This is a genomic window from Thioalkalivibrio sp. ALRh (assembly GCF_000381425.1).
Taxonomy (GTDB): domain Bacteria; phylum Pseudomonadota; class Gammaproteobacteria; order Ectothiorhodospirales; family Ectothiorhodospiraceae; genus Thioalkalivibrio.
Genome location: NZ_KB906525.1, coordinates 55,721 through 97,694, shown reverse-complemented (window position 1 = coordinate 97,694; position 41,974 = coordinate 55,721). Strand labels below are relative to the sequence as shown.

The following is a 41,974-nucleotide window of genomic DNA, read 5'->3' as shown; positions in this document are numbered from 1 at the left end:
GGTCCAGGTGGTTCGCCACCACCGGCGCAGCCTCATCCCGCTGCGTGGTGACCACGAACGCCCGCTTCCAGACCGGGCGCAGCCCCTGCTCCCGCATCAGACGGCGGACCCGGTAGCGGCCGACCTCAACGCCATCCGACCGCAGCGCCGCCTGCACACGGCGGCTGCCGTAGGTCCACTCCGACTGTTCGAACGCCTCCTTGACCCGCTGTCCCAGCGCACAAGGCCGGCGCAGTCGCCGGCCGCGCGTCTGCGCCGCGTAGTAGCCCGAACGGCTCGCCTCCAGCAGATCGCAGACCCGCTGCACCGAAGCCTTCTCCGTCAGGGTCGTGATGCAGCGATGCATCACTTCAGTTCCCGGGCGAAGAAGGCGGAGGCCTTTTTTAGGATCGCCTTGTCTTCCCGCAGCCGACGGTTCTCTTCCTCCAGCTCCCGGATTCGCCGCTGCTCCGGCGTCAGGGGCCGGCCGTCGCCGGCTTCTCCAGCGCGATCCGCCTTGAGCTGCTCGACCCAGCGTCGAACGGCCGTCTCGCCGACCCCGGTGTCCCGCACCACTTGCGGCACATTCTGGCCCTCATCCACCACCATCCGGGCCACCCGAAGCTTGTACTCCGGATCAAAATTCCTGCGTCCCATATCGTCTCCTCGATCAGATCCCAATCATTCCACCGATCGAGGTGTCCACGAAAATTAGACCAGCACACCATCCATAAGCACAATCGCCGGGACAGCTGTTGCCTTGACCTTCACCCCCGTTGTCGTCGCGCCGAGTGGAGAGGGTTTTCGCGGGAAGAGAGGCGCTGACTGTCTGAGCGGAGCGTAGCGCAGCGAGTTTCAGCGCCGCCCGCGAAAACCCTCGGAGCGAGGGAAACCCCGGCCCGCACAGCGGGCCGGGGTCGCGGCAGTCGGGCGTGTTTCTTGGGTACTTCTTTGCACGAGCAAAGAAGTACCTCGCGGCACGCTCGCGAGTGAGCGCACGGCAGTATGCGGACCGAAGGCACATAAACACCGGACGCCGAACCAGGGCCAGCCTTGAAGCGCCGACGGCTAGCGGGTGTCGTCGTCGGATTCGGGGGCGGGCTCGAGGCGGAGCTGGCCATTGGCGTCGTCCTCGGGCGGTGCCAGGGTGAAGCCCGCGTCGGAGGCGACGTCCGCCAGGTCGCGGATCGCGTCCAGCGGCGGCAGCTCCTCCAGCCGCTTCAGGCCCAGGTCGTCGAGGAACGTCCGCGTCGTCGCATACAGCGCAGGCCGACCGGGCACCTCCTTGTGCCCTACCACGCGTACCCATTCGCGCTCCTGCAGGGTACGCATGATGCCGGAGCTGACTGCCACGCCGCGTACCGCCTCGATCTCGGCGCGCGTCACCGGCTGGCGATAGGCAATGATCGCGAGCGTCTCCAGCAGCGCGCGCGACAGCCGCGCGGGGCGTTCGGGCTGCGCCGCCTGCACCGTGGCCGAGAAGCGGGCCCGCACCCGGAAGCGGTAGCCGCCAGCGGTGCGCACCAGCTCGATGGCGCGATCCGAATAGCGCTCCTGCAGCCGGCCAATCGCCTGGTCCAGGGTCGGCTGATCGATCTCGCCAAGGTCCTCGCAGGCGGCCTTCAGGTCGCGCGGCGCGACCGGCTCGGCGGCGGCAAACAGGACCGCCTCGATCGCGAGTTCGATGGCACCGAGCGTGTCGGTGTCGATCTCGGTAGCGGCTTGCGGGGCCTCAGGGCTGGTGACGTCGTTCATGCATCCTCCGTGTCCGGCCGGCCACCCCGACGGCGCAGGCGAATCGGGCTGTAGGGTTCGCTCTGGCCCCACTCCACCAGGCCGGACTTGGTCAGCTCCAGCACGGCGAGAAACGAAACCACCACGCCCTGGCGCCCTTCAGAGGCGAGCAGGAGCGTGACGAAGTCGGTAAAGCGCTCCGGGTGCAGGACCTCGAGGATACTGCTCATGCGCTCGCGCACCGACAACTGCTCGGTGGAGATGTGATGGTGTGCGGAGAGGCTGGCCCGATGCATCACGGCGGCCAGGGCCTCCATCAACTCGTCCATCGTGGGGGCCGGGGGTGGCGGCCCCTCCAGTGCCTCGACGCTGGCAGCGGCGGCGTACACGTCGCGGTCCATGCGCGGGATCTCGTCCAGCCGTTCGGCCGCGGTCTTGAACTGTTCGTATTCCTGCAGCTGCCGGATCAGCGCCATGCGCGGATCCGTGTCCTCGTCCGCGTCAGCCTGCACCGGGCGCGGGAGCAGCATGCGCGACTTGATCTCGGCAAGCAGCGCCGCCATCACCAGATACTCGCCGGCCAGCTCCAGGCGCAGCGCGCGCATGACCTCGATATACGCCATGTACTGACGGGTGATCTCGGCGATCGGGATGGCGAGGATGTCGAGGTTCTGCCGGCGGATCAGGTACAGCAACAGGTCCAGCGGACCTTCGAACGATTCGAGGAAGACCTCCAGTGCATCCGGGGGGATATACAGATCGGCCGGCAGCTCGGCCACCGGCTCGCCATGCACGCGATAGACAAACTCGCCTTCCGCTCCGGTCTCGACCGTCGCGGAGTTCTCCAGGTCCGTCAGCTCATCGCGCGGGTCCATGGCTCATCTCGGTGGGAGCTTCCCGAATGGGGTCATCGCAGGTAATCCAGGCCCATCACGCGGCGTACCTCTTCCAGGGTCTCGCGCGCCTCTTCGCGCGCGGCCTCGGAGCCCTCGACGATGATCGAGCGCACCAGGGCCGGGTCCTCGGCATACTCCTTGGCGCGCTGCTGGATCGGCTCCAGTTCCGCCTGCACCTCTTCGATCAGCGGGCGCTTGCAGTCGATGCAGCCGATCCCGGCCGAGGTGCAGCCCTCGTGCAGCTCGGCACGGCTGGCCTCGTCGGTATAGACCAGGTGCAGGTCCCAGACCGGACACTTCTCCGGCGTGCCGGGATCAGTACGGCGCACGCGCGCCGGGTCGGTCGGCATGGTGCGGATCAGTTTTTCCACCTCGGCCGGCTCGGTGCGCAGGCTGATGGTGTTGCCATAGCTCTTGGACATCTTGCGCCCGTCCAGCCCCGGCATCTTCGCAGTGGGCGTGAGCTTGGCCTGGGGCTCCGGCAGGATGATCTTGCCACCACCTTCAAGGTAGCCGAACAGGCGTTCACGATCCCCCAGCGAGATGTTCTGCTGCGACTCGAGCATGGCCCGGGCCACTTCCAGCGCCTCGTCCTCGCCGTGCTCCTGGAAACGCTTGCGCAGGTCGCGGTAACGCTTGGCGGCCTTTTTGCCCATCTTGTCGACCGCGGCCTCGGCCTTCTCCGCAAACCCCGGCTCGCGGCCATAGAGATGGTTGAAGCGGCGCGCGATCTCGCGCGTGACTTCCAGATGCGATACCTGATCCTCGCCAACCGGGACCATGCCGGCGCGGTAGGCGAGCACATCCGCGCTCTGCAGCACGGGGTACCCCAGAAAGCCGTAGGTCGCCAGATCCTTCTCGCGCAGCTGTTCCTGCTGGTCCTTGTACGTGGGCACGCGCTCCAGCCAGCCGAGCGGGGTAATCATCGACAGCAGCAGGTGCAGCTCCGCATGCTCCGGCACGCGCGACTGCACGAACAGCGTGGCGGAGCCGGGACTCACCCCGGCCGCCAGCCAGTCGATCACCATCTCGGTGACATGCTGTTGCAGATCACCCGGGTCTTCGTAGTGCGTGGTCAGCGCGTGCCAGTCGGCGACGAAGAAGAAGCACTCGTAGTTGTGCTGCAGCTCGATCCAGTTTTTCAGGACGCCGTGATAATGGCCCAGATGCAGGTGCCCGGTCGGGCGCATGCCCGAGATCACGCGCTGGTTCGTTCCCTGGTTGCTGGTCACGAGTGGTTCCTTCTCCGTTATTCGTGGGGTTCGTTGGGCACGATTCAGAACATACCGCCCGACAAGGCAAACAGCATGCCCAACAGGGCCGCCGTACGATCGCGTTCGTTCACGTACACCCGACCGTCTTCCATATTCAGGTGCCCGCGCCAGAGCTCGGCATCGGCGTCGCGCTGCAGCCAGCCCTGCGCCGCCAGGGCATGGAGACGCTCGTCCAGCTCCGCGTCGGGATAGGCCGCGTCGAACTCGCGGACCCATTCCAGCCCGAGCCGCAGCTCGCTGTCCAGTACCAGGGTCTCCAGTGGCCGGGTGCGGAAGCCGCGCGCATCACCGCGCAGGCCCAGTTCGGTCTCCAGGGCCACCTGATGCGCGGGGGATTCATTGAACGAGGCCTTCAGCTCGACCGCCGGCCGATGCTCGATCATGCGTTCGATCGCATCGGTGATCACCGACCCGCCGAGCGCCAGACGCTGCCCGCGTTCGAGGTCACGCTCCTGCAACACCTCCAGGTCCTGGATCATCTGCAGCAGTGCCGGGCGATCCCAGCGCAGCATCGCAAACTGGAGATCGACAGTCTCGAGTTCCAGCACGTCGGCGTCCGCCTCGCGCAGGCGGACCTCGTCGATCTCCAGGCGCAGGCGGCTGTCCAGGCGATCGTTATTGGTCTTCTGGAAGGCATTCACCCGCGGCCGGGTCAGCTCCATCTCGCCCTGCTCGTCGCGAAAGCGCAGCTGCGCGGCCGCCAGGCCGCCCTCGTAATCGGGCAGGCGGCCGTAGATGCCATCCTCGTCTGGTTCAAACACGGTCGCAAAACGGCCCTGCTCCACTCGCAGGTCCGCCTCGTCGTCATTCAGACGCAGTGCGGGCAGGTCCAGGCTCAGCAGCAGCTGCTCCGCCGACCAGGCAAAGCGCCCCTGGCCCGCATCCAGCTCGAGCCACAACGGCCCTTCGCCATCAACACGGTCGGCCACATCCGGGACCTCCATCAGGTCCAGCGTCAGGGGCTCGAACTGCACACGCGTAGTCAGACGACCACCCATGCCGGCGTGCGTCTGCACGACCAGATCGAGCTCGTGCAGCAGATGGGCCGCGAGCGAGCCCTCCGGGGCCTCGAGGGCACCCAGGTCCACGTTCGATTCGCCGCGGGCGCCGAGCACGCCGTGGCGTACCCGATGTTCCAGCGGAATGACCAGTTCGGTCTCGCCGTCATTGAGCGTCAGCTCGCTGCGAGCGGTCGCGGTGCGATAGCTGCGCCGGTATTCGACCATCTCGTGGCGCAGATCCACCTCGCCGATGCGTGCCTGCTGGGCCTCGGTCACGTTGCGCTCGACCTGCCCACCGACAAACACCGGCCAGGCGGCGACCACGATCAGCAACACCAGTACCAGCACGATCCATTTACGCATCACGCATCTCCCCGGGCCTCCATGCCCCTGCTATTCCTCAAGAAACGCCACGTCGCCGACACCGTGACGGATGATCTCCGGTACGTCACCGGTCAGGTCGATCACGCTCGTCGGCTCCAGGGTGCCGGCCCCGCCATCGACGACTTCGTCCACGACCTTTGACAGCCGCTCGTCGATCACCCAGGGCTCGCTCAGCGGCAGATCCTCGCCCGGCAGTTGCAGCGTCGCGGTCATCAGCGGCGATCCCAGTTCCTCCAGCAGCGCCGAGACGATGCGGCTGTCCGGAACGCGCAGGCCAATGGTGCGCCGCTTGGGGTGCTGCAGGCGGCGCGGCACCTCGCGCGTGGCCGGCAGGATGAAGGTATAGGGCCCGGGCGTCAGGCCTTTCATCAGGCGAAAGGCCGTGTTGTCGACCTTGGCATAGACGCCAAGCTCCGAGAGATCCCGGCACAGCAGCGTGAGGTGATGGGTCTCGTCGACCTGGCGAATGCGGCGGATACGGTCGGCGCCGGCCTTGTCGCCCGGCAAACAGGCCAGGGCATAGCAGGCATCGGTCGGGATCGCGATCACGGCGCCCTCGTGCAGCCGATCCAGGACCTGCCGGACCAACCGGGGCTGCGGGTTTTCGGGGTGTATCGCGATCATGAAGTCGGGCCACTGATGACAAGGCGCGCAGTGTAGCGCATGGTGGGCGCCGCTTATAAGGCGGTCTGGCTGCGTTAGAATTTACGTCCCAACCCACGGAGACGCCGATCAATGCTCTACATGATCCAGGGCCAGGACGCGCCCGACTCGCTGGATGCCCGCCTCGCCGCGCGGCCGGAACACGTCGCCCGCCTGCAGGCGCTGCACGACGCCGGTCGCCTGGTCCTGGCCGGTCCGCTGCCGGCGATTGACAGCAACGACCCGGGCCCCGCCGGGTTCACCGGCAGCCTGATCGTGGCCGAGTTTCCGTCGCTGGAGGCCGCCCACGACTGGGCCAACGCCGACCCCTATGTCGCCGCGGGGGTCTATACCTCGGTGGACGTTCGTCCTTTCAAGCAGGTGTTTTGATCATGCGTACCCGTCCCGCCGCGCTCGTTGCCACTCTCGCCCTCGCGGGCCTTCTGGCCGCCTGCGGGAATGGCGACGAGGGTCTGCCGCTGCCCGACGAAGAGGCTAGCGAGCTCGACACGGTCATCACCGATACCGATGACGAGGACACGGTGGCCATCGTTAACGATCGTGCGATCACCCGCGCCGACCTGTTCACCTATGCCGGCATGGACGAGGATCCGGGGTTGGCCACGCAGGGCGAAGGTGTGCTGGACGAGGTCATCAGCCTGGAGCTGCTACGCCAGGAGGCGTTGAAGCGCGGGCTGGGCGACGACCCCGAGATCCAGCGCATCCTGAAGATGGTCGAGACCAATCTGCTGGCTTCGATGCTGATGGAGCGCATCGCCGAGGAGCTCGAGATCAGCGAAGAGGACGTGGAAGCGGAATACGAGCGCCAGGTCGAATACCTGCGCGGCACGGAGTACCGCGCGCGTCACATCCTGGTCGAGGACGAAGACAGCGCGCGCGAGCTGCTGGCACAACTGGACGACGGGACGGATTTTGCGGAGCTGGCCGAGGAGCACTCCATCGACCCGGGATCCGCCGCTCGGGGCGGAGACCTGGGCTGGTTCACGCCCGATGGCATGGTGCCGGAATTCGCCGCCGCCACCGAGGCCCTGGAGCGCGGCGAGACCACCGATGCGCCCGTGCAGTCCCAGTTTGGCTGGCACCTGATCCGTCTGGACGACACCCGCGAGGTGGAAGTCCCGCCGCTGGACGAGGTGCGCGCCGAGATCATCGAGATCCTGGAAAGCCGCGCCATTCAGGAAAAGCTGGAGGCCCTGCGCGCCGAGGCGACGATCGAGATCCCGAACCGGCCGGAGAACTGATTCGGCCCGTTCGGGCGGGCGCGTCAGTGCCCGTGACCGCCGTGCCCGTGACCCGCGTCATCGTGTTCCATGTGATCGTGCCCGGCACCCCCCTCGGCCTCGCCGCGGCGGACCTGCATGTGCAGATCCATGGTCTCGCCGTCCTCAAAGGTCACACGTACGGCGACCCAGTCACCGGCCGTCAGCGGCTCGTGCAGACCGATGAACATCAGGTGCAGGCCGCCCGGCTCCAGCACCAGGGCCTCGCCCGCGGGCAGATCCAGGTGTTCGACCTCGCGCATGCGCATCACGCCATCCTCGTGGGTGTGCTCGTGCAATTCGGTAGTCTCGGCGATCGGCGACTCGGCGGCCACGATGCGGCGATCGGACCCGCCGGTATTGCGCAGCTCCAGGTAGCCGGCGGTGGTATCCCCCGGTACCAGGCGCACCCATGGCGTGCCTTCCATCTCCAGCCCTTCCAGGCATTCGCACGCCTCCGGGGCCTCCTCGGCCATCGTGGTACCACCGCCCACACCGAGGCCAAGGACCAGGGCGACGGCCCCGAGATTTCGTAATACGCCGAGTTTCATCATCGCGCTCTCCAGATTTGTGGCTGGCCGCATACTAACCCAGCGAGGATCATCGAGGAGGCGGGGTCGCGCACACAGACAATTCGCTTAGAATAACGCGCCGGGAAGGAACCCTCCGACCCTTTAGTGCCTCCAACCGACCGGCCCTGCCCCATCCGACCGAGAACACCATGCCGCGCCTTCTTCGACGTGCCCTGCCCCCCTTGCTGATCCTCGCCGCTGCGATCGTGGGCTTCCTCGTATTGCGTGCGACGGGCCCCGAGGCGCCTGCGCCGGAGGCCACCGAGCGCACCTGGCCGGTGCAGGGGCTGGTGGCCGAGTTGGGCGAACACCACCCAGGCATCCTGCTGAACGGGCGCAGCGCGTCGGCCCAGACGGCCACCCTGCGCGCAGCCGTGGAGGGCGAAATCGAAGCCGTCCCAGCCCGGATCGGGGCGCGCATGGAGGCTGGCGAAACCCTGTTGCGCATCGACCCGCGCGAGGCGGAACTGCTGCTCGTCCAGCGCACGGCCGAACGCCGTGAGCTCGAGGGCGCAAAAGAGAGCGAGGAGATCCGCGCCCGCTTCGATCGCGAGGCCCTGGTGCGCGAACGCGAACTCCTGGAGATCGCCGAGCGTGGGCTGCGCCGGGCGCAGAACCTGCGCGAACGCGATCTCGGCTCCGAGACCGACGTGGACACAGCCCGGGAGGCCCTGGAACAGGCCAGCCTGACGTTGGACAACCGCGAGCAGGCGATTGCCGATGCCCCGATGCGCATGGCCCAGGCAGAGGCCCGCCTGGAGCGCGCGCGGGCTGCCGAGGATCAGGCGCGCATCGATCTCGAGCGCACCACGATCACCGCACCCTTCGATGCCCGGATAGTCGAAGTCGAGGTGGCCGTCGGCGAGCGTGCACGCCCGGGCGACCCGCTGGTGCGCCTGTTCGCGCTCGACGACCTGGAGATTCGCGCCAGCATCCCGGCCTACATCCTGCCGCGCATCGAGGAACTGCTGGACGCGGGCGAGGAGCTGACTGCCCATGCCCGGGTGGGCGGGCGCACGGTGCGCACGGAACTGGCACGCCTGGAAGGCGAGACGCGCGCGGGCGAAGCCGGGACGCGCGGCGTCTTCGAGGTACGCGAGGGTCATTCGGCGCTGAACCTAAACCGCTTCGTCGAGCTGACGCTGCGGCTACCGGCCGAGGCCGACAGCGTGGCCGTGCCCTACGAGGCCCTGTATGGCCGAGACCAGGTCTTCCGCGTCGTCGATGGCCGCATGCAGTCGTTGCGGATCGAGCGCCTCGGCGAGTTCGTGACCGACGCCGGGGACGTCCGGGCGCTAATCCGTCACCCGGATCTGGAGACGGGCGACATCCTGGTCGCCACCCGCCTGCCAAATGCCGTGGACGGGCTGAAGGTCGAGGTCGAGGAGCCCGGCGAACGCCCGGACCGCGATGCCGCGATCCCGCGCGCCTCCGACAGCAACGGGGAACAGGACCCGAACGATGACTGACGCCGATCCCGGCCAGCGCGCCGGCGACGGCCCGAACGAGCGCCCGATGCCCGGCGGGGGATCGCGCGACAACGGCCAGCCACCGCGTGGTCCGATTCAGCTGTTCCTGGAACACCGCCTGGCCGCGAATCTGCTGATTGCGCTGATGCTGCTGGCCGGGGCGTTCGCACTGACCAAGCTGAACACCCAGTTCTTCCCGAACTTCGAACTGGACTTCATGGTCGTGGAAGTGGTCTGGAGCGGCGCCAGCGCGGAGGACGTGGAACAGGCGATCATCGATCCCCTGGAGCAGGACCTGCGCACCGTGGACGGCCTGCGCAACATGACCTCGACCTCTGCGCTGGGCGTTGGCGTGGTCACGCTGGAGTTCGAGGCGGGCACCGACATGACGCGGGCCGCCGAGCAGGTCAACGACCGCGTCGACCAGCAGCGCAATCTGCCGGAAGACGCGGAAACCCCGGTGGTCAAACGGATCATCCGCTACGAGCCCGTGGCGCGGCTGCTGATCACCGGCCCGGAAGACCCGCAGCAGCTGCGCCGGCTGGCCCGGCAGTTCGAACGTGAACTGCTAGATGCCGGGATCGCCCAGATCGAGTTCACCGGGCTGACTGAAGACGAGATGGCCATCCAGGTGCCGGCGCGCGAGCTCTATCGACTGGACATGACGCTGGACCAGATCGGTGCGCAGATCCGCGAGATGGCGCAGGACTTCCCCGCCGGCTCGGTCGGGCGCGACGATACCGCGCGCCAGATTCGCAGCCTGGAGCAGGCCCGCGATGTTGTCGGCTTCGAGCGGCTGATCCTGCGCGGCGACACCGATCTGGGGCGGATCAGGCTGGGCGATATCGCCGACATCGAACTGCGCCCGCGCGATGGCGAGGTACGCACCCGTGCCAACGGCAAGCCCGCTATCGAGATGCAGCTGCTGCGCTCGGAGACGGGTGACTCGCTGGAGGCCGCGCGCGTCCTCGAAGACTGGCTGGAGGAGACCAAACCCGCCCTGCCCCCGGGCGTGGATCTCCAGGTGATGGATGCCTTCTGGGAACTGCTGGCCGAGCGCATCAACCTGCTGCTGAAAAACGGCCTCGGCGGCCTGATGCTGGTGCTGGGGATTCTGTTTTTGTTCCTCAACCGGCATGTCGCGCTACGCGTGGCGCTGGGCATCCCCATCGCGTTCACCGCCGCGTTTGTCGTGCTGTGGCTGGTGGGCGGCTCGATCAACATGATCTCGCTGTTCGGCTTCATCATGTCGCTGGGGATCATCGTCGACAACGCGATCGTGGTCTCGGAGCATGCCTACAGCCTGCACCAGCGCGGGCTGGACGCGGGCCGGGCCGCACGCGACGGCGCCCGGCGCATGGTCGGTCCGGTGATCGCAGCCTCGCTGACCACGGTCGCCGCTTTCATGCCGCTGATGCTGATCGGCGGGGTAATCGGAAACATCCTGTTCGACATCCCGCTGGTGGTGATCTGCGTGATCGTGGCAACCCTGCTGATTGCGTTCCTGATCCTGCCGGCCCACCTGAAGGGTGTGATGCATCGGCTCAAGGAGCCCGCCCCGAACAGCCTGCGGGCACGCTTCGACGCCGGCTTCGAACGGCTGAGAAATGGCCCGTTCCGCCGCGCTGTTACGCACTCGGTGGACCACGCGGGCGTCACCCTGGCACTGGCCGTGGGCGCGCTGATCCTGGCCATTGGTCTGGCCGCCAGTGGCCGCATCGGCTTCACCTTCTTCCCCTCGCCCGAGGGCACCATCGTCAACGCCGGGGTGAACTTCGTCGCCGGCACCCCGCCGGAGCGGGTGGAGTCGTTCCTGATCCACGCCGAGCGCGCTCTTGAGGAGACCGAGGAGGCATTGGGCGGCAACCTCGTGCGCACCTCCGTGACCCGCCTCGGCAAGGGGATCGACCCGGGCGATGGCAATGCGCCCAAGGGGGAGCAGTTCGGCAACATCCAGGTGGAACTGGTCTCGCCGGAAGAACGGACCGTGCGCAATCGCGAGTTCATCCGCGAATGGGAGGACCGCATCCGCCAGGCCCCGGGAATCGAGAACTTCTCCATCGACGAGCGCCAGACCGGTCCGCCCGGGCGTGACCTCGATATCCGCCTGACCGGGGACGACCCGCATGTACTGAAGGAGGCGGCGCTGGAACTGGCCGACATGCTGGACGACTTCCCCGGGACGTTCGCCACCAGCGACGACACCCCGTTCGGGCGCGAGCAGTTCGTATTCCAGCTGAAGCCCGAGGGCCGCGCGGTCGGGCTGACGACCGAATCGGTCGGGTTGCAGCTGCGCAACGCCTTTGATGGCTACCTCGCCCAGCTCTATCAGGACGGGCTGGAGGAAGTGGAGGTGCGCGTACGACTGCCGGATGGCGAGCGCCACCGCAGCGAGAGCCTGGAGCGGCTGAACCTGCGCCTGCCGGACGGGGCCTTCGTGCCACTGGACGACGTCGTGGAACTGCGTTCACGCCAGGGGTTCGAGACCCTGCGCCACGCCGATACGCGGCTGGCCATTCAGGTCTCGACCGAGGTGGATCGGGCGGTGAACAACGCCGCCCGTATCCGGGCGGCACTCGAGGACGGGCCGCTGGACGAGCTGGCTGCCCGCTATGGCGTCGAGTACTCCTTCGAAGGGCGCGCGGCCGACCAGGAAGAGACCTTTGCCGACATGCGGATGGGCCTGCTGCTGGCGCTGGGGCTGATGTACATCGTGCTGGCCTGGGTGTTCGCCTCCTGGGGCTGGCCGCTGATCGTGATGGCAATCATCCCGTTCGGGATTCTCGGCGCACTGTTCGGGCACTGGGTGATGGGTGTGGAGCTCACCATCCTGTCACTGTTCGGCCTGTTTGGACTGACCGGGATCGTGGTCAACAACTCGATCATCCTGGTCAGCTTCTACCAGGGGCTGCGGGAGACCGGACTCGCTCTGCGCGAGGCGATCGTAGAGGCCGCCTGTCAGCGCCTGCGCGCGGTCATCCTGACCTCGGTCACCACGATCGCCGGGCTTACACCCCTGCTGTTCGAGCGCTCGGTGCAGGCCCAGTTCCTGATCCCGATGGCGATCTCGATCGTGTTCGGACTGGCCTTCGCGACCCTGCTGGTGCTGTTCGTGATCCCCGCCCTGCTGCGCCTGTACGAGGGGCGCTTCGGGCGCGCGGAGGCCACCGAGACACCTGTTTCTTGATTCTCGCTCGCCAGCGAGTAAACTTCCGGCGCCACGAATTCCGTTTCACCGGGGCCTGGCCCCGGCAATCCAAACGTCCCAGGAGATAGGCATGGCTGGACATTTCCCGTTTGCTGGTAAGCGCGGCACGCGCTACGGCCTCGCCCCGCGCGGCACCATCGCCGCCTTTTTCGAAAACCACGGGTTCAACGAGGACCTGCAGGAGAAGTACTACAAGTGGTGGTACGACTGGGCCAAGGACTTCGTCGAGAAGGACGCCGACCTCTCCTACACCATGATCACCAAGTTCGACAGCTATCCGATGGGCACCCATGCCCACCACGCGTTCCATCTGAACGGCAAGTACTGGCCGAGCTGCCTGGACGAGCTGGGCTCGTTCATTCGCGACGTCATCTTCCCGAAGATGGACGAAAAGGCGATGCACGATCTCGAAGAGAAGCACGCCAAGATGATCAAGGACCTGGAGAAGGAAGCCGAGTCCAACCCGCGCGAAGCGGCCCCGGACGTCGGTCTGTTCCGCCACGTCTGATCGGCAGCCTTGCCGCAGCATCCGGCCCCGCCCTGCGGGGCCGGTTTGTTTAGGGAAACACTGATTAATGAACGCCGCGAAGCGTGAAGCCATCTTCGAACGCCTGAAGGCGGCGAACCCCGAGCCGACCACCGAGCTCGAATACAACACGCCCTTCGAACTTTTGATCGCAGTCATCCTGTCGGCCCAGGCCACGGATGTCGGCGTGAACAAGGCCACCCGCCGCCTCTACCCCGCCGCCAACACGCCCGAGGCGATCCTCGCGCTGGGGCTGGACGGGTTAAAGGAACACATCAAGACCATCGGCCTGTACAACGCCAAGGCCGAGAACGTGATCAAGACCTGCCGCATCCTGGTCGACCAGCACGGCGGCGAGGTTCCGCGCGACCGCAAGTCGCTGGAGGCCCTGCCGGGGGTGGGCCGCAAGACCGCGAACGTCGTCCTGAATACCGCCTTCGGCGTACCCACCATCGCGGTGGACACCCACATCTTCCGGGTCGCCAACCGCACCGGACTGGCGCCCGGCAAGAACGTGCTGGAGGTCGAGAAGCGGCTGATGCGGCTGACGCCAAAGCCCTATTTGCAGGACGCCCACCACTGGCTGATCCTGCACGGACGCTATGTCTGCAAGGCGCGCAAGCCCGAATGCTGGCGTTGCCCGATCGAGGACCTGTGCGAGTACAAGGCGAAGACGCCACCCCCAGCCGGGGCCTGACCGCCCCCATACCTTCGAGGAACCCCCATGTACGGCAACCGCGACCAGATCCGCACCCAGTTCGTCGACGCCTGGCACAAGGCGCAGGCCGGCGAGACGCTGACCGACCTGGAACAGCAGCTGGTGGACGTGATCTCGGAACACCCCGAGTACCACGAATTCATCAAGGACCGCGAGACCGCGCTGACTGGCGAATTCCCGCCGGAGCTGGGCACCTCCAACCCGTTCCTGCACATGGCGATGCACCTGAGCCTGCGCGACCAGGCCCGCACCGACCGCCCAGAGGGTATCCACGCCCTGCACCAGGGCCTGTGCGCCCGCTTCGGGGTGATGGACGCCGAGCACCGGATGATGGAGTGCCTGGGCCAGGCCCTGTGGGAGGCGCAGCGCAACAACGTGGCGCCAGACCAGAACGCCTACATGGAGTGCCTGCGCCAGCTCGCCGGGCGCTGACTCAGGCGCGCTGCGGCTCTGGCGCGGGCCGCCGGTCCAGCCCCAGCCGATCCAGCAGCACCAGCATCGCAGGCGTGAACAGCAACGTCAGCGGCGTGGCGACAAACAGGCCACCGGCGATCGCGGTCGCGAGCTGCACCCAGAAGCCGGTCACCGGCGCCCCGACGTAGAAATCCCTTCCGGCGAAATCCACGGTCCAGGCCAGCACCATCGGCATCAGGCCGAGGATGGTGGTGATCGCGGTCAGCAGCACCGGCCGCATGCGCTGGGCCGCCGCGCGCAGGGCCGCCTCCAGGGCATCCAGCCCGCGTCGACGCTGCTCGTTGTAGGTGTCGATCAGCACGATGTTGTTGTTCACCACGATCCCGGCCAGTGCCAGCACCCCGATCCCGCTCATCACGATGCCGAATGGCTCGCCGCGCAGCAGCAGGGCCAGCAACACCCCGGCGGTGGAGAACACGATCGCCGACATCACCAGCAGCGCCTGCGAGAACCGGTTGAACTGGGTAACCATCATCGCGAGCATCAGGAACAGCGACAGCGCGAAGGCCGCGAGCAGGAAGCGCGCCGCCTCGGCCTGCTCCTCGGCCTGGCCGCGAAACCGCAGCTGCACGTCCGGGTCCAGGTCCATCCCGGCGATGCGCGCCTCCAGCGCGCGCTGACGCTCGTCCACCAGAAAGCCGCTGGCCGCATCCGCCTCCAGGGTGTAGGCGCGGTCACCGTCGCGGCGCTTGATCAGGCCGGTGGCCGGAACCGGCACCAGTTCCGCGAAATGCGCCAGCGGCACCAGCCCGGTCGCGCCGGGAAGGTTCAGGGTGGCCAGCTGCTGCAGGTGGCGCTGCTCCGCCGGCAGGCGCAGGCGGATATCGACCTCCTCGTCGCTGTAGTCCGGGCGGTAGCTGCCGAGCTGGATGCCGCGGGTCAGCAACTGCACGCCCTCGCCCAGCAACGGCACGTCCACGCCGAAGCGCGCCGCCTGCGTGCGATCGAAGCGCACCTCCAGTTCCACCCCGGGCAGCGGCAGGTCGTCGGTCACGTCCTCGAAGCCGCCCAGCTCGTCCATCGCACTGCGGATCTCGCGGATCACCGGCGCAATGCGATCGGCGTGGCGACTGGAGGCCTCGACCACGATCGGCCGACCCTCTCGTGGCCCTCGTTCCTGGGCACGAAACTGCAGGCGGATGCCCGGCAGGTCGGCGGTACGCTGGCGCAGGTCCTCGATGATCGCGGCCGCCGGCGGGCGCTCGCGCCAGGCGATCAATTCCAGCTGGATCAGCCCGACCAGGTCTTCCGGGTAGTCGCCCTGCAGCCGCCCGAGCTGGGTACCGATGGTCCGCGCATAGACATGCTGGATCTGCGGCACCCCCTGCAGGCGCCCCTCCACCTGCCGCACCAGTGCGTCCGCCTCCCACACCGACAGGTCGCCGCGCGCCTGTACCTGCACCTGCACGAAGTCTGGTTCCACCTGCGGGAAGAACTCCACCCCGCGCCCCTGCTGGGCGTACAGCGCATAGGCGGCGGCCACCAGCGCCAGCGTGGCCGCGAGCGTCCAGACGGGGCGGCGCACCAGCGGCTGCAGCAGGCGGATGTAGGCGCGGGTCAGGCCCTGCAGTTCGTCATAGCGGCCGTCCTCGGCCGCGCGCACGTAGCGCGTCTGGGCCGCGTTGATCGGCCGGCTCTGGCCGATCACGGCCCCCAGCGCCGGGATAAACACCAGCGCCATCGCCAGCGAGGCGATCAGGGTCACGATCACCGTGGCCGGCAGATAGACGATGAACTCGCCGACCATACCGGGCCACAGCAGCATCGGCGCGAACACCGCCAGCGTGGTCCCGATCGCGGTGGTGATCGGCCAGGACATACGCTGCGCCGCGGCGCGGAAGGCATCCCGCCGCGGCATGCCTTCGGCCACATAGCGGTCGGCCAGCTCCACCACCACGACCGCACCGTCCACCAGCATGCCGACCACCAGGATCAGCCCGAACAGCACCACCACATTGAGCGTGAAGCCCATCAGATAGATCGCCAGGATGCCACCGAGGAAGGCCCCGGGGATGGCCACCCCCACCAGCAGCGCCGCGCGCGCCCCCATCATCGCCAGGATCACCAGCGCCACGATCAGCACCGCAGCGATCACGCTGTTCTCGAGATCGCCCAGCAAGTCGTCGACATCGCGCGCCATGTCCTGCAGGTAGGTGACCTCGACCGTCTCCGGCCAGTCGGCACGCGCCGCCTCGATGGTCGCGCGCGCGGCCGCCACCACCTCCAGGATGTTGGCCTCCGAGGCCTTGCGGATCTCCAGCGACACCGAGGGCTGGCCGTCGATGCGGGTGAAGCCTTCCGGGTCCAGATAGCTCTGGCGGACCTCGGCGACATCGCGCACCCGCACCACCGCGTCGCCCTCCACCCGGATCGCGGTATCCAGCACGTCGTCGACATCGTCGATGGTGCCCGGCACCCGCAGCGGGATGCGCCCGGCCCCGGTGTCCAGCGCCCCAGCCGCGACCAGACGGTTATTGCGTTCGATCGCCCGGGTCAGCTCGTCGAACGACAGCTCGAAGGTCTCCAGCACCAGCGGATCGACCAGCACCTCCATCTGCTCCTCGCGGTCGCCGCCGACATCCGCCTCCAGCACCCCGGGGATCGCCTCCACGCGGTCGCGCAGGTCGCGCGCCAGACGCACCAGCGTGCGCTCGTCCAGCGGCCCGGACAGGTTCAGCGTGAGCACCGGGAACAGCGACAGGTCGACCTCGGAGACGCTCGGGTCCTCGGCCCCGGCGGGCAGTTCCGGGCGCACCTGGTCGACCTCCTCGCGCAGGTCCGACAGGGCCCGGCGGTTGTCCCAGCCGGGCTCGAAGTCCAGCCGCACCAGGGCAAAGCCCTCGCCGGCCCAGGACTGCATCTCGTCCACCCCGGGCAGGGTCTGCAGTTCGCGCTCCAGCGGGCGCAGCATCAGGCGCTCGGCATCCTCCGGACTGACCCCCGGATACGGCACGGACACGAAGAAGATGGGGATGTCGATCTCGGGGGCCGCCTCCTTGGGCACCACCTGGTAGGCGGTCGCGCCCAGTACCAGGATCAGCAGCAGGAACAGCAGCACCGTCCGGGCGTGTTCTACCGCCCAGGCGATCAGGGCCTTCACGGCAGCGCCCCGCCCACCGGTTCCGGCCCGGCCGCGCCCGTCGATGCCTCGGTGGACCGGGGCCGGACGGTCTCGCCCGGGGTCACGAAGCCGTGGCCGATGGTGATCACCCGTGCGCGCTCCGGCAACCCGGTGACCCAGACGCCATCGGTGGCGGCGCGGATCACCTCGACTGCGTGGAAGACCACCCGGTCGTCGTCATCCACTGTCTTCACCCCGACCCGGCCGTTGTCGTCCAGTCCCATCCAGGCCGGCGAGAGCTTGTGCGCCGCGACCGTCTCGGTCGGGATCTCAACCCCGGCGCTGATCCCGGAGGGCAGCGCCTCGTCGGCATTCGGGACCTCGACCTCCACGCGGAAGGTCTGGGTGCCGACCTCGGCCACCCGCGAGACGAACCGGACCTCGCCCTCGGCGCGGCGCCCGTCCAGGAAGCGGATGCGCGCCGCCTGGCCCGGCTCCACGCGCCCGATCTGGTGCTGCGGCACATGCACCACCGCCAGCAGCGGGTCGTTGTCCACGATCTCCGCCACCGGGTCGCCACGTGCCACGAAGTCGCCCCGCTCCGCCAGGCGCTGATTCACCACCCCGTCCACCGGGGCGATAATGCGCGTGTTGCGGATATCCAGCTCGATCGCCTCCAGCTCCGCCCGGGCGGCCTCGCGCTCGGCCTCGCGGGCCTCCAGCTGGGTGCGAGATACATGGCCCTGATCGTGCAGCCGCTGGGCGGCCTCGTATTCGCTCTCGGCCCCGCGCAGCCGCGCGATCGCCTGGCGCCGGCGCGCCTCGCGGTCGTCCATGCGCAGTCGCGCCAGGGGTACGTCGGCGGCCACGCGTGCCCCGCGGGCCACCTCCCACTCGGCCACCTGGCCGGCGGTCTCGGCGCGCACCATCACGCGCAAATCCGGCTCTACTCGCCCCTGCAGCACCAGCAGGCGCTCCACCGGGTCCGCCTCCAGCGTGGTCACGGCCACCGCCATCGGCTGCGGCTCGGCCGCCCGTGGCGCCTCGTCGGCCTCGCGCCCGAACATCCCGGAGGCGATCCAGACGATCACCAGCAGCAGGATGCCCAGCGCGAACAGCACGCGCCCCTGCCCGCGCAGGCGCTGCCACCAGGAATCAGCCATCGCCCCGTCTCCCCTGTGTGCCGGCTGTACTCATTTTGCCCCACCGAACAGGCGCTGCCACCAGCGCCGGCGGCTGCCGGTCGGCGGCATCGCTGCCTGCAGATCCACGGGCGGGACCCGCGAGAGTACCCAGCCGGGCAGTATCCTCAGCCCCGAGGACCCGCAACTGGCCCCCAAGTGGTTCGGGTCGAAGATCTTCACGAAGCTTGGGGCATCACGATCGTCGACATAGACGATGCCGCAGTAATCTTCGTCGTGGTCCTGCCGCAGCAAGTGATCGACCTCCTCCAGGAAGCGCCGGAAATCATCCGCCGGCACTGGCGCCTGGGGCACTGCATCGCCCACGGCATAGATATACCAGTGGTCGTCCGCCCGTTCGCGCAGCCGCGCCCACAAGGCTTCCAGGTCAGTCCAGTGCAGCACGCCGGTGCTGCCCGCCTGGAAGCGCTTGAGAAACTCGGGTTCGGCGGACGGGGCGGACATCGCGGTAACCGGTGGGGGGTGAACCGTCATCGTAGCCCGCCGCAGACTCGCTTGCATGGAACCCACGGCCTGCGCGAGCCTCTGATCAGCAAGTACCGCTCAACCTTCCCGGCAGCCGGACGATGCGTCAGCTCACCCACAACACCTCTCTCCACGCGGAACCGGAGCAGGTCTTCGACCTGTTGAGCCATGTGCCCAACTTTGTCGATCTGTGCGACAACGTCGAGCATATCGAGCCGCTGGGGGGCGCGCGCTACCGCTGGACCATCCGCGCGGCGGGGATGAAGCTGCACTTCGATGTGGAGGTCTGCGAGGCGGCGCGCCCGGAGTATTTTGCCTGGCGCTCGATCCGCGGTATCCAGAATCGGGGCAGCTACCGGCTGAGTCCGGGCGAACCCGGCCACACGCAGGTGGAGTTCGAGCTGCAATACCGCCTGGGCAGCCCGCTGCTGGAGGCCGCGGTGCGCCGTGCCGCGAACTCGCTGGTCGAACGCGTCTCCGGTCAGTTGATGACCCGTGTGCAACGCCGGCTCGATGCCGAGAACGGGCGCGCCTGACGCTTCAAGCGGCGCGGCCTATGGCGTGCGTACTGGCGTCTTGTGTCGCCACTCCCCGTATACCGAGGCCAGCACGCCAGCCGCCGCCAGAAACGCCGCGAACACATAGACCGAGGCGGGGCTGATGCCATCCCAGAGGTAGCCCGCGACCAGGCTTCCGCTGGCACCACCCATCCCGAATGCCAGGGAAGAGTACAGGGCCTGCCCGCGCCCTTGTAGGCGCCCGGGAAAGAAGTAATGGATCAGCGAGATGGCGGCCGCGTGATAAACGCCATAACTCGCCGCATGCAGGGCCTGGATAAACAGCAGCATGGGCAGCGAGTCAGGTATGGCGGCCAGAAGCCCCCAGCGCAGGGTGGTCAGCACCAGTGCCACCGACACCAGGAACCAGGCGCCGAAGCGCAGGATCAGCCTCGGCATCAGCAGGAACAGGACCACCTCCGCCGCGACCCCGAGCGCCCACAGCTGGCCGGCCACCGCGCGCGAGAACCCGGCCTCCTCCAGATACAGCGTGAAAAACGCGTAGTACGGGCCGTGGCTCGCCTGCATGAAAAAACAGGCCACAAACAGCGCGATCACCTCGGGCCGCTTGAGTACTGCCACCAGCGCCGGGACGTTGTTGTCCTGATCCAGGTCGCGCACCGGCTCGCGCACCCAGAGGGTCGTCAGCCAGAGGGTGGCGAAGATCCCGAGGACGATCCAGGGCAGCCAGGCGATGTCGATCTGGTCGAACGCCCAGCCCAGCAGCGCGACCGCCACGATAAACCCGACCGACCCCCACAACCGGACCAGCGCGTAGCGATGGGCATCGCGACCCAGCGTACGCATGGTGGTCGCCTCGAACTGCGGGAGGATCGCATTCCAGAAAAAACTGAAGGCGGCCATTACCACGGCCAGCCACCAGTAGCCGGTGTACAGCAGCACCCCGGCAAAGGCGACCACACCGCCAAAGGCCCCCCAGCGGGTGATCGGCATGTGCGCGCCGGCGCGATCCGCGAGCCAGCCCCAGACGTTGGGTGCAATGATCTTGGTGGCGAGCACGATCGCCATCAACTCGCCGATCTGCGATCCGCTAAAGCCGGCCTCGGACAGATACGGGCCCCAGAACGGCATGAACGCGCCGAGGCTCGCGAAATAGAAGAAGTAGACCGTGGACAGGCGTGCGCTGGGGATCACCGGAGCGGACCCCCGGCGATGCGGGCACGACGGAGCGCGCCCATATCAGTCGTGCGGCAGGTCGCGCAGTTCCGGCAGACCGGTGTCACCGACGTCGGCGTTTTGTCCGCGATGGCGCAGGGCATGGTCCATCAGCACGAGTGCCATCATCGCCTCCGCGATCGGGGTCGCGCGGATGCCTACGCAGGGGTCATGGCGGCCCTTGGTGACCACCTCCACCGGTTCGCCGGCGGTGTTGATGCTGCGTCCGGGCAGACGGATGCTCGAGGTCGGCTTGAGCGCGATGCTCGCACGCACGGCCTGGCCGGTGCTGATCCCGCCCAGCACGCCGCCGGCGTGGTTCGACAGGAAGCCGTCGGGGGTGATTTCGTCACGGTGCTCGGTACCCCGCTGGGTCACCGACTCGAAGCCGGCCCCGATCTCCACACCCTTGACCGCATTGATGCTCATCAGCGCATGCGCCAGTTCCGCATCCAGGCGATCGAACACCGGCTCGCCCCAGCCTGCCGGCACACCGACAGCCTCGACGGTCACCCGCGCGCCAATCGAATCGCCGGACTTGCGCAGGGCATCCATGTATTCCTCCAGCTCTGCGACCTTGTCCGGGTCGGGGCAGAAGAACGGATTGTCGTTGACGATCTCCGGCTGCTTCGCCTCCAGCTCGATCGGGCCCAGCTGTGACAGCCAGCCACGGATCTCGATCCCGTAGCGCTGCTGGAGGTAGCGCCGGGCGATGCCACCCGCCGCGACACGCAGCGCGGTCTCGCGCGCGGAGCTGCGCCCGCCGCCGCGGTAATCGCGCGAGCCGTATTTGCGGTGATAGGTGTAGTCCGCATGCCCCGGGCGGAAGCGATCCATGATCTCGCTGTAGTCCTTGGAGCGCTGATCGACGTTCTCGATCAGCAGGCCGATCGGGGTGCCGGTCGTTCGGCCCTCGAACACCCCGGACAGAATGCGCACCTGGTCCGGCTCGCGGCGCTGGGTGGTGTGGCGCGACTGTCCCGGCCGGCGGCGATCCAGATCAAACTGCAGGTCCGCCTCGCAAAGCTCCAGACCAGGCGGACAGCCGTCCACCACCGCGCCCAGGGCCGGCCCGTGACTCTCACCAAAGGTACTGACGACGAACAGTCGCCCAAAGCTGTTTCCCGACATGCGCGATAGTGTATCCGCGCCGCGCGGTGCTGTCGCCTGTCGCGAGCCCGACCGGGCAGCAAAGCCAAGATGTTTCTGCCATGATCGGCAGCGCAGCACCCATAACAAAAGACAGGAGATGGATATGTCGCGTTCGATCAAGCGTCTGGCCGCCGGTACCGCCGCCGCGGCCTGTCTGGGACTGGCCAGCGTGGCCCAGGCCGACGTGTTCAACCAGCGCATGATGAGCATGGAACTGGCCAACGACATCGCCGAGGCCGCGGTGCTGGCCTGCCGCGAGAAGGGACACCAGACCAGCGCCGTGGTCGTTGACCGCGCCGGGAACGATCGCTCCGTAATGCGCGACAATCTGGCGGCCGTGCAGACTATCCAGATTGCCGGCGACAAGGCCCGCGCCACAGTCATGTCCGGCACCAGTTCCGGCAGCTTCCGCGACAACCGCGAAGAAATCCGCATGGAGATGAACCACGTGGACGGCATCATCATGCTGGCCGGCGGGCTGCCGATCGAGGTGGCCGGCAGCATGATCGGCGCGGTGGGCGTGTCCGGTGCTCCCGGTGGTGATCTGGATGAAGAATGTGCCCAGGCCGCGCTAGACTCGGTCCAGGAACGACTCGACTTCGCGATGTAATGCCATTGCAACCCCAGGGATCGGGGCGCGCGGCCAGGGATGGCCGCCCACCCGCGTCCGGAGCTTGAATGGAAGACCCTCTCGCCAATCAGAAGACGGTTCCCGCGCCCGGCGTACGCCGGATCCGCCCGCAGGAGGCGCATCAGCGGCTGCAGGAGCGCCCGCGCGACCTGCTGATCGACATCCGCTCCACGATGGAATTCCTGTTCGTCGGGCACCCGCAGGGCGCCATCCATATCCCGTGGATCGACGAACCGGACTGGACCGTGAATCCTCACTTCGTGCCCCAGGTACGCAAGCTGCTGCTGGGCGGGGCCGAGGATCACAGCGAGGATGCCCCCGCGCTCTACCTGATCTGCCGCAGCGGCAAGCGCACGCTGGCCGCTGGCCAGGCCCTGGTCGATGCCGGTATCGAGAACGTGTACTCGGTGGAAGAAGGTTTTGAAGGACCGCTGGACGAACACCACCAGCGTTCCACCCGCGGCGGCTGGCGCTACCACGGGCTGCCCTGGGAACAGTGCTGAGCGAGTCAGCGCCTGACGCAACTGAACTCGCTAGCGGTGATACTCGCCGGCGCGCTCCGGCTGGTACTCGACGGCCTCGATGCGCACATGCATCTTCCCGCCACCCGGGCGCGGCCATTCGATCTCGTCCCCCTCGGACAGCCCCAGCAGCGCACTGCCCACCGGCGCCAGAATCGACAACGTGCCGCCGCTCTCGTCCACGTCACGCGGATAGACCAGCGTCAGCGAGAACTCCTCGCCGGACTCGATCACCCGGAAACGGACCCTGGAATTCATCGTGACCACCGAACCCGGGATCTGGCGCGAATCAACGACATCCGCGCGGTCCAGCTCGGCCTCCAGGTCGGCCTTGCCGGGAAAGCTGTCGTCCGGCAGCGATTCCAGCAGCTTGTCCAGGCGCTCCATGTCCGTGTTGGAGACGACGATCTTCGGATTACTCACCTTTACACACTCCAATAAAGCAGAACGCGCCCCCACCGGAGGCGCGCTGAATAAAACGGGGACAAATCCCAAATCGGAGAATCAGACCCGAGAGTAGCCAAGCCCCGGCCAAAAAGCCATATCAGCCGCGACTGGCATTCCTGCGATCAAGTCTGCGTGTCACGCCACGCCGAGTAGCCACCACGCAGGACCCGGGCATCCATTCCCATCGCGCGCAGACTGTCCGCCACCAGCTGGGACCGGCCACGGCCCCCGCAGAACACCACGACGGGCTGCTGGGGGTCCTGCATGTGGGATTCGATGCTGGCCTCCAGCTTGGGCCGGGGGATATTCACCGCGCCTTCAATACTGCCTTCGGCCGCCTCCTCCTGCTGGCGCACATCCACTAGCAGAAAGGACCGCCCAGTTTGGCGCCAGTCGACCAGTTCCGCGGGGTCCAGATGCGGCAGCTCTTCTTCCAGTTCGGCGATGCGTTTGTCGAAAAGACTCACTGTCAGCGGCTCCGTTGAAGGCCCATGTGCAGCATTCTACCGCCTCGGCAGAAGCAGGACCCTCACAGGGACGGGCGCAGCAGGAGCGGCGCGATGCGCAGCGTAAACAGCAGTAGCGCGACGAACGCGGCTAGCGCACCGACCGCGGTCAGCATTGGCACGCCCAGCAGCCAGCCGAAGCCCATACCCAGCACAGCCAGATGTACCAGAATCTGCGGTGTCCAGGCCCACAGCCAGCCACCCGCAATCGGGTGCCCGGTAAAGCGCGGCAGCATGTGCTCGCCCAGCCCCATGATCAGCAGCAGCAGGAACCCGAGGGTAAAGCCGTGCAATGCGGCGGGACGCGCGGCCCCATCCAGAAAGAAGCCGCCCAGCGGCAAGGCGGCACCCGCGATCAGCAGCCAGATCATGGCGCCCAGTACCGAGGCACGGCTGGAGGCCGAAAGCCCCAGCCCGACATGACGTGCAGCCTTCTGCGTGCGCTCCGGCGCCTCGGCGACCAGCGCGGTCGCGGCCGTGCGGTCCAGCAGCCCGATGTGCTTGAGTTCGCCGTCCACGACCACGGCCGGGATGGAACGTATGCGCAACCGGGTCGCCAGTTGACGCCCCTCCGGCTGCCCCATGTCGACGACTGCGAAATCGATCTGTTTCTTCTCCGCCACCTCGCGCCAGATGCGCTCGGCATCGTGACAGGAGGCACACCATTCGGACACCAGCAGTTCCACCTTCATGAGTCCGTCTCCTCAGTCCGCGCAGCGCATGCAGTGGATGTCGTAGCGGTCGATCCACTGCTTGAGCCCGTCGACGGCTTCGGGCCCTGTATGCAGCCGCTCCAGCGCCTTTTGCGGGTCGTCCGGGCGCATCACCACCACCCAGGCATCGGTATAGGGGGCCACATTCACCAGCCCGGGGTCGGCCTCCACGGCCGGGTTGATGCGCTCAATGGTGCCGTCGAAGGGCGTGGGGATGCCCCCCGCCCACTTGCCGGACTCCAGCCGCGCGACCGGCTTGCCCGCGGCCCGATGCGAACCGGGCTTGCGAAAGCGGAAGTACTGTACGCGGCCCGCCATGGTCTGGGCGGGATCGGTGATCCCCAGGGTGAAGGTCCCGTCGCCCTCCGGGCGGACCCAGACATAGTCGAGGTCGTAGAACAGGTCGTCCGGCAACTCGCAGCCGTTGTATTCGGTATGGCTCATCACGCCCCCTTCGGGCCGTAGTGGCGCACGGTGAGTGCGATATTCAGCGCGAACAGGATCATCGCCCCCCAGGCCATCGCCCCGCCGACCGCAACAGTCGGGTTATGGAACATCATCCAGCCGGCGATCATCACCCAGAGACCGAGATTGGCCAGCACGAACTGCGCATGCCCCAGCCGTTCCGAGAACAGCGAACGCCCGGAGAAGCGCGGTAGTACGTGGAGCCCTACGCCGTAGATCATCATGGTGACAAAGCCGAGCAGCATCAGGTGACCATGGATGCGTGGCACATTGCCGGGGATCAGCCCCGGATGGGCCAGCCAGACGATGCTGATGAGTCCACCCAGCAGCGCATAGGCCAGCGCGGCCAGGATGAACATCCGGTTGCGTGGATGCATGTCGCGTTTGCTCCCTTTTTTGTTTGTTCTGCAGCGAGGCTAGACTACGATAAGATACATCGTAAATGCATTGATCGAGATCAACACGGACGCTTGCGCATTCAGTGACAGTACGCCCCACATGTGCGCTGAGCACACGCCGATTGCCCCGCCATCCGAGCCTATTGATGAAACTGCACCTCCAAGAACCCGCGCCCGGCTTCCACCGCCCGATCGAGCTCCTGCGGGCCTGTCATCGGCGGATCACGAACTGCCTCGACACAATGGAGCGGCTGTCGGGACACATCGAGCAGCACGGGGCCGACGCGGAGGCCCAATCCGCGGCTCGCCGTGTGCTGGCCTATTTCGAGCAGGCCGCCCCGCAACATCACGCCGACGAGGACCAGGATCTGTTCCCGATCCTGCAGGCGTACCGCGACCACCCCGAGGCCCATCCACAACTGGGTGAGTGGATGGATCGCCTGAGCGCGGAGCACCCCCAGCTAGAGGCTGGCTGGGACGCCCTGGAGCCTGCGCTGCAAAACATTGCGGCCGGGCACGCAGATCCGCTGGAAGGCGCGACTGACTGGATCCAGCGCTACCGGGCCCACCTCGAGCTGGAGGAACAAGCCGTACTGCCGCTGGCTGAACACCTGCTCAACGCCGAGGAACGCGCCCGTATCGGACGCTCCATGGCGCACCGGCGCGGCATCCCGGATGCGTACACGGAACCCGCCGATGAGTGACTTCCTGCTGGACCTGCGGGGGCTGGCCGACCACGCGCACACCCGCGCCTACTACACGCTGCGCGAACTGCAACCGGGTCAGGTCTTCGACGTCTGGCTGGATCAGGAGCCACAGCTGCTGATGGATGCGGTCAGCCTGCAGTTGCGCCACGCCATCCACTGGCAGGTGCAGGAGAACGGCCCGCCCCTGTGGAAGCTGCGCGTCCAGCGGCGCGAGGACGTCGCGCCCGTGGACCTTGTCGATCTGCTGCAGCGCGACCACCTGCGCATCGACCGGCTGTTCGCCAGCGCCCTGCACAAGGTCAATGCCGGCGATCTCGAGGGTGCAGCACCCGACTTCCAGGCCTACGTGGGAGGCCTGCGCCGGCACGTTCATGTGGAGAACGAACTGATCGTCCCGACACTGGAAATTTCGCGCGGGGCCGGCAGCCAGGACCCGGTCACGATCATGCTGCGCGAACATGACGAGATCCTGGAACAAACCGCGCTGCTGGAACACGAGTTCCAGGAAGGCGTCGAGGAGGCCTGGATGGTAGCCCCCTTCTTCGCCCTGATCTCCGGGGCCCTCGCCAAGCACGAAAGTCGCGAGGAGCAAAACGTCTTCCCGAACTGGGGACGCCGCCTGCGCCACGAACCCGACCTGGCGGCCGAACTCCTGGAGAAGGCCCGTCAGCACCTGGGGGATGACGCCATGACGCCCAATCGATAGGGGTCGGCAATACGCAAGGACTGTGTCACGATAGCTCATCGACACGGCCCGAAACGACGTGACACCACTCCACCCCGCTACCGGCTTCCCCCGCCTTTTCCAATGGCTTCGCGAGTGCCGCCGGCTCGTCGCATCGCCCGCCAGTGTTCTGGCAATGGGCCTCCTGCTCCTTTGCGGCGCCAGCGTTCAGGCCGACGAACCGACACAACCGCTGATCGTCTCCCAGGACCATGCCTGGCCACCCTTCGCCTTCGCGGACAACGGCGGCGAGCCACGGGGTTTGCTGGTCGATCTGTGGCAGGAACTCGCAAACGAGCTCGACCGCCCGGTGGAGTTCCGGCTGGTCGACTGGCCGCGCACCCTGGATCTTGTCCGCGACGGCGAGGCCAATGTCCACGGCGGGCTCATCCGGTCTCCCGAACGCGAAGAAACACTGGCCTTCAGCGACGTGCTGTTCCCCCTGCGCACCTTCGCCTTTGTGCGCACCGGCGCGCCCGTGGCCCGACTGGACGAACTCGCGCACAAGCCGGCGGGCGTGGTGTCGGGCAGCTTCGAACTCGAGTTCATGCGGCGCGAACGACCCGAACACCCGCTGCAGGTCTTCGACAACAACGAGCAAATGGTGCGCGCCGCGGTGGAAGGCACGATCGATGTCTTCGTGGGCGACTACCCGGTCGCGATGTATCTGCTGGACCGTCATGGCGAGCCGGGCATGTTTCACCCCCTGGAGCTGCTCTACGAGCAGCCCCTGCGCGCAGCGGTGACTCACGGTAACGAGGAACTGCTGGACGAAATCAACACGGCCATCGCCCAGCTGGATGACGAACTGCTGCGCCAGATCACGCAGCGCTGGATCCACTCGGATACGGTCGAGGTGATCCCCACCTGGCTGCTCCCAACCGTCATTGGCCTGGGCCTGCTGGCGGTGTTGCTGTATGCCGCATTACTGCTTCGCCAGCGGCGCGCGCTCGAGACACGCGTTCGCCAGCGCACTGCCGAACTCGAGGACGAGCGCGAGCTGTTCCGTACCCTGACCGAACACGCCGCGGCCGGGGTATTCATCCTCCAGGACGACCATTTCCAGACCGTCAATCCGGCCCTTTCCCGTATCCTTCAGCGCCCCGAATCCTGGCTGCTGAACCAGCCCTTCTACGAGATCATCCACCCGGAACAGCGCGAGGCCGTGACCCAGCGGGCCCGCGACCGGATCGCGGGCAAAAAGGTGCCGGATCACTACGAGATGAAGGTCATCACCGGCGAGGGCGAGACCCGCTGGGTCGACCTGACCGCCGGCCGCGTGGAGCTGCAAAGCGGCCCGGCCAGCATTGGCACGATATACGACATCACCGAACGGCGACTGCTGGAGGATCAGCTGCGCACCAGCGAGGCCCAGTACCGCCAGCTGGTCGAGAACATCGGCGACATCATCTACACCCTCACGCCGGCCGGCGTCATCACCTATGTCTCGCCGCAATGGACACGAGTGCTGGGTTATGCCGCCGAAGAGGCGACCGGAACCCCCATCACCGACTACGTCCATCGGGACGACCGCGAGGAATTCGGCCGCTTCCTCCAGCGCACCATCCGCTCCGAGAAAAACGAGCAGGAAATCGAGTACCGCATCCGGCATCAAGAAGGGGAATGGCGCTGGCACGTCTCGAGCGGCGCCCCGATCCGCAGCGCGACGGGCGAGATCACGGGCTATGTGGGTGTCGCCCGAGACATTACCGATCGCCGCCGCATGCACGACGAGCTTCAGTATCAGGCGCGTTTCAATGCGATGCTGGCACACCTGTCCTCGGACTTTGTAACCGCCAGCGCCGACTTGATGGACGAGCGCCTGGATGCCGCGCTGGCCGATATCGGGCGCTTTTTCGCGGGCGACCGCTGTTACCTGTTCGAGTTGTCGGCGGATGGCGAGAATATGGACAACACCCACGAATGGTGTGCCCCCGGCGTGTTCTCCGTAATGGATCAGCTGCGGGATGTAGACCTCAAGGAACTGCCCTGGTGGCGTGCACGCATGCTGGAGATGCTCGAACAGCGCACACCCGTGGTCATCCCCTCTGTGGACGACCTCCCGAAGGAGGCGGCCACCGAGCGCGGGCTGTTCCGGCAACAAGGGGTCAAGACCCTGATCTGCGTACCCATTCTGACTGGGCAGCAGGTCACCGGCTTCGTCGGGATGGACATGCTGCGCCCACGCACCTGGCGCAAGGATCAGGATGAACTGCTGCTGGTGCTCGGCAACCTGATCTCGGAGGCACTGCAGCGCAACCACCTGGAGATCCAGCTACGCGATCTGGGGATCACCGACCCGTTGACCGGCCTGTACAACCGCCGCTACCTGATGGAGCGCCTGCGCGAACAGATCGAGGCCTGGCGCCGCCACGGCGAACACTTTGCCCTGGCGATCCTGGATCTGGACCATTTCAAGGCCCTCAATGACACCCATGGGCACCTGGCCGGCGACGAGGTGCTGCGCAACTTCGGCGATCTGCTGCGGCGCCAGCATCGGGTCTTCGACATTGTCGCTCGATTTGGCGGCGAGGAATTCATCGTGGTGCTCAGCCATGTCGATCACGAGGCCGCCATCACCGCGATCGAGCGCCTGCTGCAGGCCACCCGCGAACTCGACACACGGTTCGAGGGCGAATCGCTGGCCTTCACGGTCAGCGCCGGCCTGGCCTGGTCCGACGAGTGTGACCCGGAGCACCTCACGCCCGAAGCCCTGATCGATCGGGCCGATGACCGTCTGTATCGCGCGAAGGCCCAGGGGCGCGACCGGCTTGTGGCCGGGGACACATAACCCATCCGGGCGGCGCTGAAAGCGTCAGCCTCTCCCGGCGCCCCGTGGGCCCGACAGCCGGCTGAGCGCCCACAAGCCGAGCGCGGGGCCGGGCAACAACAGCCACACCACCCACAGCCCCAGGTCATCCCACAGCCAGGCGGTCCCCAGGATCGAAGGCAGGGTGAGCGCAAAGCCGATGGCATTCATCACGCTCAGGGCGGAACCCACCGCATCCTGTGGCGCACTCTCCGCGGCCAGCGCGGAGAACTGGGGCGAATCCGCGATCACCGTCAGCCCCCAGAGGGCCAACAGACCCAGAAGCAGCCACGGCGCCAGCCCCGCCAGCAACGGATACAACAGGCACACCAGCCCGGATGTGGCGAGCGCCACCCGCGCGACACGCAGGCTCCCCAGTCGGCGGCTCAGCCGGCCACCCCAGACACAGCCCACCGCGCCCAGCCCGATCACCGCGAAGGCCAGCCAGGGTACCAGCCCCGCCGGGGCATCCAGACGGGTCAGCTCATGCGCCACCAGCAGAGGGACCAGGGTCCAGAAGGCATACAGCTCCCAGCAATGGCCGAAGTAACCGCCGGCCACCGCACGAAAATCACGCCCGCCCAATGCACGAAAGCCCTTGCCCAGCCCCGGTGTGCGCCCCGGCGGCGGCAGATGCGGGCCGTCACCCAGGCGCGCGATCATCCAGGCGGCCGCCACCGCCAGCACGGAGGCCAGCATCATCGGCACCGGCCAGACCAGATCGAGGGTCACGCCCCGCAGGAGATGAGGAAGCGCCGTTCCCAGCGTGAGCATCCCGAGCAGCCAGGACAGGGCCCAGCCCTTGTGCTGCGGCGTCCAGCTGATCACCAGCTTCATGCCCAGCGGATACACCCCGGCCAGACACAGCCCGACGACAAAGCGCACCACCAGCGCCATCTCCCAGACGCCGGCCAACAGGACAAACCCGGCATTGACCAGCGCCCCCAATAGCGCGGACACCATGAACAGGCGACTGGCACGCACCCGGTCGGCCAGGCCGGTCGCGGCCGCCACCAGGGTGCCGATGATGAACCCCAGCTGCGTCGCCATCGTCAGCCAGCCGATCTCGGTCGCCGTCCAGCCCAGTTCCTGCTGCAGGGACAGCCCGACCCCGTTCACGCTGAACCACAGCGAGGTCGCAAAGAGCTGAGCGATCACGATCACCGCCAGGGGATGGCGGTGCAGCAGCCCCGCGAAGCGGCCTGCCTGCACGAGTTCTAATCCACCACGCGGCCGGGACAGGCGTCGCTCAGGGGGCATCCCTGACAAAGCGGTTTCGGACGGCAGCGCTGCTTGCCGTGTTCCACAATCAAGGCGTGCAGATCATTGAAGGCCTGCGCATCCGGCCCCAGCTCCGACTCCACCCAGGCCCGCAGGTCGTCGTAGGCGCCACGCGCATGCGGCAGGCCCAGCCGTTCGAACAGCCGCCGGGTGTAGGCATCGACCACGAACACCGGCCGTTCGAAGGCGTACAGCACGATGTCGTCCGCCGTCTCCGGCCCGACGCCCTTGACGCCCAGAAGGGCCGAGCGCAAGGCCTCGGTCTCCATGCGGGCCAGGGCTTCCACCCCGCCGTGCTGTTCCAGAAAGCGCAGCAGGTGCCGCAGACGGTCGGCCTTCACGTTGAAGTAGCCGCTCGGGCGGATGTGTTCGGCCAGGGTCTCGTGCGGGAGCTCCAGCAGGGCTTCCGGGTCCAGCACATCGGCCTCGCGCAGATTCGCGATTGCGCGTTCGACATTGGTCCAGCTGGTGTTCTGCGTGAGCACCGCGCCCACCATGACCTCGAACGCCGACTCCGCCGGCCACCACTGCAGGTCGCCGTAGGCGCCCTGCAGGCGCTGCCGCACTTCGGCCACCCGCAACGACATCAGGAACGCGCCCGACCACCCGGCTTGCGCGGCCCACCCTTGCGCCCGGAACCTCCTGGCCCCGAACGTCCGGTCTTGCCGCCCTTGCCGGGGCCGCTCCCCGGCTTGGTGGAGCTCCAGCGATCCGCTTCACGTACGCGCCCGCCCGACTTGCCCCGCTTGCCGCGCGCGGGCCGGGTGTTGCGGCCCGGCCCGCGGCGCCGACCCCGCTCGCGAATGGACTCCGGCACGGGCAGCTCGACTGCCTCGTACAGGGCCTCGACCTCGCGCACCTCCAGATCCCGCGACGCACCCGTCTTCAGACCGCGCCCGAGCACCACCGGTCCGTAGCGCACCCGGATCAGCCGGCTCACGGTCACACCTACGGCGTCCCACAGGCGGCGCACCAGACGGTTGCGACCCTCACTGACCACGACATGAAACCAGTGGTTGGCGCCGTCGCCGCCACGCTCTTCCAGGACATCGAAGCGCGCGGGACCATCCTCCAGCTCGACCCCTTCCAGCAGCATGCGCCGCGTATCGTCGGGGACCTCGCCCAGCACCCGCACCGCATACTCGCGCTCCAGCGAATGACTGGGGTGCATCAGGCGGTTCGCCAGTTCGCCATCGGTGGTGAACAGCAGCAGTCCCGAGGTATTCAGGTCGAGACGCCCGACCGCGACCCAGCGCTGCCCCTTCAGGCGCGGCAGGCTGGCGAACACCGGCTTGCGGCCCTCGGGGTCGCTGCGACTGCAGATCTCGCCGACCGGCTTGTGATACACGAGCCAGCGATGCGCATGCTCCGCCATGTGGATCACGCGGCCGCGCACGCGGATCACGTCATTCGGCCCGACCTGATCGCCCAGCTTCGCCGTGCGCTGGTTGACCTTCACCTCGCCGCGCTCGATCCAGCCCTCGATCTCGCGCCGCGAGCCGAGGCCGCGCGCCGCCAGGACCTTTTGTACCCGCTCCGACATTCCTGCTGACTCCAGACGTCTCGATCCGGCCGCATTGCCGCGACCGGACCCGCATTCATTATGATGGGCGCTCACGATACACCAACAGGACGTTGCCCATGACCGCCAAGTGCCCGGAAACCTCCCCCGTCCAGACTCCGCTGAACATCGCCGTCCTCACGGTATCCGACAGCCGAACGCTGGCCGAGGACCGCTCCGGCGATGCCCTGGTGGAACGGCTGGAGGGCGCAGGGCACCGCCTGGCCGAGCGCCGCGTAGTCCGGGACGACATCTATGCGATCCGCGCCGAACTCTCACGCTGGATTGCCGATCCGGAGATCGACGCGGTGCTAACCACCGGCGGCACCGGCATCACGGGCCGCGACGGCACCCCGGAGGCCGCCTCGGTGCTACTGGACAAGACCATCGAGGGCTTCGGCGAGCTGTTCCGCATGCTCTCCTTTGAGGAGATCGGCACCTCCAGCCTGCAGTCCCGCGCGCTGTCGGGCGTGGCTAACGGCACCTATGTCTTCGTGCTGCCGGGCTCCACCGGCGCCTGCCGCACCGCCTGGGACCGCATCATCCAGGCCCAGCTGGACGACCGCACCATGCCCTGCAACCTGACCATGCTGATGCCGCGCCTGAAGGAGTCCTGAGCGATCAATCCGGATCTGCCGCGGGCTCGTCGGGCGCGAAGCACACCGGCGAAGCACGTTCGCCGGGTCGCTCCTCCTCAGCCCGCTCGGCAGCAAGGAGATCGCGCAACACCACCGCGTGGCTATGCTCCACATCCCGCGTGGCCGTCAGCAGCGTCAGGCAGCCGCGGCGGGCGTACCCCAATAGCCGGCCCCAGGCCTCGGCGCCGCCTCCAGTTCTGTTTGATAACGGCGGCAGAAATCACGCCAGCGCCCCGGGTCATGGCCGAACCAGCGGCGCAGCTCCGGGGACGGCGCGATGGCCTTTTCCCAGGCATCCAGTGCGAGTGTGGATTTCTTTATCCCCCGCGGCCAGAGGCGATCAACCAGCACACGACACCTGTCGTCGGGCCCGACCGGATCGTAGACGCGCCGGATCCGCACCCGTTCCATGCGGCGCTTACCGATCCACGTGGGTCTGCAGCCAGTATTCGAGCAGGGCCGCATGCCACAGCTTGGAACCCTGGATGCGGGTGAAGTACTGATCCGGGGCGTCCAGCAGCTTGTCGATGTAGGCCGGCTGGTACAGCCCGCGCTCGCGCGAGGCGCGCGAGGTCAGGATGTCGCGCATGAATTCGAGGAAGTCGCCGCGCACGTATTTGAGTGCCGGCACCGGGAAGTAGCCCTTGGGCCGGTCCAGCACCGCGTCCGGCAGGCGCCCGCGGGCGATGCGGCGCAGCACGTCCTTGCCGCCGTCGCCCAGCTTCAGGTGCGGCGGCATCGCGGCGGCGGTCTCCACCAGCTCGTGATCCAGGAACGGGACCCGCGCCTCCAGGCCGAAGGCCATGGTCATGTTGTCCACGCGCTTGACCGGGTCGTCCACGATCAGCGTGGTCACATCCAGCGCCAGCACCGCGTCGATGAAGGAATCCGCGCGGTCGGTCTCGAGTTCGGCGAACTGCTCGCGCAGCCAGTCGCCGGTCACGTCATTCGACGGCGGGTGGCGCAGCATCTCGGCCATCTCGGGGTGGTCGCGGTCGAAGTAGTGGCGACGGAAACGTTCCACCCAGTCGCCGTGACGGTCCTCGGCCATCTGCGGGTACCAGAAGTAGCCACCGAAGACCTCGTCCGCGCCCTGGCCGGACTGCACCACCTTCACATGCTGCGAGACCTGTTCCGAGAGCAGGTAGAAGGCCACCGCATCCTGGCCGAACATCGGCTCGGCCATCGCCCCCACCGCCTCCGGCAGGCGGGCCAGCACCTGGTCGTTGGGGATCAGCGTGGCCTGATGGTCGGTGGCGTAGCGCTCGGCGACCGGATCGGAGTACTCGAACTCCGATCCCTTCTCCTCCGGCTGGTCCTCGAAGCCGACGGTGAAGGTACGCAGGTCCTGCGCCCCCTCCTCCATCGCCAGCGCGACCAACAGCGACGAGTCAAGCCCGCCGGAGAGCAGCACGCCCACCGGCACGTCGGCCACCTCCAGGCGCTTGCGCACGGCGCTGCGCAGACTGTGCTCGATACGCTCCTGCCATTCGGCGTCGGACACGGCCTCGGCCGGGCGGTGGGCATACAGCGTCCAGTAACGTTGCAGTCGCTCCTGCCCACGCGCATCGATACTGAGGTAATGCCCCGGCTCCAGCTTGCGGATACCGCGCAGCACGGTACGCGGCGCGGGCACCACCGCGTGCAGCGAGAACAGCATGTGCAACGCCTCGGCATCCAGCTCGGTGTCCACGTCGCCCGCCGCCAGCAGCGCCTGGGTGTTGGAGGCGAAGCGGATGCCGTCGCCACCGCGCGCCAGATACAGCGGCTTGATGCCCATGCGGTCGCGCGCCAGCAGCAAGCGCTGGGCGTGGCCGTCATACAGCGCAAAGGCAAACATGCCGTGCAGCCGGGCGACGATGCCCTCGCCCCACTCGGCATAGCCGCGCAGGATGACCTCGGTATCGCCGGTGGAGAAGAAGCGATGGCCGCGGCCCTCCAGCTCGCTGCGCAGGGCACGGAAGTTGTAGATCGCGCCGTTGAACACCAGCGCGAGCCCGGTCTCCGGGTCGAACATCGGCTGGTGCGCGCGCTGCGACAGGTCCAGGATCGACAGGCGCCGGTGCCCCAGGGCCACCCGCCCGGAGGCCCACAGCCCGTCGGCATCCGGCCCGCGCCGTTCCAGGCAGGGCAGCATGCGCGCCACGGCCTCGCCACTGGCGCGCCGTTCACCCCAGACGAATTCTCCCGCGATCCCGCACATCGATTCTTTCCTTGCTGGTTGGGTGGCTTGGTTTTGGAGCCGGCTTGTTCCTCTCCGGCGCAGGCAGGGCTTCGCCTGCAGGCAGGCTCCTACCGTTCAGGGGGCTCTGACGAGCTTCCGCCGAAGGCGGCCTCCAGGGCCTCCATCAGGGCCTGGCTGGCGGCCCCGGCGCGGTCGCGATCCGCGTGCGCCATGTAGAACGGCACCTCGTGGCGCGTGCCTGCCTCCAGGTTCAATTCGACCAGACACCCCTGCTCAAGATCCTCCGCGATACGATCCAGCGGCAGCCAGGCGAAGCCGATCCCGGAGCACAGGATCGCGCGCGCGGTACTCATGTGCGAGACCGTCCAGCGCTGGTCGGCCTCGAGCCAGCCACCCTCCCCGGCCTGCTGCTCGCCGGAATCACGAACCACGATCTGGCGCTGCGCCTGCAGGTCCCGCCGTGTCAGCCGCTGGCCGTCGGCCAGCGGATGTCCCGGGTGTGCCACGCAGACCATGATCTGATCCGCCAGCCAGGCGCCCAGATAGCCGCCCGGCAACTCCGGCGCGATCAGGATATCCACCCGGCCTTCGCGCAGGAGTTCCGGGCCGCCGCTCAGGACGACCTCCTCCAGCTGGACACGCGTGGCCGGATAGGCACGGGAAAAGCGCTCCAGCGCCTGGATCACCGGGCCCCGCGGCAGGATCTGGTCCACCGCCAGCCGCACCTCGGACTCCACACCGGCGGCGAGCGCACCGGCCAGGGCCTCGATCTCGGCGGCCTCCTCCAGCAGGTGCTCGGCACGGCGCAGCAGCGCCTCGCCCGCCGGGGTCAGCACCGCCTTGCGGCCCTGGACTTCGAAGACCTCGACGCCCAGGCGCTCTTCCAGCTTCTGCACCGCATGATTCACACTGGAGGGGCTCTTGTGAACTTGTTCCGCGGCACGAGCAAAACCGCCGGCGGCCACCACCGCCTGCAACATGCGCCATTGCTCCAGGGAGACGCGGATCAATGGACCCGCCTACGTCGACATCCAGGAGTCCACGCCAGGACGCGGCGGCCCCGTTCTGGTGACAGGCTGCACCGCCACTGCCGCGGCTTCTCAGCACACAGCATCGAACCAAACGCCGCCCGATTCATCCTAGTGTTCCTCGGGGCACCCGCAGCCGGTCTTGTGGATACGCCGATGCCATTCCTCGCGCATCCGCGCGTAGGCGGTCGTGGTCATCAGCAGCAGATGGACCGTGGAGGGGTAGATTCGGCCGTCCATGCGCAGGGTCTCGGTCAGCTCCGGGTCCTTGCCCTCGGGGATGTAGAAAAAGTCCTGCCCCTCGCGCAGCTGATCCTTTTGCGCCTTGAACAGACGAAAGGCCGTGCCCTTGGGCACACCGTTCCATTCGTCGATCTGACGCAGGCTCAGGGTGGCGTATCCCTTATGGATGACCGGGTCCGGCGGGGTGTCGCTGGCGGAACCCTCGCGCCCCGGAAACAGTCCTGCACTACGGGGGTCTTCGTCGCTTTCGATCCTCATGCTGGCATTATGGCATGCCGACAGCCGCCCGACGGAACAGGACGACACGGATGGAATTGCTACAGGAATACGGGCTGTTCTTCGCCAAACTCGTAACCGCCCTCGTGGTGGTGCTGATCTTCGTGAGTGCCGTGGCGGGGGTGGTCGCCAAGAGCCGCGAGAGGCGTCCGGACCGCCTGACGGTGCGCAAGCTGAACGATCGCTATCGCCGCATGGAGAAGACCATCCGCCACGCGGTCGAGGGAAGCGCGACCTGGCGAGCGCGGCTGCGCAAGAAGCTGGGGTGGCGCCGCGGCGATTCCTCGTCCGGCGAAGGTGAATCCACCGAGGCCCCAAAACCGGATACCCCGAGCGAACACCCCGGCCCGGATTCCGGCGACCAGGAACGGCCCAGGGTGTATGTGCTGCACTTCACCGGCGATATCCGCGCCTCCAGCGTCGACAGCCTGCGCGAGGAGGTGACCGCGATCCTGACCCTCGCCCGCCCCGAACAGGACCGGGTGATCGTATGCCTGGAAAGCCCCGGGGGGCTTGTCCCGTCGTACGGCCTGGCGGCCTCGCAACTGGCCCGCCTGCGCGACCAGGGGCTGGACCTGACCGTCGCGGTGGACCGGGTTGCCGCCAGCGGCGGGTACATGATGGCCGCCGTGGCGCACCGGATCGTGGCTGCGCCCTTCGCGGTGCTGGGGTCGATCGGGGTCGTGGCCCAGATTCCGAATCTGCACCGCTGGCTGGAACGTCATGACATCGATGTCGAACTGCTGACCGCCGGCGAATACAAGCGCACCCTGACCGTACTCGGGGAGAACACCGACGAGGGCCGGCGCAAGTTCCGCGAGCAGCTGGACGAGGCGCACGACCAGTTCAAGACGTTTCTTTCCCGCTACCGCCCATCCCTGGACCTGGAGAAAGTGGCAACCGGCGAGCACTGGTACGGCGAACAGGCACACGACCTGGGCCTGGCCGATGAACTGCGAACCAGCGATGATCTGCTGCTGGAGACCAGCCGCGAGGCCGACCTGTTCGAGATTACCTATACGCGCCCGCAGCGCCTGAGCCGACGCGTCACGCTGGCGATGGAATCCATCGTCGAGCGTGCGCTGCGCGGCAGCGCTCCTCATGAACGGCTATAACCGGGGAAGAAGCGCCCACCCCCAGTCGTCCAACATCAAGAACCGACCCGGAGGACACGACCATGCAACATCGCTCCCGCACCCCTGCTTTTTTGCTCTGCCTGCTTGCCGGCATTGCCCTGTTCGCGTTGCCGCTGGCGGGCAGTGCGGACGACAAGATGCCCTGGGGCTCGGCCGAGATGATGGACCGCGAATACGAGCCACGTAAGGTGGTCTACGACGTCTATGTGGATACCGAAGACGAGCTGAACATGGTGCTCGATCGCGTCAGCATGCTGAACAACGTCTACGAGTCCGATCCGTTCGAGGCCCACATCGTGCTGGTTTTGCATGGCCGCGAGGTCCCGTTCTTCACGCGCGACCAGTTCGAGGAGCGCGAGGAAACCATGCGTCGCGCCAAGTCCCTCAGTGAAGGCGGCGTCATCGAGTTCCGCATGTGTGAGGCCTCCGCCCGGCTGCGCGGCATCGACCACGAAGACGTCCACGGCTTTGTGAACCTGGTGCCCATGGCCGACGCCGAGATCATCGAACTGCAGCACGAGGGCTACCTGCTGATGCAGTGAGGCCCCGCCTGCAGGCAGACGCCAGAACCCTGGTGTCTGCCTGTTAACGCCCCTTCAATGGCTGCCCCGAGCAAGCCTCCCTACGCCCCATCGATAGCACCCCAAGGAATCCCCGCTCATGAAACGACGCCTGCTTGCCCTCCTGATCGCAGCCACCGGCCCCACCCTGGTTCTGGCCGACGAACCGCGGAAGAGCGACCCTGATCAGAATGTCTACATCCCAGGGGCCGAGGACAGCCAGGGCGTGTTGCGCGTGGCAGCAGTCTACAACGGGGACCGCATCCGGATTCACTACGAGTACGAAACCAACAGCCCCAGCTGGTATCACCAGTACTGGCGCTACGAGGATGGCGAATGGGTGCGCTACGGCTCCGGCGGCCCGGAGCCGGACGAGCACGGCCTGTACGAAGACCGCATCTCGATGATGCTGGACGACGGCTCGGTCGACGACTTCATGCGCCTTGGTGGCTGGATGACGGCACACGAAGGCATGCGCAGCCTGAGCTCGGAGGTGGATCGCGACGACGTGCGCGAACACCCCAAGCTGGGCGAAGCGATGGGCCGCAGCGATGTGCGCAAATACCTGCCGCAGACCCGCGAAACCGATGACCCGGAAGATGTCTCCTGGGACGCCATCCGCGATGATGACGAGCTCGAGGCGATGCGCGAGAACGGCGAATTCCTCGACCTGTGGCAATGGCGGGCCCACCGCAGCCACCCGATGGGGTACGCGGATAACGGCTATGTGCTGCACTACCGCCTCGCCTCCGAGGGCGACAGCATGTTCACCACCAACTGGGACGACGACACCGAGCAGCCCGCCTATATGTTCGACCCCGACCAGGTGGGCGCCCCGGCCCTCGACTGGGAGCGCCTGGTCGCGGGCGAATATGGCCAGAACGACCCCTACTTCCTGTCGGAAAATAACTCGGTCGCGTTTGACCCCGACTATGACTGGCAGGAGGGCGACACCCTGCCCCAGCGCTTCCTGCGCGAGCCCGGTGGCAGCCGCGGCGCGATCGAGGCCTCGGGCGGCTACCAGGACGGGGCCTGGCGCATCGCGTTGACCCGCTCGCTCGACGCCCCGGACTCACGCGACAGCAAGGCACTTGAACAGGGCAATACCTACAACGTCGCCTTCGCCGTGCACAACGGCACCGGGGCCCGCTGGCATCTGGTCTCGCTGCCCCTGACGCTGGGGCTGGACAATGGCGAGGCCGACATCGAAGCCCAGTACACGGACGGACACCTGGACGACGCCGACCTCGAATGGACCGAGGTCCCGGTGTTCTATCCCGGACAGATGACCTACCAGAAGCTGCACAGCGACGCGCACGGGGCCGGCGGCCCGCTCGTGCGTGATGGCGACCTGGGCGTGCTTGACGCCCACGATCCGGAGGGCCTCGCGGACCTGATCATCGAGCACGAACTGCGTCAGCTGGAGAACTAGGGGGGCCAATGTCTCCCCAGGACTGATCGTCAGCTCGACCCGGATGGTTCCGAGGGTGCCTGCGGGGCGGGGAACAGGCGCGGCATCCAGCGCAGGTAGCCGAGCATCCCGAACAGCTCGACCAGCGACTGCAGCACGATGACCATGACGGCCGCGTGCAGGGCCTCCGGCAGTGCCAGCGCCACCGGCAGCACGACAAACGAGTTGCGCGTACCCAGGCTGAACGCCAGTGTGCGCCCCTGCTCAATGGGCAGGGCGAATACCCGGGCCAGGGCCCATGCCAGTGCGGCCGCCCCGACCAGAAACAGCAGGTACACCGGGATCACCCCCAGCAGCTCCCGCCCGCCCTCGAACACCACCGGGGCCTCCGCCAGCGCGATCAGCCCCACCACCAGCGCCAGCAGCGGAACGGTGGCGACCCCGAAGCGGTTCTGCCAGACCTGCACACGCCCCCGCACCCTGAGCGCCTGCTCCAGCAGAACGGCCGCCGACAGCGGCAGCCCGATCAGCAGCGCCGCCGCGGCGAACACGGTCGGCGACATAAGGCCCACGGTCTCGCCCGGCCCCAGGATGAGGGCCAGGTACACCGGCAGCATCAGGAATTGCGCCGCAAGACTCACCGGCGCAAAGGCCGCGGCACGCGCACTATCGCCCCCGCCCTGGCGGGCAAAGGCAATGAACCAGTCGGTGCAGGGCATCAGCAGCACGAGCAGGATGCCCAGCCGTATCGCCGGGTCGTCCGGGGCCAACGGCAGCAGGGCGATCAGCAACAGCGGCACCAGCACGAAGTTCCCCACCAGTGCGGCCACCAGGAAGCGGCGATCGTTAAAGGCGAGCCGGATCGCCTCCCAGGGGATCTGCGCAAAGGTGACAAACAGCAACAGCCCGAGCGCGATCCATACCCAGGCGGTCAGCCCCTCGCCAAGCCCCGGCCAGAGGCTGGCCAGGACGAGCCCCAGCACAATCGCGGCGAGATAGACCCAGACCTGAAGACGTTCCAGCATCCCGCTACGGTATCAGAACCCCACCCGCCGTCCGGCTTCGTTGTCGGCGGCGCCGCGACCGGTCAGGCTTAGGGTGTTGCTTTGCGTACGTATCCGCACCGTGCAGGGGATGTGATGATCCAGCAGGAGCCTTTGGTGGCCTACCACGATTTCCCGCCCCTGACCCGGGCGCGGCTGGAGACCCTGCAGGCCAACCTCGGCTATGTCTGCAACCAGACCTGCTTTCACTGCCATGTGAACGCCGGGCCGAACCGGCGCGAGATCATGCCGCCAGAGGTGATCGACGAACTGCTCGCCTGCTGCGATCGCTGCGACGTCCAGACCCTGGACCTGACCGGTGGCGCCCCGGAACTGAATCCCGGCTTTCGCGACCTGGTCCGCGCCGCCCGCCAGCGCGGGATACACGTGATGGATCGCTGCAACCTGACCATCCTCGGTGAACCCGGGCAGGAGGACCTGGCAGCGTTCCTGGCCGAACAGGGCATCGAGATCGTGGCCTCGCTGCCCTGCTATCTGGAAGAGAACGTCGATGCCCAGCGTGGCGACGGTGTGTTCGAACGCAGCATTGCAGGTCTGAAGCAGCTCAATGCCCTGGGTTACGGCCAGCCCGACAGCGGGCTCGGTCTCAACCTGGTCTACAACCCGCAAGGGCCGAGTCTGCCGCCCCCGCAGGCCGAACTGGAGGCCGCCTACCACGAGCACCTCGAGCGCGAGTACGGCATCCTTTTCAACGCGCTGTTCACGATCACCAACATGCCCATTCACCGCTTCGCCAAGACGCTAGCGCGTGAGGGCCGTTACAACGCCTACATGCAGACGCTGCGAAACGCCCATCAGTCGTCTAACCTCGCGAGCGTCATGTGTCGGACACTCGTCTCGGTCGACTGGCAGGGATACGTGCACGACTGTGACTTCAACCAGATGCTGGGGTTACCCCTG

At 67.3% G+C, this 41,974-nt stretch carries 43 protein-coding genes and 1 pseudogene (1 of these 44 only partly in view); 18 read left to right on the top strand and 26 right to left on the bottom strand.

Annotated elements, in window-relative coordinates; all coding sequences use genetic code 11:
• The 7 genes from F791_RS13250 to F791_RS0112300 all read right to left on the bottom strand — a co-directional run.
• The coding region (locus tag F791_RS13250; protein ID WP_019592701.1) for an IS3 family transposase at positions 1-346 on the bottom strand (346 nt) is incomplete at its 3' end.
• The gene (locus F791_RS0112325; protein WP_018993976.1) at positions 346-636 is read right to left on the bottom strand and encodes an IS3 family transposase; all 291 of its coding nucleotides are present in this window, start codon (positions 634-636) and stop codon (positions 346-348) included. The genes F791_RS0112325 and F791_RS13250, both read right to left, overlap by 1 nt.
• A 411-nt stretch (positions 637-1,047) precedes the next feature.
• Positions 1,048-1,734 (bottom strand): SMC-Scp complex subunit ScpB, encoded by a 687-nt coding sequence (scpB, locus tag F791_RS0112320; protein WP_018993977.1) that lies wholly within the window; start codon positions 1,732-1,734, stop codon positions 1,048-1,050.
• Complete coding sequence (locus F791_RS0112315; protein ID WP_012983092.1) at positions 1,731-2,588, bottom strand: ScpA family protein; 858 nt, start codon at positions 2,586-2,588, stop codon at positions 1,731-1,733. Before F791_RS0112315 ends, scpB begins: the two co-directional genes overlap by 4 nt.
• Positions 2,589-2,620: 32 nt before the next feature.
• Complete coding sequence (locus tag F791_RS0112310) at positions 2,621-3,841, bottom strand: tryptophan--tRNA ligase (RefSeq protein WP_018174099.1); 1,221 nt, start codon at positions 3,839-3,841, stop codon at positions 2,621-2,623.
• Positions 3,842-3,885: 44 nt separating this feature from the next.
• On the bottom strand, positions 3,886-5,247 hold the full coding sequence (locus F791_RS0112305; protein WP_018993978.1) for a DUF945 family protein: 1,362 nt from the start codon (positions 5,245-5,247) through the stop codon (positions 3,886-3,888).
• Between the two features lie 30 nt (positions 5,248-5,277).
• On the bottom strand, positions 5,278-5,892 hold the full coding sequence (locus F791_RS0112300) for an L-threonylcarbamoyladenylate synthase (RefSeq protein ID WP_018174101.1): 615 nt from the start codon (positions 5,890-5,892) through the stop codon (positions 5,278-5,280).
• 111 nt (positions 5,893-6,003) lie between these two features.
• Between F791_RS0112300 and F791_RS0112295 the strand changes: the two genes are divergently transcribed.
• A complete protein-coding gene (locus tag F791_RS0112295; RefSeq protein ID WP_018174102.1) occupies positions 6,004-6,300 on the top strand; it encodes a YciI family protein in 297 nt (98 codons plus the stop codon).
• Between the two features lie 2 nt (positions 6,301-6,302).
• Positions 6,303-7,172 (top strand): peptidylprolyl isomerase, encoded by an 870-nt coding sequence (locus tag F791_RS0112290; RefSeq protein WP_018993979.1) that lies wholly within the window; start codon positions 6,303-6,305, stop codon positions 7,170-7,172.
• A 23-nt stretch (positions 7,173-7,195) separates the two neighbouring features.
• Here the strand turns inward: F791_RS0112290 and F791_RS0112285 are convergent, their stop codons facing one another.
• A complete protein-coding gene (locus F791_RS0112285) occupies positions 7,196-7,744 on the bottom strand; it encodes a copper chaperone PCu(A)C (RefSeq protein WP_018993980.1) in 549 nt (182 codons plus the stop codon).
• Between the two features lie 167 nt (positions 7,745-7,911).
• On the opposite strand from F791_RS0112285, the gene F791_RS0112280 reads away from it, so the two are divergent.
• From F791_RS0112280 to F791_RS0112260, 5 genes are all read left to right on the top strand, one after another.
• Positions 7,912-9,231, top strand: a complete 1,320-nt coding sequence (locus F791_RS0112280; RefSeq protein ID WP_018993981.1) for an efflux RND transporter periplasmic adaptor subunit — start codon at positions 7,912-7,914, stop codon at positions 9,229-9,231.
• Positions 9,224-12,418: an efflux RND transporter permease subunit gene (locus F791_RS0112275; RefSeq protein WP_018993982.1), complete on the top strand. Its 3,195-nt coding sequence runs from the start codon at positions 9,224-9,226 to the stop codon at positions 12,416-12,418. The genes F791_RS0112280 and F791_RS0112275 overlap by 8 nt, the downstream gene beginning before the upstream one ends.
• 91 nt (positions 12,419-12,509) lie before the next feature.
• Positions 12,510-12,947 carry a hypothetical protein gene (locus F791_RS0112270; protein WP_018993983.1) on the top strand — a complete coding sequence of 146 codons (438 nt, stop codon included), beginning with the start codon at positions 12,510-12,512 and terminating at the stop codon, positions 12,945-12,947.
• Between the two features lie 67 nt (positions 12,948-13,014).
• Entirely contained in the window at positions 13,015-13,662 is a 648-nt protein-coding gene (nth, locus tag F791_RS0112265; RefSeq protein ID WP_018993984.1) for an endonuclease III, read from the top strand.
• A 27-nt stretch (positions 13,663-13,689) separates the two neighbouring features.
• The gene (locus F791_RS0112260) at positions 13,690-14,115 is read left to right on the top strand and encodes a DUF1841 family protein (protein WP_018174105.1); all 426 of its coding nucleotides are present in this window, start codon (positions 13,690-13,692) and stop codon (positions 14,113-14,115) included.
• A gap of 1 nt (position 14,116) precedes the next feature.
• Here the strand turns inward: F791_RS0112260 and F791_RS0112255 are convergent, their stop codons facing one another.
• The 3 genes from F791_RS0112255 to F791_RS0112245 are packed head-to-tail and all read right to left on the bottom strand — an operon-like array spanning position 14,117 to position 18,864.
• On the bottom strand, positions 14,117-17,257 hold the full coding sequence (locus F791_RS0112255) for an efflux RND transporter permease subunit (RefSeq protein ID WP_018993985.1): 3,141 nt from the start codon (positions 17,255-17,257) through the stop codon (positions 14,117-14,119).
• Positions 17,254-18,381 carry an efflux RND transporter periplasmic adaptor subunit gene (locus F791_RS0112250; RefSeq protein WP_018993986.1) on the bottom strand — a complete coding sequence of 376 codons (1,128 nt, stop codon included), beginning with the start codon at positions 18,379-18,381 and terminating at the stop codon, positions 17,254-17,256. The genes F791_RS0112255 and F791_RS0112250 overlap by 4 nt, the downstream gene beginning before the upstream one ends.
• Positions 18,382-18,411: 30 nt before the next feature.
• Positions 18,412-18,864: a hypothetical protein gene (locus tag F791_RS0112245; protein ID WP_018174108.1), complete on the bottom strand. Its 453-nt coding sequence runs from the start codon at positions 18,862-18,864 to the stop codon at positions 18,412-18,414.
• Between the two features lie 122 nt (positions 18,865-18,986).
• Between F791_RS0112245 and F791_RS0112240 the strand changes: the two genes are divergently transcribed.
• Entirely contained in the window at positions 18,987-19,421 is a 435-nt protein-coding gene (locus tag F791_RS0112240; RefSeq protein WP_018137756.1) for an SRPBCC family protein, read from the top strand.
• 18 nt (positions 19,422-19,439) lie between these two features.
• On the opposite strand, the gene F791_RS0112235 is transcribed toward F791_RS0112240, so the two are convergent.
• Together F791_RS0112235 and aroC are read right to left on the bottom strand one after the other, a co-directional pair.
• A complete protein-coding gene (locus F791_RS0112235; protein WP_018993987.1) occupies positions 19,440-20,597 on the bottom strand; it encodes an MFS transporter in 1,158 nt (385 codons plus the stop codon).
• Positions 20,598-20,642: 45 nt separating this feature from the next.
• Entirely contained in the window at positions 20,643-21,749 is a 1,107-nt protein-coding gene (aroC, locus tag F791_RS0112230; protein WP_018137754.1) for a chorismate synthase, read from the bottom strand.
• A 124-nt stretch (positions 21,750-21,873) separates the two neighbouring features.
• Between aroC and F791_RS0112225 the strand changes: the two genes are divergently transcribed.
• Entirely contained in the window at positions 21,874-22,380 is a 507-nt protein-coding gene (locus tag F791_RS0112225; protein WP_018137753.1) for a heme-binding protein, read from the top strand.
• 68 nt (positions 22,381-22,448) lie between these two features.
• The gene (locus F791_RS0112220; RefSeq protein WP_018137752.1) at positions 22,449-22,904 is read left to right on the top strand and encodes a rhodanese-like domain-containing protein; all 456 of its coding nucleotides are present in this window, start codon (positions 22,449-22,451) and stop codon (positions 22,902-22,904) included.
• 30 nt (positions 22,905-22,934) lie between these two features.
• Here the strand turns inward: F791_RS0112220 and rnk are convergent, their stop codons facing one another.
• The 5 genes from rnk to F791_RS0112195 all read right to left on the bottom strand — a co-directional run bounded on the left by rnk (position 22,935) and on the right by F791_RS0112195 (position 25,430).
• Entirely contained in the window at positions 22,935-23,345 is a 411-nt protein-coding gene (gene rnk, locus F791_RS0112215; protein WP_018993988.1) for a nucleoside diphosphate kinase regulator, read from the bottom strand.
• Between the two features lie 146 nt (positions 23,346-23,491).
• Entirely contained in the window at positions 23,492-23,836 is a 345-nt protein-coding gene (locus F791_RS0112210) for a rhodanese-like domain-containing protein (protein WP_018993989.1), read from the bottom strand.
• Between the two features lie 62 nt (positions 23,837-23,898).
• Positions 23,899-24,567 carry a thioredoxin family protein gene (locus tag F791_RS0112205; RefSeq protein ID WP_018993990.1) on the bottom strand — a complete coding sequence of 223 codons (669 nt, stop codon included), beginning with the start codon at positions 24,565-24,567 and terminating at the stop codon, positions 23,899-23,901.
• A 12-nt stretch (positions 24,568-24,579) separates the two neighbouring features.
• Complete coding sequence (locus F791_RS0112200; protein WP_018993991.1) at positions 24,580-25,032, bottom strand: glycine cleavage system protein H; 453 nt, start codon at positions 25,030-25,032, stop codon at positions 24,580-24,582.
• Positions 25,032-25,430: a hypothetical protein gene (locus F791_RS0112195; protein ID WP_018993992.1), complete on the bottom strand. Its 399-nt coding sequence runs from the start codon at positions 25,428-25,430 to the stop codon at positions 25,032-25,034. The genes F791_RS0112200 and F791_RS0112195 overlap by 1 nt, the downstream gene beginning before the upstream one ends.
• Before the next feature lie 167 nt (positions 25,431-25,597).
• On the opposite strand from F791_RS0112195, the gene F791_RS0112190 reads away from it, so the two are divergent.
• The 3 genes from F791_RS0112190 (at position 25,598) to F791_RS0112180 (ending at position 29,673) form a co-directional block, all read left to right on the top strand.
• On the top strand, positions 25,598-26,155 hold the full coding sequence (locus tag F791_RS0112190; RefSeq protein WP_018137747.1) for a hemerythrin domain-containing protein: 558 nt from the start codon (positions 25,598-25,600) through the stop codon (positions 26,153-26,155).
• Complete coding sequence (locus F791_RS0112185; protein WP_018993993.1) at positions 26,148-26,864, top strand: hemerythrin domain-containing protein; 717 nt, start codon at positions 26,148-26,150, stop codon at positions 26,862-26,864. The genes F791_RS0112190 and F791_RS0112185 overlap by 8 nt, the downstream gene beginning before the upstream one ends.
• Positions 26,865-27,018: 154 nt before the next feature.
• Positions 27,019-29,673: a diguanylate cyclase gene (locus tag F791_RS0112180; protein ID WP_018993994.1), complete on the top strand. Its 2,655-nt coding sequence runs from the start codon at positions 27,019-27,021 to the stop codon at positions 29,671-29,673.
• A gap of 24 nt (positions 29,674-29,697) precedes the next feature.
• On the opposite strand, the gene F791_RS0112175 is transcribed toward F791_RS0112180, so the two are convergent.
• Genes F791_RS0112175 through rluB form a run of 3 tightly spaced genes read right to left on the bottom strand, consistent with a single transcriptional unit; the run spans position 29,698 to position 32,515 of the window.
• On the bottom strand, positions 29,698-30,903 hold the full coding sequence (locus tag F791_RS0112175; RefSeq protein WP_018993995.1) for an MFS transporter: 1,206 nt from the start codon (positions 30,901-30,903) through the stop codon (positions 29,698-29,700).
• Between the two features lie 5 nt (positions 30,904-30,908).
• Complete coding sequence (locus tag F791_RS0112170; protein ID WP_018993996.1) at positions 30,909-31,559, bottom strand: endonuclease III domain-containing protein; 651 nt, start codon at positions 31,557-31,559, stop codon at positions 30,909-30,911.
• Entirely contained in the window at positions 31,559-32,515 is a 957-nt protein-coding gene (gene rluB, locus F791_RS0112165) for a 23S rRNA pseudouridine(2605) synthase RluB (RefSeq protein WP_018138420.1), read from the bottom strand. Before rluB ends, F791_RS0112170 begins: the two co-directional genes overlap by 1 nt.
• A 98-nt stretch (positions 32,516-32,613) precedes the next feature.
• Here rluB and moaB point away from each other — a divergent pair, with 98 nt between their 5' ends.
• A complete protein-coding gene (gene moaB, locus F791_RS0112160) occupies positions 32,614-33,150 on the top strand; it encodes a molybdenum cofactor biosynthesis protein B (RefSeq protein WP_018993997.1) in 537 nt (178 codons plus the stop codon).
• A 4-nt stretch (positions 33,151-33,154) separates the two neighbouring features.
• Here moaB and F791_RS13245 read toward each other — a convergent pair.
• From F791_RS13245 to F791_RS0112140, 4 genes and pseudogenes are all read right to left on the bottom strand, one after another.
• Positions 33,155-33,582: pseudogene (locus F791_RS13245) on the bottom strand (DUF488 domain-containing protein).
• A 7-nt stretch (positions 33,583-33,589) separates the two neighbouring features.
• Complete coding sequence (locus tag F791_RS0112150; RefSeq protein ID WP_018993999.1) at positions 33,590-35,374, bottom strand: N-acetylglutaminylglutamine amidotransferase; 1,785 nt, start codon at positions 35,372-35,374, stop codon at positions 33,590-33,592.
• Positions 35,375-35,463: 89 nt separating this feature from the next.
• Positions 35,464-36,366, bottom strand: a complete 903-nt coding sequence (locus F791_RS0112145; RefSeq protein ID WP_255349444.1) for a LysR family transcriptional regulator — start codon at positions 36,364-36,366, stop codon at positions 35,464-35,466.
• A gap of 129 nt (positions 36,367-36,495) precedes the next feature.
• Positions 36,496-36,885, bottom strand: coding sequence for a hypothetical protein (locus tag F791_RS0112140; protein WP_018994001.1), 390 nt, complete (start codon positions 36,883-36,885; stop codon positions 36,496-36,498).
• A gap of 50 nt (positions 36,886-36,935) precedes the next feature.
• Here F791_RS0112140 and sohB point away from each other — a divergent pair, with 50 nt between their 5' ends.
• From sohB to F791_RS0112125, 3 genes are all read left to right on the top strand, one after another.
• A complete protein-coding gene (gene sohB, locus F791_RS0112135; RefSeq protein WP_018994002.1) occupies positions 36,936-38,018 on the top strand; it encodes a protease SohB in 1,083 nt (360 codons plus the stop codon).
• A 62-nt stretch (positions 38,019-38,080) separates the two neighbouring features.
• On the top strand, positions 38,081-38,581 hold the full coding sequence (locus F791_RS0112130) for a DsrE family protein (protein ID WP_018138414.1): 501 nt from the start codon (positions 38,081-38,083) through the stop codon (positions 38,579-38,581).
• Between the two features lie 118 nt (positions 38,582-38,699).
• Positions 38,700-40,031: an ethylbenzene dehydrogenase-related protein gene (locus F791_RS0112125; RefSeq protein WP_018994003.1), complete on the top strand. Its 1,332-nt coding sequence runs from the start codon at positions 38,700-38,702 to the stop codon at positions 40,029-40,031.
• 29 nt (positions 40,032-40,060) lie between these two features.
• Here F791_RS0112125 and F791_RS0112120 read toward each other — a convergent pair whose 3' ends face one another.
• Positions 40,061-41,035: an arsenic resistance protein gene (locus F791_RS0112120; RefSeq protein ID WP_018138412.1), complete on the bottom strand. Its 975-nt coding sequence runs from the start codon at positions 41,033-41,035 to the stop codon at positions 40,061-40,063.
• Positions 41,036-41,149: 114 nt separating this feature from the next.
• Between F791_RS0112120 and arsS the strand changes: the two genes are divergently transcribed.
• Positions 41,150-41,974, top strand: the 5' portion of a protein-coding gene (gene arsS / locus F791_RS0112115; RefSeq protein WP_018994004.1) for an arsenosugar biosynthesis radical SAM (seleno)protein ArsS. The gene runs 135 nt beyond the window's last position; the window shows 825 of its 960 coding nt (coding positions 1-825); it begins with the start codon at positions 41,150-41,152; its stop codon lies off the right edge, out of view.

Bases quoted from the DNA above. Each gene is read 5' to 3' on its own strand.
- F791_RS0112325 (WP_018993976.1), bottom strand. From the start codon at position 636: ATGGGACGCAGGAATTTTGATCCGGAGTACAAGCTTCGGGTGGCCCGG.
- scpB (WP_018993977.1), bottom strand. From the start codon at position 1,734: ATGAACGACGTCACCAGCCCTGAGGCCCCGCAAGCCGCTACCGAGATC.
- F791_RS0112315 (WP_012983092.1), bottom strand. From the start codon at position 2,588: ATGGACCCGCGCGATGAGCTGACGGACCTGGAGAACTCCGCGACGGTC.
- F791_RS0112305 (WP_018993978.1), bottom strand. From the start codon at position 5,247: ATGCGTAAATGGATCGTGCTGGTACTGGTGTTGCTGATCGTGGTCGCC.
- F791_RS0112300 (WP_018174101.1), bottom strand. From the start codon at position 5,892: ATGATCGCGATACACCCCGAAAACCCGCAGCCCCGGTTGGTCCGGCAG.
- F791_RS0112295 (WP_018174102.1), top strand. From the start codon at position 6,004: ATGCTCTACATGATCCAGGGCCAGGACGCGCCCGACTCGCTGGATGCC.
- F791_RS0112290 (WP_018993979.1), top strand. From the start codon at position 6,303: ATGCGTACCCGTCCCGCCGCGCTCGTTGCCACTCTCGCCCTCGCGGGC.
- F791_RS0112285 (WP_018993980.1), bottom strand. From the start codon at position 7,744: ATGATGAAACTCGGCGTATTACGAAATCTCGGGGCCGTCGCCCTGGTC.
- F791_RS0112280 (WP_018993981.1), top strand. From the start codon at position 7,912: ATGCCGCGCCTTCTTCGACGTGCCCTGCCCCCCTTGCTGATCCTCGCC.
- F791_RS0112275 (WP_018993982.1), top strand. From the start codon at position 9,224: ATGACTGACGCCGATCCCGGCCAGCGCGCCGGCGACGGCCCGAACGAG.
- F791_RS0112270 (WP_018993983.1), top strand. From the start codon at position 12,510: ATGGCTGGACATTTCCCGTTTGCTGGTAAGCGCGGCACGCGCTACGGC.
- nth (WP_018993984.1), top strand. From the start codon at position 13,015: ATGAACGCCGCGAAGCGTGAAGCCATCTTCGAACGCCTGAAGGCGGCG.
- F791_RS0112260 (WP_018174105.1), top strand. From the start codon at position 13,690: ATGTACGGCAACCGCGACCAGATCCGCACCCAGTTCGTCGACGCCTGG.
- F791_RS0112250 (WP_018993986.1), bottom strand. From the start codon at position 18,381: ATGGCTGATTCCTGGTGGCAGCGCCTGCGCGGGCAGGGGCGCGTGCTG.
- F791_RS0112245 (WP_018174108.1), bottom strand. From the start codon at position 18,864: ATGTCCGCCCCGTCCGCCGAACCCGAGTTTCTCAAGCGCTTCCAGGCG.
- F791_RS0112240 (WP_018137756.1), top strand. From the start codon at position 18,987: ATGCGTCAGCTCACCCACAACACCTCTCTCCACGCGGAACCGGAGCAG.
- aroC (WP_018137754.1), bottom strand. From the start codon at position 21,749: ATGTCGGGAAACAGCTTTGGGCGACTGTTCGTCGTCAGTACCTTTGGT.
- F791_RS0112225 (WP_018137753.1), top strand. From the start codon at position 21,874: ATGTCGCGTTCGATCAAGCGTCTGGCCGCCGGTACCGCCGCCGCGGCC.
- F791_RS0112220 (WP_018137752.1), top strand. From the start codon at position 22,449: ATGGAAGACCCTCTCGCCAATCAGAAGACGGTTCCCGCGCCCGGCGTA.
- F791_RS0112205 (WP_018993990.1), bottom strand. From the start codon at position 24,567: ATGAAGGTGGAACTGCTGGTGTCCGAATGGTGTGCCTCCTGTCACGAT.
- F791_RS0112200 (WP_018993991.1), bottom strand. From the start codon at position 25,032: ATGAGCCATACCGAATACAACGGCTGCGAGTTGCCGGACGACCTGTTC.
- F791_RS0112195 (WP_018993992.1), bottom strand. From the start codon at position 25,430: ATGCATCCACGCAACCGGATGTTCATCCTGGCCGCGCTGGCCTATGCG.
- F791_RS0112190 (WP_018137747.1), top strand. From the start codon at position 25,598: ATGAAACTGCACCTCCAAGAACCCGCGCCCGGCTTCCACCGCCCGATC.
- F791_RS0112185 (WP_018993993.1), top strand. From the start codon at position 26,148: ATGAGTGACTTCCTGCTGGACCTGCGGGGGCTGGCCGACCACGCGCAC.
- F791_RS0112180 (WP_018993994.1), top strand. From the start codon at position 27,019: ATGGGCCTCCTGCTCCTTTGCGGCGCCAGCGTTCAGGCCGACGAACCG.
- F791_RS0112170 (WP_018993996.1), bottom strand. From the start codon at position 31,559: ATGTCGTTGCGGGTGGCCGAAGTGCGGCAGCGCCTGCAGGGCGCCTAC.
- rluB (WP_018138420.1), bottom strand. From the start codon at position 32,515: ATGTCGGAGCGGGTACAAAAGGTCCTGGCGGCGCGCGGCCTCGGCTCG.
- moaB (WP_018993997.1), top strand. From the start codon at position 32,614: ATGACCGCCAAGTGCCCGGAAACCTCCCCCGTCCAGACTCCGCTGAAC.
- F791_RS0112150 (WP_018993999.1), bottom strand. From the start codon at position 35,374: ATGTGCGGGATCGCGGGAGAATTCGTCTGGGGTGAACGGCGCGCCAGT.
- F791_RS0112140 (WP_018994001.1), bottom strand. From the start codon at position 36,885: ATGAGGATCGAAAGCGACGAAGACCCCCGTAGTGCAGGACTGTTTCCG.
- sohB (WP_018994002.1), top strand. From the start codon at position 36,936: ATGGAATTGCTACAGGAATACGGGCTGTTCTTCGCCAAACTCGTAACC.
- F791_RS0112130 (WP_018138414.1), top strand. From the start codon at position 38,081: ATGCAACATCGCTCCCGCACCCCTGCTTTTTTGCTCTGCCTGCTTGCC.
- F791_RS0112125 (WP_018994003.1), top strand. From the start codon at position 38,700: ATGAAACGACGCCTGCTTGCCCTCCTGATCGCAGCCACCGGCCCCACC.
- F791_RS0112120 (WP_018138412.1), bottom strand. From the start codon at position 41,035: ATGCTGGAACGTCTTCAGGTCTGGGTCTATCTCGCCGCGATTGTGCTG.